Below are 57081 nucleotides of genomic sequence, written 5' to 3'. Positions count from 1 at the left end.
GCGCGTGGACGCTGTCTGCACCGCCCGTTGTGGTGTGGCACAACCATCTGTCATCGCTGATCCGTGCAACTACGCCGTCATCGCTCAAGAACCCTTGTTCGGTGCACATCAACCCGTAGCGGCATTTACCGACAGGCAGCGTCGACATCATGTTTGTATACATCATATCGAGGAACTTGCCCGCGTCCGGCCCACTAACCACCAACTTACCCAAGGTAGAAGCATCTAGCAGCCCAAGGTTCTCGCGAGTGTTTTTGACCTCACGGTTCACGGCGTCCTCGATGCTTTCGTCGGCGTTTTGGTATGTGTAAACACGACGCCACTGGCCGACTGGTTCCCAATAGGCACCATTGGCATCCGACCATTCATGGACCGGCGTCTTGCGCAGAGGTTGGAACAAATCGCCACTGGCTTCGCCGCCAATGGATCCTAAAGAAATCGGTGTATACGGCGGGCGGAATGTTGTTGTTCCGGTCGCAGGAATAGGTTGACCCAACGCATCAGAAAGAACCGCCAAGCCATTGATGTTACTTAGCTTACCTTGATCGGTCGCCATCCCCAATGTGGTATAACGCTTGGTGTGCTCGACGCTTTCATAACCTTCTTGGGCGGCCAATTGAACGTCGCTGACTTTCACATCGTTTTGATAGTCCAGCCACATCTTGCTGCGCAGCTTATAGCTTGCGCCTTGTGGCATCATCCAGACCGGCGCCATTGGTGCCTCATCAGCGGCGTCCCCGACGGGTGCGGCGCCCGCGCGACGTTTGTGGCCTGTTGCGGCAGCCGCTTGGACACCCGCCAGATGGCCATTGGCCACACAATCACGGGTCGTCATTTCGCCATGGGCGATGCCAGCCGTGCTGACAAACCCTTTACCGTCCGCCCCCAATGGTGGGCGGTCAGGATCAGGGCGGAAATGGCTTTGCGCCTCGTCCCAGATCAGTTTTCCGCCACAGTGGGACCACAGGTGCACGACAGGTGACCAACCGCCCGACATTGCGACAGCTTCGCAGGCGATTTCCTCAAGCACAGTGCCTTCACCAGCTTGCGAACAAATGCTTACGCCCTCAACCCGTTTACCGCCCTTCACAAATGCGATGCCCTTACCGAACAGCACACGGATACCAAGGCTTTGCGCCTTATCGGCCAAAGGCCCCGCCGCGTCACGCGCATCGACGATCGCAGGAACAGTCAATCCAGCCCGAACACAAGCAATCGCAGTGCGGTAGGCGTCGTCGTTGTTCGTGACGACAACAGTGCGATCCCCGACGGATGCACCGTAATTCACCACGTAGTCACGCAGCGCGCTGGCCAGCATCACACCGGGCACGTCATTTCCGGCCATGCTCAGTGGGCGCTCAATTGCGCCCGTTGCTGTAACGATCTGTTTGGCACGCACGCGCCAAAGACGATGCCTTGGACCGGATTTATCGGCCGTGTGGTCTGTCAAACGTTCATAAGCCAAAGCATAGCCATGATCGTAAACCCCCGCCCCCATGCAACGTGAAACACAGGTAACATTATTCATGTCTTCAAGGGCTTGCAGGGCATTCTTCACCCACTCATCCGCATCAAGACCATCAATCTCAGCACCATCTACAGGCGCACGACCACCCCAATGGGACGTCTGTTCAACCAACAAGACGCGCGCTCCAGCACGGCCCGCCGCCAGCGCCGCTGACAATCCAGCCACACCGCCACCAACAACCATCACATCCACATGGGCGTAGAAATGTTCGTAAGTATCCACGTCACGCTCTTTGGGGGCTTTGCCGAGACCCGCTGCACGGCGAATGATCGGTTCATAGACGTGTTTCCACAGCGGGCGTGGATGAATGAACATCTTGTAGTAAAAGCCAGCTGGCATGAACCGCCCCAACTTTGCGTTCACAGCACCCACATCGAATTCCAAGGACGGCCAGTGGTTCTGGGACGTAGCCGTCAGCCCGTCAAACAGCTCTTGGGTTGTGACGCGTTGGTTTGGTTCAAACCGACCGTCGCTGCCCAGATTGACCAAGGCATTGGGTTCCTCTGCACCACTGGCGACAATTCCACGCGGACGGTGATATTTGAACGAGCGTCCCACCATCACCTGATCGTTCGCCAAAAGCGCGGACGCCAAGGTGTCTCCCTCGAACCCGTGCATCTGCTTACCGTTGAACTGGAAGGAAATCTTTTTGGAGCGGTCAATCAGCCGCCCTTCTCTGGCCAAACGTGTGCTCATGAGAAATTCCTCCAAGACCAGCCCGGTCGTTTATCCTTGATCCGTTCAACGATGTATTTTGGTGGTGCAAGGGTTTGTGCGGGATAGGTGCCGAACACCTCAAGCGTCATGGTGCAGCGCGCCGCATGGAACCACTTGCCGCAGCCTGCCGAATGACGCCAGCGCTCCAGATGCACCCCCTTGGGGTTTTCGCGCACAAACAGATAGCCCTCGAAATCTTCTTCCGAACTGTCTGGGCCAAAGCGTTTCAGATGCGCTTCACCGCCTGCGTGCAGTTCAGTTTCATCGGCTTGGACGCCGCAATACGGGCATTCTAGGATCAGCATGGGGAAACCTCCGACGTGAAGGCCGTTGCGCCCCCACGATTGATGTTGAGGGTACGCAAGACGAAGGGCGCAGCCACATGGGCGCGCCCTCGGTTCATGAGTGGTGTTGGTTGAGTGCTATTCGCTTGGCGTTGCGACCGCTGCTGGTGCGTTGTCGTTAGGCACAGGTGCTGCAGAGCCACCAAAGACGGCGTAAAGCACGCTAAGCACGATAACAGCCCCGACCAGCATAAAGCCAAGCCCGCCCATGCCGGACCCTTCTTTGATCGGGACACGGTGCGTGCGGTCAGGCGCCGGTTTGGAAAAATCGTAGTCAGCCATGTGAAGTCCTCCTGTTTGGATGAGGACAGAATGGCGGGATTTACGTGCGTTGGAATATGAGCGGAAAACGCCGGAGCGTTTGGGCGGGAGGTGGCCTGAAGCCCTGCCTTGCATGGGCCAAAGTCTGCCACTACCTTAGGTGTATGACAGCAAATCAGATCATAATCCCACTGGCCCTGCTGTTTCTTGCAGCTTGGGTCGTTTTTTTGGCCGTCCAAAGTCGTCGCATCACACGGGCCAATGCCCAACGTGAACACCGGCCGAACGCGCCAAACACTGGCGTTGATAAGGCCGATATCGCCAGAAGCGCGATGTCGGGCATGATGGGAAACGACAGATAGCATCAATGCGCCACCCCCGCGGCAACGCTCTCATCGATGAATTTCCCTTCCCTGAACCGGTACATTGAAAACTCATCCGTAAGTGGTGACGCGCCTTTCGCCATCAGTTCTGCCATCGCAAAGCCAGACCCCGGAATGGCCTTGAACCCGCCAGTGCCCCAGCCGCAGTTCACAAACACGCCCTCGACAGGGGTTTTGGACAGGATCGGAGAGCGATCCCCAGTGACATCCACAATACCGCCCCACTGGCGCAGCATCTTTAGGCGGCTCAGGATCGGGAAGGTTTCGTTCAGGGCCCGCACGGTTTCCTCAACATGGTGGAACGACCCGCGCTGGGTGTAGTTGTTGAACCCGTCCGTGCCTCCGCCAATGACCATCTCGCCTTTGTCGGACTGGGACAGATAGCCATGCACCGTGTTCGCCATAACAACGATATCCATGCAAGGCTTGATCGGTTCTGACACCAGCGCTTGCAACGCGACGCTTTCCATCGGCAACCGGAACCCAGCCATTTCAGCCAGATGGGACGCATGGCCCGCAACGACCATACCGAGCTTATCGCAATCAATCGCGCCCTTGGTGGTATCGACACCAACAACCTTGCCACCCTCGGATCGAACGCCCGTGACCTCGCATTGCTGGATGATGTCCATGCCCATGTCGCTACACGCACGCGCGTAGCCCCACGCCACAGCATCGTGACGCGCGGTGCCGCCGCGTGCTTGCCACAAACCACCCAAGACAGGATAACGCGGCCCTTCGATGTTCATGATCGGGCAGAGCTCTTTGACCCTCGCCGGTGTGATCCATTCGGTGGTCACCCCCTGCAACGCATTGGCGTGGGCCGTGCGTTGATAGCCGCGCACCTCGTGGTGGGTTTGGGCGAGCATGATAACGCCACGCGGGCTGAACATGACGTTGTAGTTCAAATCCTGCGACATAGTTTCATACAAGGACCGTGACTTTTCGTAGATCGCGGCGGATGGGTCTTGCAGGTAGTTGGAGCGGATGATGGTCGTGTTGCGCCCCGTGTTGCCGCCGCCAAGCCACCCCTTTTCGATGATCGCCACATTGGTGATGCCGTAGTGTTTACCTAGGTGCCACGCTGTCGCCAGCCCGTGACCGCCTGCGCCAACGATAATTACATCGTATTTCTTCTTTGGTGTCGGGTTGCGCCAATGGCGTTCCCAGCCGCTGTGATAGCGTGCGGCCTCTCGTGCGATGGCAAAAGCTGAAAAACGGCGCATGGCTGATCCCCGATCCCTTAGGTGCTGACTTTGGTTTTGGGCCTTTTGTCGAAAAATAGGATACTCAGCGCGGCATTTAAACGCGTTTTTCCGACACGCGGCGCAAACGTCGCATCTAAAGATGCAGTTGGTGCTTTTGCGGCGGCGAATTAATCATTACATCAGTGCCATGACAGGTGAATGGATCATTTTCGGGCTAATCTGTGCAGCACTTCTGGCGCTGGCTGTTTTGGCAATGTTTGGACCTATGTGGCGCGCGCGTCTTCGGGACGCGGAGGGCAAGGTTGATACGGATATCGATATCTACCGCGACCAATTGCGCGAAGTGGATCGTGACCTAGAACGCGGTGTCCTTGACGAGGGCGAAGCAGCCCGCACCCGTACCGAAATTTCCCGCCGCCTTTTGGCTGCAGATGCTGGCGCGCGCAGCGTGGCACAAGATGCACCACGCACCGCCAGCCGCACGGTTGCGGCTGTGCTGAGCATCGGGTTGATTGCTGCGGCTGCTGGTCTGTACCTCTCGCTTGGGGCTTTTGGCTATGGTGACGTGCCCCGCGCTGTGCGCCTCGCTGCATCAGAAGAACGCCGCGCAGAACGCCCTCTTCAGCTTGAGGCCGAAGCCGCGAACCCGCAACTGGACGCCATCACACAAGCCGAGCCCGAAACCGCGGAAATCCTGCAAGCGCTGCGCGGTGCCACCTTTGAGCGCCCCGACGACATTCAAGGCTGGGCTTACCTCGCACAGGTCGAAGCCAGCGTCGGCAACATGCAACGTGCCGCCCGCGCACAAGAACGCACCATTTCAATGCTGGGCGACACCGCCACAAACGAAGACTACGTCCGCCTGTTGGATTTCCTTGTCATCGGCACGCGGGGCTATGTCTCTCCGGAGGCGGAGACGATTGCGCTGACGGTTCTGCGCCGTGACCCGACCAACCTACCTGCACTTTATTACGCAGGCCTGATGTATGCCCAGAACGACCGCCCCGATCGTGCCTTTGATTTGTGGCGCCGTGTGGTTGAAAACGGGGATCAATCCATCTTTCATTGGCGCCTTGCCGCGAGCCAGATCGAAGATGTCGCCGCGCAATTGGCCATTGATTATGCGCTACCCGATCAGCGCGGACCATCGGCTGAGGACCTTGAAGCCGCCGAAGATATGGCCCCCGAAGATCGCCAAGCGATGATCCAAGGCATGGTCAGCCAGTTGGCTGATCGCCTTGCAAGCGAAGGCGGCCCGCCTCAAGATTGGGCACGGTTGATTTCGTCTCTCATGGTGTTGGGTGAAGAAGAGACCGCTCGCACGATCTTGGCAGAAGCCGAACTCGCGTTTGGCGGGGATGTGCAGGCGGTAGCCATCGTGCGCGCCGCCGCCGCTGAGGCAGGCTTGATCGAATGATCTTTGAAGACCCCATCGAATTCGCCGCCGCCCTGCCCAGCTATGCGCCCCTTACGGGCTTGGACCTTGGCACAAAGACAATTGGCGTTGCCGTGTCTGATGCGGGGCACATGATCGCAACGCCATTGGAGACGATCAAGCGCACCAAATTTCAAGCGGATGCGGCGGCCTTGCAGAAGATCATCGAACACCGTCAAATTGCGGGTATCGTGCTTGGCTTGCCCCGCAATATGGATGGTTCCGAGGGGCCGCGCGCGCAATCCACACGCGCTTTTGCCCGTAACCTGACGAAGCTGATAGACTTGCCGATCACCTATTGGGATGAACGACTGTCCACGGTTATGGCTGAACGCGCCCTTCTTGAGGCGGATACATCCCGTAAACGCCGCGCCGAAGTGATCGACCATGTCGCGGCGGGTGTGATCCTTCAGGGGCTGCTGGACCGCCTTCGCAACCTCAAAAACGCATCATGAGCGAAGATCCCAACACCGACCACATCTGGCAGCGCGACGAAATCGAAAGCCCCTGCATCAAGATTTGCGTTGTGGAGCCCACGTCGCGGTTGTGCACGGGATGCCTGCGCAGCATTGAAGAAATCGGCGCTTGGTCTCAGCTGTCTACGGATGCGCGACGAGCGGTGATGGAAGAACTGCCAAATCGCACGAAACTGATCACCAAACGCCGTGGTGGTCGTGCGGCACGCCTGAAACGTTAACCGATCAGCACTTTGCGCAGCATGTTGAGCGCAACCAGAATCAGGAACACCCCGAACACCCGCTTAAGCGGTTTCGGGTCCATCTTGTGGGCCAGTGCAGCCCCCCATGGGGCCGTGATCAAAGTCATGCAGACAACGACAGCGAAAGCGCCGAAGTTAACGGCCCCGACCGTTAGAGGCGGTGCGACATCAATATCTGCAAACAAGAACCCGATAACGGCAGGCAGCGCAATAATCACACCATACCCGCTTGCGGTGGCGACAGCGCGGTGAATGGGCACTCCAAACAGCGTCATCGTAGGAACCCCAAACGATCCCCCCCCGATGCCCATCAACACCGATAAGAAACCGATAACGGGCGATCCGATGGTGCGAAAAAGGCCGCGCGGCATCTCATCGCCCAGACGCCATTCCGATTTTCCAAAGGCCATGTAGATACCAATGCAAATCCCAAGCCCTCCAAACAAGGCTTGCAACACGACAGAGCGCAGCTGGGTGGCAACCATCACACCGATGATCGCACCAATGACAATTCCAACACCCCACCCCCGCAAGATACCCCATTCAACCGCACCTTTTTTATTGTGCGAGTTCAATGATCTAAGAGATGTCACGATAATCGTCGCCAAAGAGGTCGCCAAGCAAACTTGCATCAGCTGCGGGCTGTCATAGCCCAGCGCGCTGAAGGCATAAAAGAACGCGGGCACAAGAACGATACCGCCCCCGACACCGAGCAAGCCAGCCAAAACGCCAGCAAAAGCCCCGATCACCATAAGCAACCCGATGAGCGGTAGAAGGACAGACATTTCAGGCATAGTAGGCTCCGGTTTAGGTGTGCGTTAGCTTTGCCCTGAAAACAGCGGCGCGACAACCATTAGGCTGCGGCTTGCTCCATAGCGGCCAATGCATCTTCGACAACGCTCCACCCTGCTCCGGCACGGTAGGCATGTTCTGACAGGTGGCGTCGCCATTGGCGCGATCCGGGCTGTCCGGCAAACAGGCCTAACATATGGCGCGTGACATGGGCCAGCTTGCCCCCACCTTTGGATTGATCCGCGACATGGGCTTCGATGTAGTCGCGCATTTGCAGCACTACATCCACAGGGTCTGGGCCCAAGGCCTCACCCCAGATCTCGGCATCCGCCGCGCGCAAGATGTCTGTCGGGTTGTGATAAGCCGCACGGCCAATCATCACGCCATCCAATCCGCCGTCCAAAAGGGTCTTTGCGTGTTCCAAGCTTGCGATACCGCCGTTGATTGAGATGTGCAGATGCGGAAACAGCTGCTTCATCTCAAACACCAGATCATGATCCAGTGGTGGAATGTCCCTGTTTTCTTTTGGTGAGAGTCCTTGCAACCACGCTTTGCGGGCATGGATCGTGACGCGTTCGACCCCCGCAGCAACGATCTGCGCCAAGAACTCGGGCAGCACTTCTGCGGGGTCTTGGTCATCCACACCAATCCGGCATTTCACTGTCACTTCTGCGGGTTGGGCCGCAATCATGGCGCGGCAACAGTCGGCGACCAGTGCGGGTTGGGTCATCAGAACAGCCCCAAACGCCCCCGATTGCACACGATCAGACGGGCAACCGCAATTCAGATTGATCTCTGGGTAACCCTCTTCCGCGCCCATCACAGCAGCCTTAGCCAATTCAACCGGATCAGAGCCGCCCAACTGCAAGGCAACGGGCTGTTCGCTTGGGTCAAAACGCAACAAATGCCGCGCATCACCACGGACCAACGCAGGCGAAGTGACCATTTCCGTATATAGCAACGCACGCTTGGACAGCAGACGGTGCAGATACCGGCAATGGCGGTCTGTCCAGTCCATCATCGGTGCAACGCTTAAACGGGCGGCTGAATGCAAAAGGTGTGGGTTCGAATAGGTCATGGGCGGGCATATAGGGCGTGACGCGCCTGCTGTCATCCCTTGACGCGCCTTACGCGCGAGGCCACCAAAGACGAATGACACATTCATTGCTGACCCAAACCCAGATCGACGCTTACCAACGGGACGGCGTTGTCCTGATCAAAGGCTTGTTTGCCGATCACGTAGATACATTGCGCGCAGGCGTTGATCGCAACATGGCAGAGCCCGGCCCCTACGCCGCCGAAAACCTGCATGACCACGAAAAGGGTCGCTTTTTCGATGATTACTGCAATTGGCAGCGTATCCCCGAATTTGAAGCCGTCATTCGCAACAGCCCCGCTGCTCAGGTCGCGGCTGATCTTATGCAAAGCCAGACCGTTCAACTGTTTCATGACCATGTGCTGGTGAAGGAACCGGGAACGAGCAAACCGACCCCTTGGCACACGGATGGTCCCTACTATTTTGTCGAAGGTCAGCAGACTGTCAGCTTCTGGTCCCCCCTTGATCCGGTGACCGATGCATCGCTACGTTGTGTTGCGGGATCGCACCTTTGGCCTAAGCCCGTGTTGCCGACACGCTGGCTCGCCGAAACCGCGTTTTTTCCGAACGAGGACGACTATATGCCCGTGCCGGACCCTGACGCCGAAAGTATGGATATTCGGGAATGGAGCATGGAGCCCGGCGATGCAGTGGCGTTCAACTACAACATCCTGCACGGCGCACGCGGCAATGAAACCACCAGCCGCCGCCGCGCGTTCTCTCTGCGTTTGCTGGGCGATGACGCCCGTTACACCGAACGCCCCGGCCCATCGTCACCACCCTTTCCGGGGCATGACATGGTTCAGGGACAGCGACTAAGGGACGATTGGTTTCCGGTAATCTACAACCGTTAATTACTTTCTACGTTGCTGCCGCAGCGAATGTCTGCTTGGAGCCCTTCTTGACCGATGCTGCGCCTTGTCTGAATGTCAGCTCTTGCTAGAATGTTACTGCCGGAACTGAGTTGTCGCCGACGCTCTCATCGTCAATCGGGTGGAGAATGCTAATGCACGCCGACTATTTCATCGACCAATTGCGCGTCCTCGCCGCTCTGGAAAGCAATCCGCCAACTGAACGAACTTTGGCCGCATTCAAGTCAGTTGCACGTGAAGACTTTGCGGGCAAAGGACCGTGGAAAGTGCGCTCGGCGCTTGCCGATGTCACATTGCCGCCGAGACCAACGCCGGACGCTGATCCGAAGTGGCTCTACCATAGCGTCCTTGTTGTTCTGGATGAAAACAAAGGCATCAACATCGGCGACCCAAGCCTTTGGGTCGGTCTTTTGGCCCGTGCTGATGTTCAACCCGGAGCACGCATCCTACAAGTCGGCGCTGGCGTCGGATATTACACCGCCATATTGAGTGAACTTGTGGGGCCAAATGGCCAAGTCATTGCTTATGAAGTTGAGAAAGAGCTTGCAGATCGTGCGGCAGCAAACCTGTCGCCCTATGACAACGTGGAAGTACGTTATGGCAACGCCGCGACTGATCTGACAGGCACTGACACATTTGACCTTGTTGTGTCATTTGCCGGGGTCACTCACGTTCCGTCCATATGGACCGCACGGCTTGCGCCCAACGCGCGCCTGCTGCTGCCGCTCACCGGGGAAGATTGGTGGGGTGCGATGATTTTGGCAGAACAATCTGACGAAGGTTTCTGTGCCGTCACTTTGGGGCGATGTGGGTTTTATCCTTGTACGGGTGCCAGACGAGATGATCTTGCGGCTCAAGTCTCAGCATTGTTTTCCAAGCCTGAACACTTACGAGATTGGCGTTTGCGGATCATCGGACAGGGTGACGACGCCCGCGTAGAGGCAGAGGCGGCATAACTGGAACTTTCACCGAAAGTCGACCTTCAAGCTGTGGACTGCAACGACAGTAAAGGCCGCAGAGCGGTCATCTGTAACGCTTCAAGACGCGCTCAAGTAGATGCACATGCGGCGAATGGCGGCTTTGAGCCCTCCTTGACCGATGCTGCGCAGTGCATGAATGACCACAATTGCGCAAAATCGTCACTCGGTATGGTCCGATGTGGAGTCGCACAATGTCAAAGAGTATGTCGGAATTGGGCATGCTTATTTTCAGAACTCTGCTACGCTTTACTCTATGAGAACTTTGCTAAACCCCCGCTTACCCTTGAATGATTTAATTAATGTACCTTGGCCAAGTGACGCCGTCGAGCGGCCCCAAGCCTTGCTAAACAGGTGCCCGTCGGCCGCACGAACGCTCCTGACAAGCGCACCTGCACTTGCCGAAAAAGCTGGTGTGGCGCGTGTGATGCTGAAGGACGAGCGCGGACGTATGGGGCTGGGAAGCTTTAAGGCATTGGGGGCGGCGTATGTGATTGCGCGGGATGCGGAAACAGGATCGGCAAAAGGGCAAACCTATGTCACTGCAAGTGCCGGCAACCACGGCTTGTCGGTTGCTGCTGGTGCTACTGCGTTTGGCGCGAGTGCTGTGATTTATCTAGCCGAAACTGTGCCGAAGGCGTTCGCGGATCGCTTGACCGCAATCGGTGCGAAAGTCGTCTGGCATGGCACCACATATGAAGACGCCATGGCAGGCGCACAGGATGCGGCATCAACCCATGGGTGGGTTTTGCTCTCGGACAGTTCTTGGGCTGGCTATATGGATCGCCCACATACCTTGATGGAAGGGTACTTGGTGTTGATGGCCGAGGCGGCAGAGCAGATTGGTACGCCGCCCACTCATATTTTTCTGCAAGCGGGTGTTGGCGGCCTTGCTGCGGCATGTGCGGTTTATGCGCGAAAGGTTTGGGGTGCTGAACCAAAGATCATCGTTGTCGAACCAGACGCAGCACCAGCAATTCACGCATCGATAAAAGCAGGGCGACCGCAAGTTACCAACGGCCCTGTATCTGAGATGGGTCGCTTAGATTGCAAGACACCATCCTTAATCGCACTCAAAGGACTTGCCCGTGATGCGGATGCCTTCATGCTGATCACGGAAGACGAAGGACAAGCGGGGCATGTGGCTGCTACACAGGCCGGGTTCACCTCAACCGCATCGGGTGCGGCGGGTATCGCGGGATTACTTGTGGCGGGCGATGCCTTGGGACTGGATGAGACATCCCATGTGTTGTGCATATTGAGCGAAGCCGCCACATGATCCAAACGCGGGGATTTGCGATGCCAGAGTTTGCACATCGACTTGCGAAAGCACAGGCCTTGATGAAAAAGGCAGACCTTTCCGCGCTATTGCTCACGACAGAGCCAGATGTGCGCTACTTCACCGGTTTTTTGACACGTTTTTGGGAAAGCCCGACACGGCCTTGGTTTGTTGTGATCCCAGCGCAAGGCCAGCCAATCGCCGTTATACCGGCGATCGGTGCGCATTTGATGGGGCAGACGTGGATAACGGACGTCCGGACCTGGCGCGCGCCTAACTACGATGACGATGGCATTGGCTTGCTGGCAGACACATTGACAGAGGTAACGTCTGCTGGAGAGCGCATTGGCATTCCAGACCAGATGGAAACTCATGTGCGGATGCCATTTTCGGACCTCAACCGTTTACAGCAGAGGCTTAAGTCGCGTATGTTTGCGAGTGATGCGGCCATCGTGCGTAATATCCGCATGATCAAGTCTGACGCGGAAGTTCTAAAGATCCAAACGTCATGCGACATTGCCGAACGCGCGTTTGATCGCGTGGCGGAGATCGCGCAGGCTGGCGTCCCGCTATCGCAGATCTTTCGAAAGTTTCAGGCGCTGTGTCTTGATGAAGGGGCTGACTGGGTCGCCTATCTTGCAGGTGCAGCCGGACAGGGTGGATACGCTGATGTCATTTCACCAGCAGCAGATGATCCTTTAGAAAACGGGGATGTTCTCATGCTGGATACGGGTTTGGTCACAGACGGATACTTTTGTGATTTTGACCGTAACTTCTCGGTTGGACCTCCGTCGCAACAGGTGCAGTCGGCGCATGACACGCTTATGCGGGCCACCCAAGCAGCCTTTGATATTGCGCGCCCTGGCGCGACGATGGCGGACCTATTTTATGCGATGAATGATGTGGTGAATCCGGATGCATCCGGCTCTGATGCTGGGCGTCTGGGGCATGGTGTGGGGATGCAACTGACGGAATGGCCATCAATTATTCCAGATGATCATACGCCTTTGGCTGCGGGGATGGTCCTGACCTTGGAACCCGGCGTCGTAGTCTTTGGCGACAAAATGATGGTTCACGAGGAAAATATTGTGATCACTGTTAACACCCCACAATTCCTATCGCGTTTCCAACCTGAAAAAATGCGAGTTATTTAATGGCATTGCCCTACAAAATCATCCCAACGACATGGAAGACAATTGGATTGATCGTCTTACAAGCGGATGAGACAATAGAGGCAGACATGCGCAGGATCTTGCCAGACAATGTCAACGTTCTGGTGTCTCGGGTGCCGTCAGGCACCTCAGTCTCGACCAAGACGTTGGCAGCGATGACACAGTCGTTGACGGGTGCAGCGCAGCTATTTCCTGCGGGCATTAAATTTGATGCTGTGGCCTATGGGTGCACGTCGGGGTCTGCCGAAATTGGACGTCCCAAAATCGCCGAACTGATCCGGAAAGGTGCCACAACGGCAGCCGTGACAGAGCCGGTCTCCGCCCTGATCGCCACATGCCGGGCGCAGAACATCACACGGCTTGGCATGATCAGTCCTTATATCCGTGAAGTCTCACAAAAGCTGCGCGATGTACTGGCTGCAAATGGAATCAATGTCACAGCCTTCGCGAGTTTTGATGAACCCCTAGAGTATAATGTCGTTCGGATCGACCCATCTAGCGTGCATGATGCTGCCGCAAATCTTAAGGGAAATTTTGACGCTATATTCCTGTCATGCACAAACTTGCGTACGCTTGATGTCCTCGACAAGATTCAGGATAAAGTTGGCAAGCCGGTGATGTCTAGCAACCAAGTTCTCGCATGGCATTTGCAAGAGCTTCTATGACAGGGCTAAATCAATGTGATGAATGCAGCGCATGAAAGGTCGATTGTCGGTGCGCAGACCGTCTGAAACGTTTGTCACCAACAATATCGCTCCTTGCCGGAAGCTTGTATTGAGAACGAACTGCGCATGTTAAGCTGCGTCGCGATGCACCAAAACCGGCCATTGGCTGCAAAGCAGCGAATGTCTTAAAAGTCCGCATTGCGGACGTTAGCCGCTGATCCCTAAAGGTCCACGGCCTGCCCCGTTTTCGCGCTTTCTTGTGCCGCGATCCCCATGGCCACGGCTTTGGCGCCATCGCTGACTGTCACCTCGACTGCACCCTGCCCGCGCACAACGGCGTTGAACCGCTGGTGTTGGTAGAACGTCGATCCGTTGTGATCGCCTGCTTCCAGAAGCGTCGGATCAACGGGAATTTCGACCAAAGTCGGCCCTTTGGGCGCGCGCGGGCTGACAATCAATTGCGGTATCGGCGCAGGGCCAAGATCGGTAGGCCAGAACCGCCCTGGTCCCGGAACGCGGCATTCGATCTTACCCTTTGGCCCAACGGCGCTGATTTCTTCTTGGTACTGCGCGCCCTCGGCGAACATGCAAAGCTCAAGCATCGCGCGGCTGCCATTGTCGAAATCAACAATCACATAGCCGTTGTCCCAAATGTCAGGGACACGTCCATCATAAGTCTCGTCTTTGTGGTTCAGTGTCTGCCCCGCACTGGCCATGACCCGCACAGGTTCTGCCTTCAAGATCAAACGCATAAGGTCAAAGAAGTGGCAACATTTTTCAACCAAAGTGCCGCCTGTGTTTTCGTTGAACCGGTTCCAGTCGCCGATCTTGGGCAAGAACGGAAAGCGGTGTTCGCGGATCGTGAGCATCGCGATCCCGCCTGTCGCAGATTCGGCTTGTTCAATCAGCGCCGCAACGGGTGGCATGTAGCGGTATTCCATCGCGATCCAAACGGGATGGGGATACTCCTCAAAAAGAGAAATGAGCTCTGCTTTGTCTGACGGATCGGTATAGAGGGGTTTTTCACACAGGATGGGCAATGGGCGCGTCGCAACGATTTGGCGCAACTGTTCGGCGTGAATGTGGTTCGGGCTAACGATCACAACAGCATCCAAATCCGCATGTGCCAGCAGGTCCTCAAGCGTATCTGCAATATGGGCTGGTGCGGCCCCGCAATGACCTGCCAGTTCGGCGGCGGCTTCGGCCAGTTCGCGCACAGGATCAAAAACAACCGACACACGGCCGTGGGGCAGCAATGCGATATTTTGGATGTGCTCGTGGGCCATCATACCGCAGCCAATAATTCCGTAGTTCACCATGTCCATCGAGGTCAGTTCTTTCCTAGTCTTGAGACGTAATTGATTTCGCTTGGATCAAACCAAGTTCGAGAAAATTCTACGATCCGTCCGGCGTGATTTCGGCCAATTCGTTCGATATATCCGGCCATCTCTCCGGCGGACAGCCCGAACCGTGGGTCAACCCAATCCGGTGTCGCATCGACGTTGATATGATCTTGCGCGCTGGTGATGACGACGCCCAGAACGCTTGAATAATAATGATACAGGCTTTCTGAAACTGCACTTTCATCAACATGATCCGTCACCGCACCATCCAGCCAGATTTCTTCCATCGCGGCGGGTACGGCGTCCATAAACCGCAAGCGGCGAAACCTGAACCCGTTGGGGTCTTGGAACGATGCCTCACTTGGCGCTGCCATATGATCAATCGACAGCACCTCAGCCGTTGGCAAACCGCCGCCCTGCTTTCGTTCGATCCGCAAGAAGCGATAGATCGCAGGCACATCGCCACGTGCGCGCACATAATTGCCAGACCCCTGCACCCGTTCCAGAAGCTTCTTCTCCTCCAAAACCTCCAAGGCGTGGCGCAGGGTTCCCACTGCGATGCCCAAGCTGTCGGCCATCTCTCGTTCTGGCGGCAAACGTGCGCCATCGGCCAAACGACCGGCCGCGATATCCCGCACAAGCATTTCGGAAATTTGCACGTATTTTGGCAGCGCTGTGGGACGTTCACGGTCTGTCATGTTCGCCTCCCTATTACAGCGATCCAAAATTGATACAGGATTGATACACAGCAAGTAGAGTGCTACGCAAGGCCCCAGAACTTATCTCACGAGGAGGGAATCATGACAGTCGTACCTGTAACATCCGCCGACCTAACAGCATCCGAAGTTAGCTGGTTTTCCGCTTTGTGTTCAGATGATTACGCCTACCTCGGTGTACCAGATGGCGCGTTGCGTTCGTCATGGGAACACTGCCGCGACATCGTGCTTGAGGCCGAAAAGCAAGGCTTTCGCAATGTGTTGGCGCCGTCCAGCTACCAAGTTGGTCAGGACACGCTAAGTTTCGTCGCGGGCATGGCGCCCCTCACCGAGAAAATCAACATGCTCGCAGCGATCCGCTGCGGTGAAATGCAGCCGATCATGCTGGCCCGCACTGTCGCCACCCTTGATCACATGATGAAGGGTCGCCTGACGCTCAACGTCATCTCATCGGATTTCCCCGGCGAAGTGGCCGAAAGCGGATTTCGGTATCAGCGCTCTCGCGAGGTCGTGCAAATCCTCAAACAGGCGTGGACGCAGGACGAAATCAACCACGACGGCGAAGTCTACCAATTCAAAGGCGTGCCAACCGCCCCAGCGACGCCGTATCAAACAGGCGGTCCATTGTTGTATTTTGGCGGCTACTCCCCCGCCGCGCTTGAGCTGTGTGGTGAACACTGCGACGTCTACCTGATGTGGCCAGAACCGGAAGAAAACCTTGCCCAGCGAATGAAAGACGTCAATGCAGTCGCCGAACGCTACAACCGCACGCTGGATTACGGGCTGCGCGTCCATATGATCGTGCGCGACACAGAGGCAGAGGCCCGCGAATACGCCGACCATCTGGTCAGCAAGCTGGATGATGAATACGGTAAGCTGATCCGCGATCGCGCACATGACAGCATATCGCTTGGTGTCTCGCACCAAGCTAAGGCACGGGAACTGGCCGATAAATTCGGCTACGTTGAACCAAACCTTTGGACCGGTGTTGGTCGCGCGCGTTCTGGCTGTGGTGCGGCGCTGGTTGGGTCCGCCGACCAAGTGCTGTCCAAAATCGAAAACTACCGCAAGATGGGCATCCGTTCGTTCATCTTCTCGGGCTACCCGCACATCGACGAAGCCAAATACTTCGGTAAATTGGTCATGCCAGAGCTTGAAACCTGCTCTCTTCCCCATGCATATGGCCGCGTGCCAAGTGACACCCCTGCAACCCCTCTCGGAAATGGACCTCGCATCTAATGGAACGTGTTAACCTAACAAAAGACCTCTCACTTTCTCGTATGGTTTACGGCATGTGGCGGCTTGGCGATGTGGACGACACATCCCCCAAAACCGTTCAAGCCAAGATCGAGGCCTGCCTTCAGCAAGGCATCACGACGATGGACCAAGCCGACATCTACGGCGGTTACATGGCCGAGGAAATCATGGGCGCGGGCCTGACCCAGTCCATTAAGGACCAGATCGAAGTTGTCACCAAATGCGATATCCTGATCCCAGCGGGTCGTTATGAAAACGCACCTGGCAAATACTATGACACCAGCCGCGAACATATCCTCGCGTCTGTTGACCATTCTTTGCGGCTGATGGGGCTCGATAAGATCGATGTTTTGTTGATCCACCGCCCCGATCCGCTGATGGATCACCATGAAACGGGTGCAGCACTGGATGAGGTTGTTGCATCGGGCAAAGTGCGCGCCGTGGGTGTGTCCAACTTCAAACTGCATGACTGGACGCTTTTGCAATCGGCGATGAAAACACAGCTGGTCACCAACCAGATCGAAGTGTCCCTCTCGGCCCATGACGCCCTGACCAATGGTGACCTCGCGTTTCTGCAAGAACGCAGCATCGCGCCGATGGCGTGGTCTCCGCTGGGCGGCGGAGCGTTGATGACTGAGAACAATGCCCTTGGCCGTGTGATGGATGACGTCGCCGGCGAAAATGGCGTGGATCGCGCGGCCGTTGCCGTTGCATGGTTGCTTGCGCACCCGTCCAAAATCATGCCCGTAATGGGAACCAATAACTTGAGCCGTATCAGAGGCTTCTCTGATGCTTTTAAAGTAGACATGAGCCGCACAACTTGGTTCAAACTCTACGAAGCAGCACTCGGTCATGAGGTTGCTTAAGTGACCCCGTTCGACCCTGTTCAGGATCAACGTGCGTTTCGCACGGCCCTTGGCGCCTATGCCACGGGTGTGACTGTCGTGACGGTGCCGTCTGCGGACGGCCCGATCGGCATCACAGCCAATAGCTTTGCTTCGGTCTCGCTCGATCCGCCTTTGGTGCTGTGGTCCCCTGCCAAGGGGTCCAAACGGTTCGACTATTTCTCGGGCGCGCCGCATTTTGCGATCCATGTGTTGGACAGCCATCAACAGGAATGTTGCAACGATTTCACCAAGGACCGGTCTGCGTTCTCAACACTGGACTGGGAAACCGGTGACCACGATGTGCCCTTGATCAACGGATGTCTGGCGCGGTTCGAATGCACGCTAGAAGCAGAGCATGACGCCGGAGATCATGTGATCCTGATTGGTCGCGTGACGCGGGCGCAATCTCGTGACGGGTTGCCGCTGCTGTTTCAGGCCGGGCGGTTCGTGTCCCTAAAGGGGTAGTAAAACGGGCACCCTTTGGGGGTGCCCGCCCTTACAAGATCACTTAAGCAAACACGGATTGCGCGTCGGCGTAACCAGTTGCTGCCGTCAAAGTAGCAAGCAAGCTTTCAGCCGCGTCATCATCGCTGTCCTCAAGGGCTTCAAACAAGCCTTCCAACATGGATTGCGCATCCATGCCGCTTGTTTCCGCGCCCATTTGACCGCCGCCATCGGACGGCGGGGGTGGTGGCGGCGGGCGATCACCCTGCCCGCTTTCTTGGACGTCCGTCATGCCGGATGCGCTACCGGTGGAGGTCCCCTCCTCGGGCGGCGGTGGCGGCGGCGGGGGCGCCTGCCCGACACCCATCTGTTGCATCATGCTGGTGGTCTGGGTTGAGATACTGTTCATCATAGGCTTACTCCTTACTAAGCAAACCCCGATTAACGACCACTGCTTAGCAAGGCCTTAAGCGATAAAATTAGCTGCAAATAGAATGGTCTCGGACGAAGCGAAACGGTTGATACATCTATTTTCTAGGCGTCTTGCGGTAAAACCGCGCGTTTGCCTGCACGAAGTCTTCCAGCATTTTACCAAGCCCCCCTAACTGGCGGCCCTTCAGATATAGATACCCCGAAAACGCACCGATTGCGGCCCCAATGGCGTCCACAATCAGGTCCTGCATTGTGTCGTCGAGACCGGATTTTTGCATGTTCATACCAAAGAGTGAGTCCATCGAATATTCAAACACTTCCCAAAGGCCACCAAGGGACATACCGACGCAAAACGCCAGCGTCGCAAGCGCCCATGCAGGGGCCGCGTAACGGTCGCCCTCAAACAGCATAAAAATCAACAAGAACCCCATCGCCCCAAAGCTCAGGGCGGACATGAAGTGCAGCGCAACATCCCACCACCAGAACTTTTCGTAAAAGTCCCCGACCTCGCCCAAGAACAGCGTTGCAAAGATGAAAACGACGATTGAGGCCAACACAGTGCGCGGCAAGGAAACCCCGAAGAAACGCGCGAACCTGCTTGGCAGGAACGTCAGACCTAAGGTGACAGAGGCCACAAAGATTGCAGGAAAGTTTTGTGTCATGACACCGGTCACGACTTCCATGCCCAGCACCGCTTGAATGGCTAATACGACAAAATTCGGAGTTGATTTGGCCATGGCCCTACTTTTCTGCCAGCTTAACCCCAATATAAACGTTATGAGACCAGACGCACCCCTTAGATTGGCAAGCTATAACATCCGTGCAGGGCTCGGCATGGACCTGCGCCGCGATCCAATGAGGGTCCTGGATGCGATTGCGTCGTTTGATGCTGATATCGTCGCTCTGCAAGAGGCCGATTTTCGCACAGGCAAACGCCCAACCGCCCTACCGCGTGATGCAATCGCGCAGCGCACGTCACTTGTGCCGCTCCCCGTTGCTGAAAATGGTGTAAGCTTGGGCTGGCATGGAATTGCCCTGCTTGCGCGGCCTGATCTGGTTGCACAGCAGGTGCACCGATACCCGTTGCCGGGGTTAGAACCCCGCGGCGCTGTCGCCGTTGACCTGCCCGATCTGCGCATCGTTGGGGTTCACCTTGGGTTGCTGCGCCATTCACGCCGTGCACAACTGGATCACATCCGCGAAGAGCTGGACGCCCTACCAGAACGGCCCACCGTGATCTTGGGTGACTTTAACGAATGGTCCCGCAAAGTCGGGCTGGGACGACTTGCACGGCGCTATACCATCCTGACACCGGGGCGCACGTTTCCTGCCAGCTTGCCGCTTGGCGCATTGGACCGCGTTGCCCATTGCCACCGCCTGTCAGTCCGGATGCTTGATATTCCGCAAAAGGCAAAGGGCAGACACGCGTCAGACCACCTGCCGATTTTGGCAGAGGTCGAACGCCGCGAGGTTGCTTAGGCAGGCTAGATTATCGGGCGGCTGTTCTTTGCATGACGTTCGATCAGTTTTGCCGCCCGTCTGCCCCGAACAAACCCGCGTGCCGGACGCGACATCTTCGTTGCATCCCCAAGGTCGTCGACAGGCAGATCAAGGATCAAACCGATCTCGGCCAAGGCCGCGCATGGGATCGTCTCAATCGCCTGACGGCCCAAATAAAGGCTTTCAGCGGCGATGCCGTTGGCAAAAATCACCTCATGATCGCCTAACATCACATGGTAATACGTCACCGACGGTGCCGATTTATCTAGCGATACGCCCTTAATGGCCAAAAACGCCTTTGCGGGGATCAGAACCTCGGACGTCCCGAACATCCGCTGGGCAATTGCGCCACGCACCAATACGCGGTGTTGCTGTGACAGACGCAAATCGCGCGTCGGGTATCCAACACCCAGCGCGCCCGCCTGAATAAGGACAGCAGCAAGGCTGGGGCATTGCGCAACCTGATCTGCGCGCCACGTGCAACTGTAGAGCCAGCGCACTGGCTGCGCCCCGTTGTCCAAGGTCATAACAGGATCGCCGACTTTCAGATCTTCAATGGCGATATCGCCTGTCGGGGTCTCAATCCGAGACCCATCCGCAAAGCACACATTGGTTGTGCCGGGTGTGGGGGTGTCGCTCGTAAAGGTATCCGTGCCGTCACTTGCGCGCTGCAGGGATTCACCGTCGGTGTCATTGCCGAAATCCTCGCCACTGCCCACCTGTGTGGCCGTCGCCGAAAACCCTGAATAGCTGGTCGGATCATCCAAGGTATCGCCATTGAAGGTCGCTTGAACGAATTCATCACTGCTCGGATCAAAAAGGGTGACGTTGTCGCCCCCATTGTTGATGAGTGCGGTCCCACGACCTGCATCAAAGAACAAATCATCCGCGCCACCGGTCGGCAAGCTGCCTCCTGACTGGACCCCAGTGAGGACCATCGCGTGCCCTCCAGCGGTTAAAATCGTTCCGTCAGGAAACGTAAACCAATTCCCGGCGCCCGCGTCCCACAGCTCAAGCCCGGAGATATCAATCGCGCTGCCAGACGCGTTGTAAATCTCAATATACTCATCCGTGGCCGCCGCTGTGCCATTGCCATCGGTGTCAAAGTTCTGCGCACCATTCGGGTCAACGAAGATCTCGCTGATGACAATTCCACTTAATAACGTATCGGCCATGGGTCACGATCCTATTCACAAAAGCCAGAACATCGGCTCGGTATGCGGCCGCTTTTACAACCCGAAGTTGACGCTATAATGGTGATAATTTGAAGGTTGGGCCTTATTCTAGGGACATAAAGGGCAACGCGTCTCAGCAGCCAATGCCCGAAAGGGAGGCTTCGATCGCTATCGTAGCGTCTCGTGAAGCGGGCGTCTGGCACGGATTGGGGCCTGTCCTGTCGGAACCCCAAACCGAATAGCCTGGACAAGCCGCTGGCCTGCTGGGATGCCAAAACGCTCACAGGTTTCTTGATGGGTCTGCGCGCAATCGGACAACGCAGCCATAGGCCACCCCGCCAAACCAAGCGACGCGGCCTCAAGGCACAAGCGCATGTATGCACGGCCAGATATGGCCGAATTTTCAAATTCATCGCGATAAAACAGTGCGATAACGGGCGATGTTAATGTCGCCTCAGCCTCTGACGCCAGCTTTCTGGTTTGTCGAAAAAGCGATAGTATCGGCCAAAAATTGGTCAAAACATATGGCGCAGCAAAGGCCTCGGAATTGGTCATGTGCATCGATGCGCGATCCATGCCGTCCAGCCCGGCCCGCGGGTGTTGCGGATCAAGGCGCATCCAATCAACCAGCTCACGGCGAAACGCCGCCTCTTGCATGATTTCATGGCTGGCAAAATCGTTTCGCTCCGCCAGCCAAGCGCGCGCAGGCTGGTCAAAGACCAAACGCGTGTCATCACGGGTCCAGCCAAACAATTGAACCGGTTGATCTGCAAACCCTGCCCGCCATGTAAACCGGGTCTCGAGCTGTCTGTGCAAGCCGTCAGTATCGCCCTGCGACAACGTCAGATGCGCCACCGCTACAAGCCCTTGGCCCGGTGCTGTGTCAGTGTCCGTCAGGGTAACCTGCGCCGCGATGTGATGCGCCGACAGTGCCAAGACCATCGCCTCAAGCACAGCACCGCATGACAGCGCCGCATCGCGCCCCGTCGGGTCCCCGACCGTCAGGCCAACGTTGGTGTCACAGAACAACGAAAGCGCATCACCGTCGCGAACCCAACGGGCTGGCTGGGTGTTGTGAACGGTTGGTGCAAGCCCTGCCCGCATCACACATTGTTCAAATATATATTGAGATATCAACATACTACCCAACCTGCCGTTGTGACATCAACCGTGCCATGCGCTGTACAGCTGCCAGTTCCAATTCCGCCCGCGGCGAGGTCGCAAGCGACGGCATAGACAGCGCCACAAGCTTAAGCGGCGCGTCATCGGCAATCAGAATGTGGCTGGCATCAAACAAGTGGAATAGATGGGTGATGTGATCGCCTTCGGCCCCGTCCTGAAACGGCGGATCAGAGCGGCGCAAAACTGGAGCGCGGCGAAAGATGTGGGTCAGAACGGCCCTATCGAAGTCCTTGAGCTGTGGGTCCGAGATGAGCGCCGCACCCTCAACCAAGGGATGCGCCTGAAGTCCACGAAGAAAGACCAACGCATCACCGGATCGATCATCTGCGATGTGGCGCAGCAAGGTCTGGGATTGCTCTTCGGCGCGCAATGTCTGGGCTTCGATGAATAGGACCGCGACCAGAACCGCTGCCAAGATCACCACGAACGTCAGGATCGTCGTGTCACGATCCATAGCGGCAAAATAAGCAACGACGCCACCCGACAGCCCTGCGCCAATAACGATCGCCAGAAACGACACCAGCGGAGCACGGTGCTGCGCCTGTGCCCGCCCCAAGGAGACCGCCAACCAACACAAGAATAGCACCCCAAGGGCGGATATTTGTGCGGGCAGATTCAGATATAGGAAAAGAAAATCAGCTGCGGCCAAGGGGATCAGCAACAGCAACGACAATGCTAGACGTTCAACGGTCTGGTTTTCGGCGACCGAAAGGCTGTCTTTGTCTCGTGTCAGGACCAACCACGCGCCAATCCCGAACCCGCTGAGCTGAAAGACCAACAGCCCCACAAGACGCGCAGGGTCGATGCTGTCCGACCACCACAAAGACAGGATGGCGAAAATCGCGGTGCCACCGCCGACCCAGATTTTGGCCCATCTCGGCGCATGGCGTCGCAATAGCCCTTCGGACAATAGCAATACCGAAAGTGGAATAAGGCTGGCGCCGAGCAGGATGAAAAATCGAAAGAACTCCCACCCCGTCAGGACCAGCAACGCACGCCCTGCAAACAACATGATCATAACACGCAGCCCCGTCAGGAACCGACGGTTCAAAGGCGCCCATGGATCACGCGCGCAAATGACACGTTGCAAGATAAACACCCCCGCCAATGCGGCGAGAGACAGGAACAGATTGACTGTATCAGCGGCCACAAGCGTCACGACATCAACCCATTCAGAAAGCGCCGCACGATTGGACGCATCAAGGCCGCAACAAAGGCTGGCTTGGGCCGTTCAACACGCGCCTTGTAGGGGTTGAAAAAATATCCACGGTTGTCAGTGCCATGCGATCTGCCAAGAATTGCATTCACTGCCTCATAGCACATCAACTGGCCCGTCGTTATGACCATTGGTCCAAACGACATGCGGGACCGTTTGCCTGCCACAACATCACCAACGATATCCAGATCAATGTAATTTCGAGATGAAGAATGAATTACAACCCATTCTGATTCCTTGATAAAAGCCTGAGATCTTTGATCATCGGACACAGCATCCCAAGAAGTTTCAGTCGTCGGATAACCAAGTCGTTCTTCATGGGGGGTGTCACTGGCCAAAGTGACATAAATCGATGGTAGCGGCGACGCGTAAGCGTCAATCACAGTTTTTCCAAGCACGCGAGCACGACGATAAAGCAGCAGAGATGCGCCAAGATCATCAGTCCCGTTCACAACAATTGCCGAGCGGGTGATCAGGTCGTCTACATGTTTGGTCCAATCAGCATGATGGACTTCAACCTCAATCTCTGGATTGATCTGGCGCGCGATCTCGGCGGTGGCGTCGGCTTTGTGGCGGTCAATCGTGTGGGTGAACGCGAACACCTGACGGTTAAGGTTACTAACCTCAAACTCATCCAGATCCGCGATGATAAGTTTACCTACCCCAGCGCGCACAAGGCCTAGGATGCAGGCCCCGCCCATTCCGCCCGTGCCGCACACGAAAACCGTCGCGCCGCGCAGTTTGTCCTGCTCGGCCCGCGTGACAAAGCCAATGTTGCGGGTGGTGAATTCTTCATAGTCGAACATCACTTGTCCCCTTTTGCGGGGCGCAGGATAGAAAACGGGCGGGTGCTGTCGGACCAATACAATACTGGAAGGATCAATCGACGCAGCGCCACATAAAGGCCCGCCCCGATAACGCTCAACACCGCTGTGCGTGGCACTTCGCGGGTTAAATAGCGCCGGATCGCTGGCAAATCCATCTTGCCAAGCTGCAGCACATCATCGCCACGTGCGTAATCCAGCTCGACCTCACAAAACTCGTTGAACTGGGCATCACGATGTTTCGGGGCGTCTTCCCATGTCTTTTTCAGATCGTCAGACCCGCCCGTATAGGCGTTGGTGATGACAAAACGGTCTTCGTCAAATTTGGCATCAGCGCCCACACCAAACACATGGCGGTGGTTCGCCATGATCCGGCGCGCCATTAGCACGTGGTTCAGCGTGCGCCTGTCAGCTTCGGGTTTCGGCCAGATATCGGAAAACATCTCAGAGACCATGCCAACCACGGCGGGCACTTGGGTTACGTTTGAAATCCAAAGCGGGCGGAATTGGTTGCGGGTGAACAGCAAGAAACATGTCAGTCCATACAGAACCCAAGACAAGCCACCCGAACGTTGATCTGGATCCACCATCACGAGGCCAAGATGCAACACATCGACAGGTTCAGGCTGGACGTCAACGGTCATGATCGCAAGCGCATTAAAGGCAATGGGCGTGCCGTCCTTGAGGGTAACGAGGGTGACGATGGTGTCGCGCAGCCTGTCGCGATCCCCCGAAAACACGCCATAGGTCAAATCGCCCTCGTCCAGTGTTTTACTGGCGATTTGGCGCAAGTCAGATGTCAGGGTTTGCAGGTCTTGTTGCGACATCCAGCGACCGGGGCGTTCCAAAATACGCACCACACGATCCCGCCCATTGCGCATCGTCACGTCCATATAGGCGTGGCGAAGTGATTTTAGGATCGGTCCGAGCATATTTGCGCCTGATGTTGTTCACATCAAACTATGGTTGTGCTGGCAGACAGGCAAGCAAGGAAAGCCTGACCATGAATAGCGTCAGGCAGGCAGGCCAAGAACCCGTTTGCTGCCCTCGGTGGCCAAAGGGCTAAGACCATCGGCCCCACTGCTGAGGTGATCGGCAAGCTGTTCCAGCATACGCGGTTCCCAGAATTCCTTTAGGTGTTCGGCAACGCGGCCTGCTTTGTCGGCGTCGGGCTGGCTTTCAAAGAAGGTCGCGATCTGATTGGCCATACGGACTAGTTTTTCATGCGACATGGGAGGCGTCCTTTGTTTGAATGCGGTGGGAATGGGTGAAAATTTCAAAGCCGTCGTCACGCGCTAGGGCGACAAGGGTGATATTGGCGGCCTGTGCGGTTTCAACCGCGAGGGTCGTCGGCGCGGACACGGCAAAGATCACGGCACAACCCGCCATTGCGGTTTTTTGGACCATTTCGACCGAAACACGAGACGTCAGAACAACGGCCCCTGCGCTACAATCAACAGTCGCTCCGATGAGTTTGTCCAGCGCATTGTGGCGCCCCACATCTTCACGGATGAGGCTAAGCCCCTGCCCTGATGTGTAAAATCCGGCCCCGTGGACCGCGCGTGTTGTGTCGTGCAGGTCTTGCCCGCCGCGCAGGGCCTTCATTGCCGTGGCGATATCTTGCGGCGTGAACGGCACGTCTGCTGTCACGGGTGGAACGGCCCGCGCGGCCTGATCCAGACTATCGATCCCGCAAAGTCCGCAGCCAACCGGCCCCGCCATCGCGCGACGGCGGGTGGCCAGCGTTTCTGCCTGATCTTCGGGCAGCCACATTTGAACTTCGATCCCGTTCGGATGGCTCACGACCTCAACGCTGTCGACTTCGCCCCACCCTTCGGTACGCGTGAACCCACGGCCAAAGTCCTCAAGATCACAAGGCGTGGCCATCATGACCGCTTGTGTCGTGCCATTATAGACAAGCGCCACGGGAACCTCTTCTGGGAGGTTGCGTGTGGCGGGTTCTGCCAGACCACCCCGCACGACCAAAGCATCGGTCGCGCGTGCGCCTTTGCTTGATCGGCGCTGTGTCATTCGGCGGCAGGCAGAATGCGGCGCGACTGTTCGGCCTGCGCGTTGTAGTCTTCCTGCCAGTCTGACGGCCCGTTGGACAAGGCCACCTGTACTGCTGTGACCTTGTATTCTGGGCAGTTGGTGGCCCAATCAGAATAGTCGGTTGTGATGACGTTGGCCTGTGTGTCGGGGTGGTGAAACGTCGTGTAGACGACCCCTGGTGACACACGATCCGTGATCGTCGCCCGCAAAGAAGTCTCCCCCGCGCGGCTGGCAAGACGCACAAATTGCCCATCCTGAATACCGCGCACTTCGGCGTCGTGCGGGTGGATTTCGAGGAGATCTTCCTCGTGCCACACTGTGTTTTCTGTCCGCCGCGTTTGCGCGCCAACATTGTATTGGGACAAGATGCGGCCCGTTGTCAGCAGCAGCGGGAAACGTGGGCCAGTCTTTTCGTCCGTCGCCACGTATTCGGTGATGATGAACTGTCCTTTGCCACGGGCAAAACCGTCGATGTGCATGATCGGCGAGCCATCGGGTTTATCGTCGTTACACGGCCACTGAACAGACCCACGGGTTTCCAGCATCTCGTAGTTCACATTGGCAAAGCCCGGTGTGGTGGACGCGATTTCATCCATGATCTGGGAGGGGTGCGTATAGGTCCAGCCACTGTCCATAGCGTTGGCCAGCATCATGGTGATTTCCCAATCCGCATAGCCGTTCTTTGGTGCCATGACTTTGCGCACGCGGTTGATACGACGTTCGGCGTTTGTGAATGTGCCGTCCTTTTCAAGGAACGTAGATCCCGGGAGGAACACATGGGCGTAGTTGGCGGTTTCGTTCAGGAATAGATCATGGACAATCACGCATTCCATCGCCGCAAGGCCTGCTTGCACGTGTTTGGTGTCTGGGTCCGATTGCAGGATGTCTTCGCCCTGACAATAAAGGCCCTTGAATGTGCCATCGACGGCCGCGTCGAGCATGTTCGGAATACGCAGGCCGGGTTCTGGGTCAATCTTGGTGCCCCAAATCGCCTCGAATACGTCGCGTGTGGCGTCGTCAGACACGTGGCGGTAACCGGGCAATTCGTGCGGGAATGATCCCATGTCACAGGCGCCCTGCACGTTGTTCTGGCCGCGCAACGGGTTCACGCCCACGCCATTCTTACCCAAGTTGCCTGTCATCATTGCAAGGTTCGCAATCGCCATAACGGTCGTGGACCCTTGGGAGTGTTCAGTGACGCCGAGGCCGTAGTAAATCGACCCGTTGCCGCCTGTGGCGAACAGTTTGGCTGCCGCGCGCAGGTCTTGTGCGTCTACACCTGTCAGCAGCGCTGTCGCTTCGGGCGCATGACGTGGATCGCTGATGAACTCGGCGTAATGGGCAAACTCGTCCCAGTCGCAACGGGTGCGGATGAACTCTTCGTCCATCAAACCCTCGGTCACGATGACATGGGCGATGGAAGACAGAACCGCAACGTTCGTGCCTGGTAACAGCGGCAAGTGATGCTGCGCTTCGATATGCGCTGATTTCACGATGTTGGTGCGGCGCGGGTCGATTACGATCAGCTTGGCCCCTGCCCGCAGGCGCTTTTTCAGGCGGCTGGCAAATACGGGGTGCCCATCGGTCGGGTTGGCGCCGATGATGATCACGACGTCTGTTTCTTCGACGGAGTCAAAGTTCTGCGTTCCGGCGGATGTGCCAAACGTTGTCTTTAATCCATAGCCCGTCGGCGAATGACAGACACGCGCGCAGGTGTCTGTGTTGTTGTTGCCAAACGTGGAACGGATCAGTTTTTGAACGAGGTATGTTTCCTCGTTCGTGCAACGGCTGGATGTGATGCCACCAATAGATTTCACGCCATGTTTGGCCTGAAGATCGCGTAGGCGCTTGGCGGTGTAGCTGATCGCCTCGTCCCATGACACTTCGCGCCAAGGGTCTGTGATCTTATCGCGGATCATCGGGTTCAGGATACGGTCGCTGTGGTTGGCATAACCGTAGGCAAAGCGCCCTTTGACGCAAGAATGGCCTCGGTTCGCTTCGCCGTGTTTATACGGCACCATGCGCACAAGTTCGTCACCGTTCAGTTCGGCCTTGAACGAACACCCAACGCCGCAATAGGCGCAGGTTGTGATGACGGATTTATCTGGTGTGCCGAGTTCGATAACGGATTTTTCCTGCAACGTCGCCGTGGGGCAGGCCTGCACACAGGCACCGCAAGACACACAATCCGAGCTTAGGAAATCATCGCCACCAGCGCCCGCAGAAACGCGGCTGTTGAAACCTGACCCTTCGATGGTCAACGCGAACGTCCCCTGCACTTCTTCGCAGGCGCGTACGCAGCGCGAACAGACAATGCATTTGGAGGGATCGTAGGTGAAATACGGGTTGCTGTCGTCTTTGGGAATGAACTGCGGGTTCACATCACCAGAGGTATCGCGCGCTTCAAAGTGATTTACAAAGCCGCCATTTGCGGGCGCTTCATAGCGTACATCGCGCAGGCCAACCATGCCTGCCATGTCTTGCAGTTCACAATCGCCATTCGCTGCACAGGTCAGGCAATCCAACGGGTGATCGGAGATATAAAGCTCCATCACGCCTTTGCGGATCTTTTTAACCTGCGATGATTGCGTTTTCACAACCATACCCGGGGCAACTGGTGTTGTGCAGGATGCTGGGGTGCCACGGCGGCCTTCGATTTCCACGACGCACAACCGACAAGACCCGAACGCTTCGACGCTATCCGTCGCGCACAGCTTGGGAACCTTGATCCCTGCTTCGGCGCTGGCCCGCATAACGGAGGTCCCTTCGGGCACCGTCACGTCAAATCCGTCAATGGTCAGCGTGACCATCTGCGTGGATTTGGACGCAGGTGTTCCCATGTCCATGTCTTTGGTCGGGATAATGAAGTCTTTCATGGCCGAACTCGCTTTTTGTGGAATTCAATAATCGCGCGCGCTGCAGTGAGCCGCTTGGTTCTTTTGGAGAGGTCAAATCGCACAGGTGCGAAAAACTGATCGACGTTGCGGTTGTCGATCATATCAACCTCTCCTTCGTCATTGCTGGCGCCCTCCTCGAATTCGAGGATCAGCTTACCGCCATCACGGCGTTCAAAGAACAGCCGCAGCCCGTCATGAAACGGGAAAAAGAAATAGCCTAAGAAATGCAGCTTTTCGCCTTTAGTGACTTCGCCGTGGCGGTTGGCCGCAAAGGATTGCAAGGCCTGAAACCGTTGGCCGAAAATCAGCCGCCCGTAATCCAGACCGCTGCTCAACTGGCGCAACCACATATCCACGGGTTCCTCAACGAGGTTGAACTTCTCCACCATCGCATCAAGGGCGCCATGCCTGAGAGGGATGCCGGTCATTGCGTTCACTCCGCGGCCTCTTTGGCGGGGGCGAAATCATCAGGGAAATAGTGGAGTGCGCTTAGAACCGGATATGGTGTGAAGCCGCCCAACGCGCACAAAGAGCCGTCTTTCATAGTCTCGCACAGGTCCTCGAGCAGTTCGACAGCAGAGGCATCGCCCTGCCCGATCCGGTCAAGCGTTTCAACACCGCGCACAGCGCCGATACGGCACGGCGTACATTTCCCGCAACTTTCAATCGCGCAAAATTCCATTGCGAACCGTGCCATGCTCAGCATGTCGGCGCTATCATCAAAGACAGCGATCCCCGCGTGACCGATCAAGCCACCTTGGCCGTCGAATTCTTCGTAGCAGAATTGCGTGTCAAACTTTTCAGCGGACATATAAGCGCCCAATGGGCCCCCAACCTGCACGGCTTTCACAGGACGGCCCGTCAATGTGCCACCAGCAACAGTATTCACCACTTCGCCCAAGGGCATGCCGAACGCAGTTTCATAAAGCCCGCCGTATTTTACGTTACCCGCAATCTGCATCGGGATCGTCCCACGCGAGCGACCAAGCCCAAAGTCCGCGTAATACTGCGCGCCTTTCTCAAGGATCACAGGCACCGTGGCGAGGGATATCACGTTGTTCACAACCGTCGGCTTGCCCAAGAACCCTTCGAGGGCAGGAAGCGGCGGTTTCGCCCGCACCACACCACGTTTGCCTTCAAGCGAGTTCAAAAGCGAGGTTTCTTCACCGCAAACGTAGGCGCCAGCACCAACACGAATTTCCATATCAAACGCAAGGCCAGAACCGAGAACGTCATCACCAAGAACACCCGCCTTACGGGCAAGAACGACGGCTTTCTCCATGATATCAATGGCATCAGGGTATTCAGACCGCAGATAGACATAGCCCTTGGTCGCCTTCACCGCGAGGCCGGCAATCGCCATGCCTTCAATCACGGTATAGGGGTCGCCTTCCATGATCATGCGGTCGGCGAATGTTCCGCTATCGCCTTCGTCCGCGTTGCAGACGATGTATTTCTGATCAGCCTCTGCCCCCAAAACGGTGTTCCATTTGATCCCCGTCGGGAACCCAGCACCGCCACGACCACGCAGGCCGGATGTTGTCACTTCTTCGACGACTTCTTGTGGGGTCATCGACACTGCGCGGCGCAAGCCCGCCAAACCGCCGTGGGCTTGGTAATCGGTCAAATCAAGCGGATCAATCACGCCGCAGCGCTGGAACGTCAGACGCGTTTGACCTTTCATCCATGGCAATTCATCAACCAAACCAATGCCTTGCAGCTTACCATCAAGCAAAGCAGGCACATCATCGGCACTGACGGGGCCATATCCAACACGCCCCTCGTCGGTTTCAATCTCAACCAATGGTTCAAGCCAGATCATCCCACGTGTGCCGTTGCGCACTACGGTTATATCCAGGCCACGGCTTTCGGCTTCGCGTTGGATCGCGGCGGCAATATTGTCAGCGCCAAGCGCCTTAGCAGCTGAATCCAGTGGGACGAAAATCTTCATGCGCCTGCCTCCGCCAAAAGTTGATCAAGCTTTGCAGCGTCCACACGCCCCACGACCTTACCGTCGACCATGGCGGCAGGTCCGCAGGCGCACAGGCCTAGGCAATAAACCGGTTCCAATGTTACGTTTCCGTTGCTTGTGGTGCCGTGCCAATTCACGCCCAGCTTTTCGAAGGCACGTTCAGACAACGCGTTCGCGCCAACGGCCTGACAGGCCTCAGCGCGGCAAATCTTGACGACATGCTTGCCCGCAGGCGCGTCACGGAAGTCATGATAGAACGTAATGACACCATACACTTCTGCGCGGGTGATGTTCTGGTGATCCGCGATGATCTGAATGACGTCGTTGGGGATATAGCCAAACTCGGCCTGAACCGCATGTAAAATGGGCAACATCGGCCCTTCTAGATCGCCAAGTTCGGCGAGGATCGCGGCCATAATTTCAGTCGTCGCAGTATCAGCCATGTAAGTCACTCCATCGGGATGAAGTATCTTTGCGGTTTTCACGCGGGTAATCAATATCGTTAACCCGTATAGCGATAGAGGAATCCTATCAGGCGGACAAGGTGGCTGAAAGCGTCTTTGCGCGGTCCAAAAGCGTCGCGAGCACAGGCGTAAAGGGTTCTCGTTGGGGGGCCACAAGGCCAACAGTATGGCTGGCATCGGGCTTAATCAGTGGCACAGAGCCAAGATCATCCCCTTTCAGAAAAATCTCGGCCGCGCGGACGGGCAGAATTGTTGCCAAATTGGAGTTCACAACCTGACTGACAAGAACCACGATCGAGGACGCTTCGATCTGCGGAGTGACCTCGACACCCGCCTTGGCGAGATGTTGATTGATGATCCTGCGGTTTTGCATATCCGGTGTCATCAAACACAATGGGACATCCGCAAGGTCGGCCCACCGCACCGGACCACCCAGCAAAGGATGCCCAGCTTTGGCGACCAAAACATAGCGTTCCGAATAGATTGGCACTGTCGTCACCCGGCCCAAAGGTTCGTTGTCCAGATAGGTCAATCCGGCATCTATTTCGAGATTTTCCAGCATGTTAAGGACCTCAATTGATGTTTTTGACTGCACCGAGAACCGCACATTGGGATGGGATTCGGCGTAGCTCGCAATCAGGTCACTGACCACGGTTAGAGCCGTCGGGATCACAGCAAGGCGCAGATCCCCTGAGAGCCCTTGGCGGGCGACGCGCATTTCTTGCCGCAATGATCGGGCATCCCCAACGATCCGACGCGCCCAATCCAGCGCACGCTGCCCTTCTGGTGTTAACCCGCGATACCGCGACCCGCGCCAGACCAGCATAACGCCCAGCTGATCCTCAAGCTGTTTGATTGCCGCGGACAACGTGGGCTGGGTCACCCCCTGCGCATTCGCAGCGCGGCCAAAGTGTTCCTCACGGGCGAGAGCAATGAACATTTCCAGTTTGTCGATCATTTCACGGCCTTTCGATAGAAGACCCCTATCAAGCAGACCTCGTGCCGCGAATGCAAGCGTTCGCGCCACCGATCATCGCATCCACCTCGATTTTAGCTCTGAGAGATCAGACTTCGCCGTTGCATCCCAGCGACTTAAGACTAGTATTCCAGCATTAATTTCAATCCTAAACTCAGGCTTTAATTTGCCCTCTCACCATCAACAGTCGGGAACGTTTTCGACTGGCGCGCTCTTTGGGCTCGCTTGGCCTTTGGGGCTGAAAACGATCATGTTGCAAGGCATTATTGTCATCGACGCGCTGCTTGTTGCGCCTTTAGGGGAAACCGCATTGGCCGCTATGGGCCTTGCGGGGGCCATCGGTGGTCTCTTGATGGGCGTGCTGTTTTCATTTTCGACGGCGACACAAATCAGAGTGGCGCAGGCATTTGGCGCAGCGGGGCCAGTCGCGCTCAAGACCAGTCTGTACTGCGGGCTTCTGATCAATGTAGTCGCGACGATCCTCGGCATTTGTTTGGTGTTTGTGTTTGGTGACCGGATCATCGACGGGTTTGCACACACGCCTTGGATTGCGGAACAGGCCTCAAGATACTTGCATGTTTTCCTTTGGGTGGCCGCGTTTGAGGCCGTTGGTCAATGTCTTGCAAGCCACTTCAACGGCTGCGGTAAGACGCGCATCCCCTTTTACAGCTACCTAATCGCCGTGCCGATCAACATCGGGGTCAGTTTGGTGTTAATCCACGGGCTTTACGGGTTTCCCGAACTCGGCGTTATGGGCGCCGCCGTCGGGAGCGCCACATCATCCGGCGCACGGCTGCTGTTCATGGGGTGGCGGTTCTTTATAGAAGATGGCGAAATTCTAGGGGCCAAAGGCTGGTCGAAGCCGACATTCGCGCAAGCGTTAAGACGGCATTGGGCCTTTTCACTGCCAATCGCAGGGACGTTTATCAGCACGTCGATCGGCAATCAGACCTGTGTTTTGATCTACGCGACGCTTTCGGTGAATGAATTCGCGGCGATGACTTTGATGTTGCCTTGGGTTCAAACCGCAGGGGTCTTTGGCATGGCATGGGCACAAGCGACAGGCATTGCCGTGGCCCAGCTTTTGGGGCGCAACTTGGGCGAAACCGCGCTGGACGAATTTCTAAGCCGAGCATGGCGCGCGGCCTTTTGGGCTGCTGGGGTTGTTGCACTGGCCTATCTGATCTTGTGCCTGTTTTCGGGACAAATCTACAGCAACCTAGAACCTGAAACGACGGCGATCCTGCTGACGTTCCTGCCCGTGCTGTTGGTTCTTCCGTTTCCCAAAGGGTCCAACGCGATTTGCGGTCAGACGCTGCGCGCTTCAGGCGACACGTTGACTGTTATGAATATTTTCATCATCGGCCAATGGGGGTTCAAAGTCCCCGTCACGGCCCTGCTGGTGCTGGTTCTTGATGTGCACGTCGCATGGGTATTGTCGCTGCTTTTGTTTGAAGAACTGGTCAAATTTCCGATGTTCCACAAACGCCTATGGCGCGGCGATTGGAAACGCGCAGCGGTGTTTGACGACTGACCCCTTAAGGATCGAAGTAATCCGCATGGGCATCCGAAACGGCGTCAATCGTCGCGTCGAGGCGGTGCAAGTGCTTCATACCGGCCTTCACCGCGCCCTCTGCGTCATGTTCCTGAACCGCTTTGGCGATCTCTCGGTGATCGTCCAATAGCTGAGGCATCCGGTTTTCCTGTGCTAGGCCAAGCTGGCACAATCGATCCACATTCGCCTTCTCTTGCTTGATGACCTCGAACGCGAAATCGACCTTGCCGATATCGCAGAGGATTTGGTGGAATTCGTAGTCCATTTCACCAAACTTGTCATAGTCGCCAATCTCTACGATGGCGGCTTGCAGCTCCAGGCTCGCCTTGAGCCGTGCTGCGCCTAACGCATCACAGTTGGCAGCCGCAAGACGCAAGACTTCGGCCTCTACGGATGATCTCACAAAACGGGATTTTGTAATTTCGCGCATCGAGAACCGTTTCACTTCGGTTGACCGTTGCGGGCGAATCAACAAAAGGTCCAGGTTTTCAAGACGGCTGAACGCATCGCGCACGGGCTGGCGTGAAATACCGAACTTGGCTGCAATCTCGGATTCAGAAATCTTGTCACCGGGCAAAAGGCGGGACTCAGATATCTCTGTTCGAAGAAAATCAAATACCTCATCGACGCTTGTGCGGCGGACCCGTGTTTGGGTGGAATTCGACATAGTTATCTCCAAGTTTCGGCTTGAATAGCCATTTGAAAAACAAATGGCCAATAAAATGTAATGGAGACCCTCTGCTCAAACCCGCCAGTCCAATCAATGCCACCCGCGCCTGCGCATCAGATGACACAACAAGCGTGTCGAACGTCTCCCCCCTCGCCTTTTTTCCTGTTGCCTTGCCCTAGCAAAACGAACAATCTCCTCCGAGGCTTTCAATCAGTCGACACTCTTTTCATTCAGAAATCAATACTAGTATTCCAGATTCGCAACTGGCATACTAGTTGGAACGCGGTGATTCTAGCTCCGTGTATGGGAGATTTGCGCAAAGCGCTACAATAAGGGGGGCAGCCATGTCTGGCGTCAAGCTACAGAGTATCGTCAAAGCCTATGGCGCCGTGCAGGTTGTGCACGGGATTGATCTTGAGGTTCAGGAAAAGGAATTCGTTGTTTTGGTTGGCCCGTCTGGCTGCGGCAAATCAACGACTTTGCGGATGGTTGCCGGCCTTGAAGAAATCTCCGGCGGTGAGCTGACGATTGACGGCAAGGTCATGAACCGCGTCGCCCCTAAAGACCGCGATGTGGCGATGGTTTTCCAGAACTACGCGCTCTACCCGCACCTAAATGTTGCAAACAACATCGCGTTCGGCCTGAAAATCCGCAAAGAATCCAAGCAAGACATCGAAGATGCTGTTGCTGAAGTCGGCGGTATCCTTGGGTTGACAGAATACCTTGATCGCAAGCCGTCCGACCTCTCCGGTGGCCAACGCCAGCGTGTCGCAATGGGCCGCGCAATCGTGCGTCGCCCAAAGGTGTTCTTGTTTGACGAACCGCTGTCCAACCTTGACGCAAAGCTTCGCACACAGATGCGCGCAGAGATCAAACGTCTTCACAAACGTCTTGGCGTAACCAGCCTTTATGTGACGCACGATCAGGTCGAAGCGATGACGCTGGCAGACCGAATTGTTGTGATGAACGATGGCCGGATCGAACAAATCGGCACGCCGATGGAATTGTTCTTGAACCCTATTAACTCATTTGTTGCGGGTTTCCTTGGTGCCCCGCCGATGAACCAGATCAAAGCCACGATCGCGGCTGGTGATACCGGCCCCTTGGCGCAGTTTGCAGGTGGTGAGTTGGCCTTGGCACCGCTGGCCGACCTTCAGAATGCTGTTGGCCGAGAAGTCATTGTTGGCATCCGCCCTGAATACGCACAGATCGTCACTGAGCCCACTGCCGGTTCCGTATCCTGTAATCTCGACCTTGTTGAAACGCTCGGCTCCGAAGCCCTGCTTCACACAACGGTTGGCGATGATCCGTTTGTAATCCGCACCGACACCCTTGATAAAATGGGGGTGCTCGACGCGGTGACTGGCTTCACAGCCCAGCCTGACCTGATCAAGGTCTTTGATGCTGATACAGGTATGGCCCTCGCCGGCCAGACGCGTGCAGCATGAGCTCTGGACCTGACATCGAAGAAACCCAAACCCTACAAATACCAACGCGCGGCCGCATGGAGCGCCTCGTTGATCACATGAAGAAAGATTGGCAGCTCTATGTGCTGCTGTTGCCGACGCTCATCTGGCTTCTCGTGTTTCTGTATAAGCCGATGTACGGGCTGCAGATTGCGTTCAAAGACTACAGTATTTTTCGCGGCGTTGCTGCCAGCCCTTGGATCGGATTTGAGCACTTCGAAACCCTCTTCAATAGTGAAGGCTTCATGCGGGCCCTGCGCAACACGATTGCGATCAGTTTCTGGAGCCTGCTGATCGGCTTTCCAATGCCGATCTTCTTGGCGCTGATGTTCAATGAAATCCTTCATCGGAAATTCAAAAGCACTGCGCAAACAATCGTTTACCTGCCGCACTTCATCTCGTCTGTGATTATTGCTGGTATCGTTATCACGGCGTTCTCACCGGGTGCAGGTATCGTGAATACTGTAATGGGGTGGTTTGGGCTCGACCCGATTTACTTCCTGACCAAACCTGAATGGTTCCGCCCGATCTTTATCGGTACGACCATTTGGCAAGAGGCTGGTTTCCAATCCATCGTGTTCCTTGCGGCCATCGCTGGCGTGTCCCCTACTTTGTATGAATCCGCTGTGGTGGATGGGGCAAGCCGCTGGCAGATGATGTGGAAGATCACAATTCCATCTATCCTGCCGACGATCATCATCATGTTGATCATCCGCATCGGTAACATGCTCGAAGTCTCCTTCGAGATGATCATCCTGCTCTATCAGCCAAGTACCTATGAGACCGCAGATGTTGTGAACACCTTCATCTACCGTCAGGGTTTGCAGAACGGGCAATATGACTTTGCCGCTGCCGCTGGCCTGTTCAACGCTGTTGTGGCCTTCGTTTTGGTCATCGGTGCAAACACAATCGCCAAGCGCTTCTCGCGCACATCGCTGTGGTAGGGGAGAAAACCAATGGCTAATCTTAATCTCTACTCGCGCAGCGACAAACGCTTTGTCCTAATCAACATGTTCCTCATCGCGATCTTCACGATCTCAACGATGTATCCGTTTATCTATATCGCCTCACTGTCGCTTAGCTCTGGCTTTGCAGCACGGGCGGGTCAGGTTGTTCTGACGCCGATCGACACAACGATCGAAGCGTATAAGTACATCTTGTCACAACGGATGTTCTGGGTCTCTTACGGGAACACGTTCTTCTATACGATCTTTGGCACAATCACGTCGTTGCTGTTTTTGATCCCGGGCGCCTATGCCCTTTCACGTCCGCAGCTTTATGGTCGTCGCTTCTTTAACCTGATGGTCGCCTTTACCATGTGGTTCAACGCGGGCCTGATCCCGTTCTTCTTAAACATGCGTGATCTTGGTTTGCTGGACAGCTACATCGGTATCTTGATCGGCTTTGCAGTAAACGGCTTCAACTTGATCCTACTGCGCAACTTCTTTGAAGGCGTTCCAAGCTCGTTTGAGGAAGCCGCCCGTATGGATGGCGCAAATGACTTCCAAGTCTTGTGGAAGGTCTACATGCCGCTGGCCAAACCAGCCATCGCGACTGTCGCCTTGTTCTGCTTGGTGTCGCGCTGGAACGGCTTCTTTTGGGCCATGGTGTTGTTGCGGGACGAAGAGAAAATCCCGTTGCAGGTTTACCTGCGCCACACCATCGCGACGCTTTCTAACGATGACGAATTCGGGGCAACTCTGATTGATGCGCCCTACTCTGTCGAAACGGTGTCTGCCGCGATTATCGTATGCTCGATTATTCCGGTGCTCATCGTCTACCCGTTCATCCAGAAATACTTTGAAAAAGGTATCATGCTGGGTGGGGTGAAAGAATAACGAACGAAAACGCAACTTCTGGGAGGAAACCTTATGCGTAAACTAACTCTGACTTCAGCTTTGCTTGCGGGCACGGCCTTGGCGGCTCCGGCATTTGCCGACGGTCACCTGCTGATCACAGACGAGCCACTGGAACTTACGATCCAGATGAACCACGTCCGTTACCCGACGTACCAAGAAGACTGGCCTGTTGAACAAGTCGCTCGTGAGCTGACCAACATCCACCTTGTTGACGACACCGTTGGCGCGAACATGCGTACAGACGAAAACACAGGTAAAACAGAAGCATTGAACCTGATGCTTGCTGCTGGTGCGATCCCTGACATCGTGGGTTCCAGCCGCATCAAAGACTTCGTAAACCAGTACGGTCCAGAAGGCGCATTCTTGCCGCTGAACGATTTGATCGCTGAGCACGCACCACACCTGACAGCCTTCTTCGAAGAGCGTCCAGAAATTCAGTCTGCAATCGCAGCCTCTGACGGCAACATGTACTACATTCCATATCTGCCAGACGGCAAATACGGTCGTGCATACTTCATCCGGACTGACTGGTTGGAAATCCTCGGCCTTGAGCGCCCTGAAACAGTTGAAGAACTCGAAGCAGTTCTTATCGCGTTCCGTGACGGCGATCCAAACGGCAACGGTGTCGCAGACGAAGTTCCATACTTCGCACGTCAGTGGCCAGAGCTTATCCGTCTGGTAACACTGTGGGATGGCCGGTCTTCCGGTTCCGACACATACCATGACTTCTACGTTGAAGACGGCGCATTGCTGCACCCCTACGCACAGGACGGTTACCGCGAAGGTATCACAAACCTGTCCCGTTGGTATGCTGAAGGCCTGATCGACGCAGAAATCTTCACACGCGGCTCCTCTTCCCGTGACTTCCTGCTGGGTGAAAACCTTGGCGGCATGACACACGATTGGTTCGCATCCACTGGCGGCTACAACCGTCTGTCCGAGGAAATCGACGGTTTCGCATTCGAAGCCCTTGCACCGCCAGCATCCGTGTCCGGCGTTCGCATGGAAGAGCACCGCCGTATCCCGATCAAGCCGGATGGCTGGGCGATTGGTGCAACCAACGAGCACCCAATCGAAACGATCAAGTACTTTGACTTCTGGTTCTCCGAAGAAGGTCGTCGTTTGGCCAACTTTGGCGTCGAAGGCCAGCAGTACACAATGGTCGATGGTGAAGCAACATTCACCGAAGAGTTCCTGACAAACGGCGAGCCGGTCAACAACCAGCTGTATCGCGTCGGGTCCCAGCTTCAGGCGCGTGGGTACTTTCAGGATTACCGCTACGAGCAGCAGTGGTCCAACGAGTTCGCTCTGGCTGGTATCGCTCTTTACGACGAAGGTGATTACCTGATCGACCAGTTCCTCGGTGTCGCACTGAATGCAGAAGAACAGCGCGTTTATGACCGCACGTTCTCCTCTATCCGTGACTACATGCTCGAGCGCCAGCAGGGCTGGATCCTTGGTAACTCCGACGTCAACGAAGACTGGGATGCTTACCTCGAGACACTCGACTCCATGGGCTATCAGGACCTTCTTGAAGTCATGAACTCTGCTTACACACGCCAGTACGGCGGCTAAGCGAGCCCTCAAAAAAATGGGGGGAGCGGTGCTTCTGCTCCCCCTTTTCAATTCTCTCAGTTAATCAGAAAGCAGTCGCTCCATGTCTGGCCAAACCCTCACGACCCTTGATGAACCAAATGCAGGCCGCCTGACGATTGACTATGCGCCAAATGGCGATGACATCGCCGAGAACCCACCACGCTTTAGCTGGCTTCCGGTGATCGAGGATGAGGCGCAATATGTGCTGCGCATCTCCGGCGATCCGAAATATCCAGCCAAAACCACGCATACCTACCCTGGTATCACTTTGAATTTCTTTACACCCGACATTGCATTGCCAGCAGGTGATTATGTCTGGTCTTACGCCGTATGGGACGCCGAAACTGGTGCACCATCGACAACTTGGAGCAAGGACCGCGCCTTTACTGTCGCTGCGGACCTGCCCGAAGTGCCCCTGCCCTTGCGCGCCACCCGACTGGATCACGTCAGCAGCGCCCACCCGCGCCTTTGGTTGACGGCCGATCGTCTGGATCAATTCCGCAAAGACGTTGCGAAAGACGGCGACCACTGCACGTGGGCGAATTTTTACGAAAAGTCTGTTCTTCCATGGATGGAAAAGGACGTCTACAAAGAGCCCGCGGGCTACCCGAACCATCAACGTGTCGCCCCTGTTTGGCGCCAGACCTACATCGACCTGCAAGAAGTTATCTACGCGACACGCCATCTGGCAATCGGTGGTCAGGTCACGGGCGATCAAGCGATGCTGGACCGCGCTAAAGAATGGTTGCTGGAAGCCGCATCTTGGGACCCGATGGGGGTCACTTCCCGCGCTTATACCGATGAATGGGCCTATCGTGTCTGTAACGCTTTGGCGTGGGGCTATGACTGGCTTTATGACCAGTTGAGCGATGAGGAACGCGTAACGGTACGCACCGCATTGCTCGAACGCACACGCGACATCGCAGAACATGCGATTATTAACGCCAAAATCCACCTGTTCCCGTATGACAGCCACGCTGTGCGTTCGGTGTCGTTGACGATCATTCCGGCCTGCATTGCGCTGCTAGGGGATGACGAGGATGACGAAGCCCGTGATTGGCTGAACTACTGCATCGAATTCCTGTTCACCGTCTACTCGCCTTGGGGCGACAGCGATGGCGGCTGGGCCGAAGGGTCCAACTATTGGATGATGGGCATGGCCTATCTGATCGACGCGGCCAACCAGTTGAAGGCCTACACAGGGTTTGATCTGTATAAACGGCCCTTCCTTCAGAACACGGGTGATTTCCCGCTGTATTGCAAAGCGCCGAACACGCGCCGTTCGACGTTTGGGGATGACAGCACGCAGGGCGATCTGCCCGGCATTAAGACTGGCATCAACCTGCGCCAGTTTGGCGGCGAGACCGGAAACGGTGCGTATCAGTGGTATTATGAAGAAAACCTTCGCATGAACCCAGGCACCGAAATGGCGTTTTATAACTGGGGTTGGTGGGACACCAACTTTGACGATCTCGTCTACACGTCCAGCTGCGCACCGGTTGAGGCCTCCCCTCCGCCAAGCGGCTTCCGTCACTTCAAAGGTATTGGCTGGGTCGGCGTTCAGCACGCGCTGGGTGATGACGACAACCACGTTCAATTCGTGTTCAAGTCGTCCCAGTTTGGATCCATCAGCCACAGCCACGGCGACCAAAACGCGTTCTGTATGGCGGCCTACGGCGAGGATATGGCGATCCAGTCCGGTTATTACGTTGCATTTAACTCATCTATGCACCGCAACTGGCGCCGTCAGACGCGATCCAAGAACGCGATTTTGATAAACGGCAAAGGCCAATACGCGGACAAGGATAAGTCCAAGGCCATGCGCGCCACGGGTAAGATCATGGCCGCTGAACAGCGCGAAGATCATATCTTTATCAAAGGCGATGCGACGGCGGCCTACCAAAGCCTATCCCCGGAAGTGACGCTGGCCGAACGCGAAATCTATTTCGTGCGCGGCAGCTATTTCGTGATCGTGGATAAGGTCGATGCAAAAACGCCGGTGACAATCGATTGGTTGCTGCACGCCAACAACACCTACGACCTGGGCAAAACGTCGTTCCGCAACACCGGCGACAAGGCTGGGTTCTATGGTCAGGTTGTGTGGTCCGAAGCGGGCAAACCGACCCTGACACAGGAAACCGGTTTCCCTGACGTGGACCCAGAGGACTACAAAGGCCTGCACGAAAGCACCTGCCTGCATGCGCAATATCCGGCGTCTACACGTCACCGGATTGCCACGCTGGTTGTCCCTTACCGCCTCGCTGAGCCGAAACGGATTTTCCACTTCATGGATGACCAAGGCTACGATGCCGACCTCTATTTCACCGACCCAGAAGAAAACACCTTCAAGGTGGTGATGAAAAAGCTGGCCAATACTTAAGCCGACCCAACACGAATATTGAAATTGGACGACGCAATGACTGTAAAAAACTACTTTCCCGCTCAGGAAAACAAGCTCTTCGACGCGGGCGGCGGACTGACACGCAAAGTCGGCGCCTACAACGACAACATGATGTGCGTCGAAGTGAAATTCGAAACGGGCACCGTGGCCGCACTGCATAACCATCCCCACGAACAGATCACCTACGTTATCTCCGGCAAGTTCGAATTCGTTGTCGGCGACGAGACCTACATCGTGACGGCTGGTGACAGCCTCTACAAAGAACCAAACATCATGCACGGGGCGACCTGCCTCGAAGCTGGAACGCTATTGGATATGTTCACGCCACACCGTGAAGATTTCCTCGACTAATATAATTAAAAGAACACCTTAGGGAGAACAGGGCATGACCAAACCCACCATCGGATTCATCGGACTCGGCCTTATGGGCGGGAACATGGTTGAGAACCTTCAGACGCGCGGCTTTGAAGTCGTTGTTATGGACCTCAACAAAGACGCTGTGAAAACAGTTCTTGATCGCGGCAACGCGTCAGAAGCAAGCACACCAAAAGAACTGGCCGCAGCAAGTGACATCGTCATGCTGGCGCTGACCACTTCGGACGTGGTTGAAGGGCTGGTTTATGGCGATGACGGCATTTTGGCTGGCATCAAAGAAGGGTCTGTACTGATCGACTTCGGTACGTCCATCCCTGCTTCAACCAAGAAGATTGGCGCTGATCTGGCAGCCAAAGGCGTTGGCATGATCGACGCACCACTGGGGCGCACACCAGCGCACGCCAAGGACGGTTTGCTCAACATCATGTGTGGTGGCGACAAAGCGACATTCGACAAGGTGAAACCCGTCTTGGACGAACAAGGCGAAAACGTTTTCTACCTTGGTGCACTGGGTGCTGGGCACGTTACCAAGCTGATCAACAACTTCATGGGCATGACAACAGTCGCGACGATGTCTCAAGCGTTTGCAGTCGCAGACCGTGCGGGCGTCGATCGCCAGCAGTTGTTTGACATCATGTCCACTGGCCCATCCAACTCCCCTTTCATGGGGTTCTGCAAGAACTACGCAGTCGACGGTGTGAGCGATCTGGGCTTCTCGCTCAACAACGCCAACAAAGACTTGGGCTATTTCCTGAAAATGGTCGAAGACATGGGTACACGCGCCGAGATTGCCGAAGGCACATCCCATAACCTGCAAGCGGCTGTTGACGCTGGCATGGGTGACGGCAACGTGCCGGAAATTTTTGATTACTTCATGAAGCTTCAGGGCTAAGCCCAAACTTAAGGACGAAGGACAGACTATGAAACTTCAAGGCAAAACAGCCATCGTTACTGGTGGCGGACGCGACATCGGGCGCGCCGTAGCAATCAAACTGGCTGCCGAAGGCGCTGCCGTTGCGATCAACTACTTTTCCAGCAGCGAAGGCGCGGACAGCGCTGTCGCTGAGATCACTGCAGCAGGCGGCAAAGCGTTCGCCCTACAGGGTGATTTAAACACGCAAGAAGGCGTCGATGCTTTGGTCAACAAAGCCTATGACGACTTCGGCAGCGTTGATGTTCTGGTGAACAACACAGGGGGCTTGATCGCACGTATCAAGATCGCTGAAATGTCGCTTGAGCACTGGAACAATGTGATGGATCTGAACCTGACCAGCACATTCATGATGACCAAAGCATGCTTGGCCAAGATGAAAACAGGCACGATCGTTAACCTCGCCAGCCAAGCTGGTCGTGATGGCGGTGGCCCCGGTTCGGTTGCCTACTCCGCATCCAAAGGTGCGGTCATGACATTGACACGCGGCTTGGCCAAAGAGCTCGGCCCCGACATTCGCGTTAACGCACTTTGCCCAGGCATGATCGACACGGATTTCCACAACATCCACACGCCAGACGCGGCGCGCCGTGGTTTGGAAGCAAACGCACCTGTGCGTCGCCAAGGTCTGCCAGAAGATGTGGCAAACCTTGTGTTGTTCCTCGCCTGCGACGACTCTGCATTCATCACGGGTACGAACGTCGACATCAACGGCGGAATGCTGTTCAGCTAAGACCTCCCGATAAGGGGCGGCGCATCAATCGTTGCGCCGCCCTTTGTTCAAATAGGACATCGCCACGACATGCCAAACTCTTCCCCTTCTAACGCACCACAAACACCGCGATTTGTTTCGATCGGCGAATGCATGATCGAGATGGCCCCCGCCTCAATTGATGGCGAATACAAACTGGGGTTCGCGGGTGATACGTTTAACACCGCTTGGTACATCAAAGCGCTGTCCCCATCCGCCCAATCGCGGTTCGTGTCCCGTGTGGGCAAAGATGTGGTGTCCGACCGTATGCTTGCCATGATGGAAGGATCGGGCATCGATTCCAGCCATATCTTGCGCAGCGACGAGCGGTCATTGGGGCTCTATATGATCAGCCTCAAGAACGGCGAACGCAGCTTTTCTTACTGGCGCGACAGTTCTGCGGCGCGTCAATTGGCCGATGATCGTGAAACCCTTAAGGCTGCCATCGATGACGGCGACGTAATCTATTTCTCCGGCATCACCATGGCGATCCTCGATACTGTCGGGCGAGATACCTTGCTTGATGTGGTCCGTGATGCCCGTGCTGCGGGCAAGACGACAGTGTTTGATTCAAACCTGCGGCCGCGGCTGTGGGGCTCCAATACCGAAATGACCGAAGCCGTTATGCGCGCGGCATCTGCCTGTGACATCGTGCTGCCATCCTTTGATGATGAGCAGGATCACTTTGGCGACGCTGACATCACGGCCACCCGCGAACGCTATCTCAGCGCAGGTGCGACGACCGTTATCGTCAAGAATGGCGAAGGCGACGTGCATTATACCCATGACGGCAAGACCGGCATGGTAACGCCGCCTGCCGCGACATCCGTTGTCGATACCACATCTGCGGGTGACAGTTTCAACGCGGGGTTCCTTGTGGGGATCACCAAACACGGCATTGCATCGGATGCGATCTTGCAAGCCTCAGCCGTCGCGCGCCATTGTATCAGCCAAAAGGGCGCACTTGTGCCCCTGCCCGCTGACATGGTCCTCGACTGATATGGCCATGCTGCCCTAGCATCTGGGCTGCACGCTAAAAACCGAAAGACACGAGAACATCATGAGAGAAACTTGGCGTTGGTACGGGCCGTTTGACGGGATCACCCTGCCCCAAATCACACAGACGGGCGCGGCAGGAATTGTCACGTCACTGCATGAAATCGCTTACGGAGAGGTCTGGCCTCAGGCGTTGATTGCTGAACGCAACGCGGAGATCAAAGCCGCTGGGTTCACATGGGATGTTGTCGAAAGCCTGCCAATCCACGAGCGGATCAAGAAAGGCGAAGGTGACCTTGAACCGCTTTTTGCAAACTACCGCCAATCTATGGCCAACCTCGCGGCGGAAGGCATCAAGACGATCTGCTACAACTTCATGCCTGTTCTCGACTGGACGCGGACGGACCTGAAATCCCCTGTTTCCGGTGGCGGCACATGTCTGCGCTTTTCAGCCCCGAAAATGGCCGCGTTTGAACTGCATATGCTGGGCCGCGATGCCGCGCGTGATGATTATAGCACGGACACCATCGCCGCCGCTGATGTCTGGTTTCAAGCCAGCGATGAAGCGATGCGCGCGGACCTTCTGCGTTCCATTATGTCTGGGCTTCCGGGTGCGTTTGATCGCTACGACATTCCGCAATTGCGCGAAGTGTTGGCCACTTATGACGGCATCAGCCGAGACGATTTAAGAAGCAATTACAAACGCTTCCTGCAAGAAGTTATACCAACGGCGCAAGAGCTGGGAATGAATTTCTGCGTCCACCCAGATGATCCCCCCCGCGACATTCTGGGTCTGCCGCGCATTGTGTCCAACGCCGATGACATCGCTTGGATCATGGATGCGTTTGATGCGCCTGAGAACGGGCTGACACTGTGTTCAGGCTCGCTTGGGGCGAACCCGATCAACGATGTGCCTGCCATTGCCCGCCGCTTTGGGGATCGCATTCATTTCGCGCATCTGCGCAACGTCGCCAAAGACCCTGACGGGTCCTTTGAGGAAGCCGCCCACCTTGGCGGGGATACCGATATGGTCGCACTGGTTCGTGAACTTCTTAACGCGCAAGCCAAACGCGGCGTGACGATCCCATTCCGGCCTGACCATGGCCATGACCTTTTGATGGACGATCAGATCGAAACCCAGCCAGGATATCCGATTATCGGACGTCTGCGTGGCTTGGCGGAAATGCGCGGTGTGATCGCAGCCTTGGGTTAACCCAAGGCCTTTTCGATCGCCGCGCGAGTGCCAAGCGCCCAAATGTCCTGCGCGGCAGCCATAACAGGATCGCCAAGGCGCGGTGCCAAATCAGCTGGCACTATTTCACGGATCGCTAGCACGGCAGCGGTTTTGTCGGCTGGCGATTGGGCCGCATCGAGCACTTCGCGCAGTTTCTCGGCCAACGGGTCACGCACATCGATCGGCGCGCCTGCTTCATCCACTCCGCCTACATATTTGATCCATGCCGCGATAGCCAAACTCAGCATCGGCGCGCTGCCCCCCCCCTGATAGGTCTCGCGCAAGGTTCCAAACATCCGTTGCGGCAGTTTCTGACTGCCATCCATCGCAATTTGCCACGTCTTATGGCGGATATTCTGATTGGCATACCGATCAAACAACGCATCCGCATACCCAGCCAAATCCACCCCATCAGGGGCAGAAACATTGGGCATGATCTCTCCCCAGAGGGCACGAACATAGGCCGCAAAAACGGGATCCGAAACGGTGTCTGAGATCGTTTCATGACCCGCAAGATACCCTGTGTAGGCCAGCGCCGAATGGGTGCCGTTCAGCATCCGCAGTTTCATGTCCTCGAAGGGTTCCACGTCGCGTACAAGTTGCGCCCCTGCTGCGCCAAAGTCGGGCCGCGCATCGTCAACGAAATCATCTTCTACGACCCATTGCGAAAATGGCTCATGCAGTACGGGGGCCGCATCATAGGTTCCTGCCGCATCAGACAGGCGCGCGATATCGGCGTCTGTTGTTGCGGGGGTGATGCGGTCGACCATTGTGCTTGGAAAACGGCCTTCGGTCGCGATCCAACGCGCTAAATCGGGGTCCAAAAGTTCTGCAAACTCTAGGACCAGCCCGCGCAGGAGTTGGCCATTTTGCGGTAGGTTATCGCAGGTCAGAACTGTAAACGGACGCATGCCCTCGGCGCGACGGGCCTTAAGGGCGCGCACCAAATAACCAATGGTCGAACGCGGAAGATCATGGGCCAGATCATGAACAATATCAGGATGATCGTGGTTCAACTTTCCGCTCGCCGGATGATGGCAGTAGCCCTTTTCTGTCACGGTCAACGACACGATCTGCACGGCTTCGTTGACCATCGCGTCCAGAACCGCTTGCGGGTTTTCTGGAGCCACAAGGACGTCATTCAGAACATCAATGATGCGGCTGCTTTCACCATCTGCGCCAAGGGACACGGCGCGATACGCCCAGTCCTGATCGCGCAGTGCGTCGCGTGTGTCAGGGCTGCGCAACGACACACCCACAATACCCCAATCGCCACCGCCTGCGGCCATCGCGTCCATCACATAAGAACAGCCAAATGCGCGAAAGAATGCACCCAAGCCAAGGTGTACGATCCCTGTTGCGGGGCGTGGGGTGTCTGGTCGTTTCAAGCGAGGTGCAGTCATAGTTTATAGGCCTTCTTGGCAAGCCCGTAGGCAAGATCATGGGCAACGTCTGGTGCTTCATCAAGGTCAAGTCGACCCGTTGCAACAAGCGTCGCGAGAAACGCACAATCCACACGGCGAGCCACATCGTGGCGGGCGGGGATCGAACAAAATGCGCGGGTGTCATCGTTAAACCCGACGGTGTTATAAAACCCCGCCGTTTCGGTCGCCGTTTCACGGAACCGGCGCATGCCTTCGGCGCTGTCATGAAACCACCACGGCGGCCCCAGTTTCAACGCCGGATACACGCCTGCAAGCGGCGCCAATTCACGCGGGATCGACGTTTCATCTAGCGTGAACACGATGATGGTCAAATCGGGCTCTTGGCCAACGGCATTCAGCAGCGGCGCCAAAGCATGCACGTAATCGGTTCGCATCGGGATGTCGTAACCTTTGTCGCGCCCGAACTGCGCGAATATCCCACCAGAATGGTTTCGATACGATCCGGGGTGGATTTGCAGAACCAGCCCGTCGTCCAAAGACATCCGCGCCATTTCCGTTAGCATATGTCCGCGAAAGGCATCGGCCTCATCCGCGGTGCAGGTTCCCGCGCGGGCCTTGTCATATAGAGCGGCGGCAACATCTGCTGGCAAATCTTCGGTGCGCGCACTTGGGTGCCCGTGGTCCGATGACGTCGCCCCATAGGATTTGAACACGGCACGGCGGGCGCGGTGCGCGGCAAGGTACCCTGCCCAAGTTGACGTATCTTCGCCCGTCATCGCTCCGAGGGTTTCGATGTTTTCGGCAAAGCCTTCAAATTCGGGATCAACGACCGCGTCAGGGCGATACGCCGTTATGACCAGCCCTGCCCAACCGCTTTCGCCGATCATCTTGTGCCAGCGCAAATCATCAATCGCGCTTTCGGTGGTAGAAATCGCTTCGATGTTAAACCGCTCAAACAATGCACGAGGACGGAACGCGTCCTGTGTCAGGCAGTCTGCGATCTGGTCATAAATAGAATCAGCGGTCGTGGCGGACAGACGCTGCGTGACACCAAAAACAGTCTGCAACGCGTGATCGACCCAAATCCGGGAAGGCGTTCCACGGAACAGATGATAATTCTGTGCAAACAGCTGCCAAATCTTGCGCGGGTCGGTTTCGATAGCACCCCCGTCAACGCGCGGTACGCCCATCGCCTCAAGCGGGATTCCCTGAGAATGCAGCATCCTGAAAACATAATGGTCCGGCGTCACAAAGAGTTGAGCGGGATCAGAGAAGGGTTCATTTTGCGCAAACCAGCGCGGATCCGTGTGGCCATGTGGGCTGATAATCGGCAAGTTTTTCACGTCATTATACAAAGTACGCGCGATTTCACGAACAGCTGGTTCCACCGGAAACAGACGGTCCTCATTCAACAATGTCATAGCTTCCCCCGCTTAGCTCAACTGGTATCCTAGTTGCCTTGGTGCTAGCTGTCACCCAAGATGCGAACCTGAACACAACATTTACAAAGGACATTCAGATGCCAACACCCAAACCAGTAGCCGGCAGTATTCTGGCACCAATGTCGTTCCCCAAATTGGGCGGCGGTGAACTGTCGGTCGGCGGCAAGAACGACAAGTGGACGCTTTTTATCGTGTATCGTGGCAAACATTGCGGTCGCTGTAAGAAGTACCTGAAAATTCTCAATGACATGCGCGGCGACTGGGCAGATGCCGGGTTTGATGTGGCTGTCGTGTCTGCAGATACCGAAGCCAAAGCACAGGCAGATGTTGCCGAATTCGGTTGGGAATTCGACTTAGGGTATGGCCTAACAGAAGAACAAATGGGTGTTTTGGGCGTTTACGTGTCCGATCCGCTTTCCCCGACTGAAACAGATCGCCGGTTCGCTGAACCGGGTGTATTCGTGCTGCGCCCTGACGGTAGCATCTTGCTGATCTCGATCTCCAATGGCCCATCTGCACGCCCCGACCTTGTTGAATTGCTGGATGGTATGATCTTTACGATCGAAAACGACCGCCCTCCGCGTGGTACAGCTTAAGACGCAAGAACATAGTGCTGAGCGGCGTTTTTACAATTTCGCTCTGCACACCCTTCCCTTTTTTTGCCCTTCTCCCCGAAAAATTTACTGGCAATGTTTGACTTGGCGTCATCTTCCCAATACTAGTATACATGTTTCCACCCGCTCGATAGGGAATCGCGCGGGGGCAAAACATAAAATGTATCTGGGAGGATCACATGACTAAAACATTTACACTTAGCAGTGCCGTTGCTGGCAGCTGCCTCGCACTGGCTGCGACAACTGTTTCCGCTGAAGAACTTCGCGGCTGGAACATCCACGTAGAAGACTACCCTGTTTCCATCGCAATGGAAGCCTTTGCTGAAGAAGTAGCAGAGCGCACAGGTGGCGACCTTACACTGAAAACATTCCACAACGGCGTTCTGGGCAGCCAGCCTGACGCGATCGAACAGCTGCGCCTCGGCGTTCTGGACTTTGGTGAATTCAGCCTCGGCCCATTCGGGACATCCGTTCCTGAAGCCAACGTTGTTTCCTTGCCATTCATCTTCCCATCCATCCCTGCGATGTACGAAATGATGGACGGTGAAGTTGGTGAAGCGATTTCTGAAGGCATGCGTGCACGTGGTGTTGAGCCACTCGGTTGGTACGATGCTGGTGCTCGTTCTTTCTACAACTCCGTACGTCCGATCAACACACCTGCTGATGTTGAAGGCCTGAAAATCCGCGTGATGTCCAACGATCTGTTCGTTCAGATGGTTGAATCCATGGACGGTAACGCGACACCAATGGCGTTTGCGGAAGTTTACCAGTCTATCCAGACTGGCGTTGTAGACGGTGCGGAAAACAACCCACCATCCTACGAATCCACAAGCCACTACGAAGTTGCTTCTTTCTACTCTTTGACAGAGCACCTGATCATTCCTGAGTGTCTCTGCATGTCCAAGATCACATTCGATGGTCTGTCCGAAGAGCACCAGGCAATCCTTCGTGAAGCTGGTCACAACTCCGCTGTCTTGCAGCGCGAACTGTGGCAGGCACGTGAAGCGGCATCTATGGAAATCGTAGAAGCTGGCGGCACAGTCGTGAACACAATCGCTGACAAGGGTCCATTCCAGGACGCTATGGCGCCAGTTTACGAAGGCTTCCTCGAAGCGAACCCTGACCTTGCTGATCTGGTTAACCTGATCCGCAACGGCGGCTAAGCTAAGTTGCTTTAGCAGACGGCCCGTGCCTCAATATGGCATGGGCCGTTTTGCAATCTATCTACCAAAAAACGTGAGGGGCAAAGATGAGTGGTCGTAAATCCATAATTGACAAGTGCGAGACCGTGTTGGGGGCGGTTCAATGGGCCAGTATCTTTACAGCGTCGCTTGCCCTTGCAATTTTGATTGTCACCTTCGGGTGGTTGGTCTTTGGCCGCTATGTTCTCAACGTTACGCCAACGTGGGTTGAACAATTGGCGTTGATGTTGATCTGCTACATTGCCTTTCTCGGCGCGGCCGCTGGTGTACGCGACGATACGCACCTTGGCGTATCTCTGTTTCGTGACATGGCCCCAGAAGGCGTACAAAAAGTTCTTATTGTTTTCATCGACTTCATCCTTGCGGCCTTTGGAACAGTAATGTTCCTGGCGGGCACAGAGTTGATGAGGTTTGGTTGGGATTCTTTCATTCCAATGCTGAACGTCCCTGAAAGTTTCCGGACTTTGGCGATCACACTTTGTGGTGCGTTGATTGTTCTGCACGCGGGGTCGCGTGGGATCATCCGCCTGCTAACTTTCTCACAGTGGCACCCGCTGCCCCAAACTCAGGAGTCCTGATATGGGTCTGCTAATCTTAATGCTCGTTTTTGGTGTCGGTGTTGTCATCGGCATGCCGGTTGCTTTTGCCATGGGGATCGCTGCGGCGTCTTCGTTCTGGTACGAAGGCTTCCCGATGCTAATCACCTTCCAGCGTGCGACAGCTGGTGTTTCTGTTTTCTCCCTTCTCGCCATTCCATTCTTCGTATTGGCTGGTGAGATCATGCTGCACGGCGGTATCGCCGTGCGGCTCGTAAAACTCGCCTCCGCGCTTGTCGGTCACCTTAAGGGTGGTCTCGCGATGGTGAACATCTTCTCATCCATGCTGTTTGGCGGTATTTCTGGGTCCGCTGTTGCGGACATCTCGGCGCTGGGATCGATCCTTGTGCCTGTTATGAAAGAACGCGGTTACCGCCCAGATTTTGCGGTGAACGTGACTGTGACGTCCTCTATCGCGGGGATCGTTATTCCGCCGAGCCACAACATGATCATCTTTGCGGTTGCAGCTGGTGGCGGCATTTCCGTGTCTGGCCTGTTCCTTGCTGGCGTTGTTCCAGGCATGTTGATGTGCTTCAGCCTCGCGATTGCGGCCTATATCCTGTCGATCAAACACGGCTACCCAGCTGAGCCCTTCCCCGGTTGGCGCGAAGTTGGTCGCTCTGCTGCAGACGCAATCCCAGGTTTCTTTACGGCTGTGATCATCGTTGGCGGGACACTGTCCGGTATCTTTACAGTGACAGAATCCGGTGCCTTTGGTGCGATCTACGCGATCCTGCTGACGACGTTCTATTACCGCACGCTGACGTTTAAATCGTTCATCACGGCCCTGACGGGCACTGTTCGCACGACATCGATGGTGATGATCCTGATCGCCTTTGCCAGCTCGTTTGCTTACCTTCTTGCGCTTTACCAAGTGCCTGAACGTCTGAGCAACGCATTGGTTCTGATCTCGGACAATCCGATCATCATCTTGCTTATGATCAACGTTATCCTGCTGATCCTTGGTATGATCATGGACATGGCCGCGCTGATCCTGATCTGTACGCCGATCTTCCTGCCGATCGCCAAAGGCCTTGGCATGGATCCAACGCAGTTCGGCATCATGATGCTGATGAACCTTGGTCTGGGCCTGTGTACGCCACCTGTCGGGACCTGTTTGTTCGTGGGCTGTGCCGTGGGCAAGATCAAGATCGAACAAGCGTTGAAATCCATCTGGCCATTCTATCTGGCAATGCTGGGCGCGTTGATCTTGGTCACTTACGTCCCTGCAGTGTCCTTGTGGCTGCCTGAAAACCTGCCAGTCTTTACGGCTTGGGTGAAATCGTTCTTCTCATAGAACGGTTTCGCCTGCGGGCTGCCTCTTTCATTTGCTAGGACGAACATGTCGACAGTTACCAAACCCGCCCTGCACTACCTTAAGTGGCCCTTGATCGTAACTGTTGTCGGCTTGGGATTGTCGGCGTGGTTGGGTTACGCAACGCACGGAACATTCGGCGCGGTGCTGTCCTTTTTGATGATCGGGCTGGTGTTGGCTGCACTTGAAATTGCGCTGTCTTTTGACAACGCAATCGTCAACGCCAACAAACTGGAAGACATGACGCCCATCTGGCGTCAGCGTTTCCTCACATGGGGCATTCTGATTGCCGTCTTCGGTATGCGGATTATCTTTCCGCTGGCGATTGTTGCCGTCTTCGCCAAGATAAATCCGATACAGGCGATGCAGCTGGCGATTGCACAGCCGGACGAATACGCCCGCATCATTGAGGGCGCGCATACTTCGATTGTGGCCTTTGGCGGCACGTTCCTGATGATGGTCGCTCTCAGCTTTTTCCTTGATCCGGATAAAGAAATCGACTGGGTTGGGCCGCTGGAAAAACGCCTGCGCCAGTGTGGGTCTGTGCGTGGATTGGAAATCGCTTTTGTGCTGGCGATTGTGGCTGGGGTTTCGCTCGCCCTGCCCGCAGCGAAACAGACCGGTTTCTTACTGTCAGGCATCATGGGCATTATCATCTTCACGATGGTTGAAGGCCTCGGCAAAGCGCTTGATGGTGTTGCCAAAGACGCCACAAAGGTTGGCGCCGCGGGTGGGTTCGGGGCGTTTATGTACCTCGAAGTGCTCGATGCCAGTTTCTCGTTTGATGGGGTGATCGGTGCCTTTGCCCTGACGACCAACATCCTGCTGATCGCCATCGGCCTTGGGATCGGTGCGATGTATGTGCGCTCCATGACAATCATGTTGGTCGAAAAAGGCACGTTGAAAGAATTTCTCTACCTCGAACATGGCGCGTTTTATTCGATCTTTGCGCTTTCCATCATCATGTTCTTACAGGCGCTGTGTCACGTCCCCGAAGCCATAACAGGTTCTATCGGGGTCGCTTTGATTGGCGTCTCTTTGTTTTCGTCGGTCCGCTACAACAAACAACAGATCGAGACCGACTGACCCCGAATTTTACAGAGGTACACTATGAAAGTCCTAATCCACGGAACCGGTTTTGCAGGGCAAGGCCATACAGATGCATTCCGTTGGGCTGGGGCTGATGTGGTCGGAATGGTCGGACGCACTGAACATGTTGTGCACGACGTGGCCGACAAGATGGCAATCCCTCACGCTGGAACGGACTGGGCCGCGGCCTTGGATGCTTGCCAACCAGACATCGTTTCCATCGCGACACCGGGTGGAGCGCATTTTGAGGTCATAAAACAGGCTTTGGCGCGCGGCTGTCATGTCTTTGTCGACAAACCCATGACCCATAGCGGCGAAACCGCGGTCGAACTGCGGGACCTCGCACAGGCCAAAGGCGTGAAGACCGCTTATGCAGCATCGTTCCGCTACGCCCCCAGCATCCTGCACGCCAAACGGTTGGTTGCAGAGAGTGCCATCGGTGAGCCGACCGAGGTCGAATGCGTTTCCCACTTCAACCTAGATCGCAACATCCCGTTCGGGTGGTCTCATGAGGCGGCGGCAGGTGGCGGGCGGCTCAACAACAACTTTACCCATACCCTGTCCATCGTGGCCTCGGTTGTCGGTGATGACATTCAATCCATCATCGGTGAAGTCCGCGATGACCTTGGCCGCGCGCCCATCGTTGAGGGTGTCCATAACTTCATGACACGGCGCGATTTCATCCCTGACGATCTGGATGATCCAACGTTGAAATGGGGTGGGAGCGATGTGGAATGGTCCTATACGGTTCTCGCAAAGCTCGGCAGCCCGTTCGCGCCCAAACCCGTTTCGGTTCTCTTCAAACATGGCGGATTGGTGCCTCGGTTCCATGACGATCACATCGTGTTTTACGGCACCAAAGGCGCGATCTACATCAAAGGTCACTATGGCAGCGGTCAACTGTCGCTTTACCAAGACGGCGCTTGGGTCGACCAAGACTTGCCCGAAGATATCAAAGCCGCCAACCCCGACGTCAAAGGCGAAACCGAACAGTGCTGGCACTATTTGGTGCGCGAATTTGTAGCCGACATTCAAGGCAAAGACGTCGCGCCCTATCCGACATTCAAAGACGGGGCACAGTATCAGCAGATCATCGATGTAATCCGTCGAAACGACAATTGGACGGACGTCACTGATCTGGCATGATCGGCCATTAAGACGAAAGGAAAACAGTCATGAAAATCACAAGTGCGCAGGTCTTTGTCGGTGGTCCCGGTAAGAATTACGTCACCTTGAAAATCATGACCGACCAAGGTGTTTACGGCCTTGGTGACGCGACCCTGAACAACCGCGAAACCCTGCCCGCCGCCTATCTTCAGGACTACTTGATCCCTGCCCTTATTGGCATGGATCCACGGCGCAGCGAAGACATCTGGCAGTTCTTCTATCGCGGCGCTTATTTCCGCCGTGGCCCCATTGCGATGGCCGCTTTTGGTGCGATCGACATGGCGCTTTGGGATATCAAAGGAAAGATCGCGGGGCTGCCGTGCTACGATTTGTTTGGCGGCAAAAGCCGCGATGGTGCGATGGTGTATGCCCATGCCACGGGCGCTGACCTGCCCGACCTCATGGACTCGGTCCAGCATTTTGTCGATGACGGCTACAAAGCCGTGCGCGTTCAATGCGGTATTCCAGGCATGCCCAGCGCCAGCTATGCAGTGCCCGAGGAAAAGGGCGCATCAACCGAATACATGACCAATTTCAGCGGCATACGACCCAAAGTTGAGACATGGGACACAGGCAAATACATGCGTTACATGCCGCAGGCCTTGGCCGACATTCGCGAACGATTTGGTCCTGACCTGCACATCTTACACGACGTCCACCACCGCCTTACCCCGCGCGAGGCCGCAGCTTTTGCCAAAGACGTCGAACCCGTGGACCTGTTCTGGCTCGAAGACCCGACAGTTGCCGACGATCAAGATGCGCTCAAACTGATCCGCCAGCACTCGACCACCCCCATCGCAATCGGCGAGGTGTTCAATTCAATCTGGGACTGCAACAAGTTGATCGAAAACGAAATGATCGACTTTATCCGCGTGGCTGCGACCTACGGCGGTGGCATCACGCACCTGAAACGGATCATCGATCTCGCGGGCCTTCATCACGTTCGTACGGGTTTTCATGGCGCGCCAAGCCATTCGCCCATCAGCATGGCCGCGCAATACCATTTGAACGCATGGGCCCCGAATTTTGGCATTCAGGAATATCTGGTGCTGGGAACGCCCGAATGTGATGCTTTGTTCCCGAGCGATCACCGCATGGAAAACGGGATGGTTTACGTCAGCGATGCACCGGGCCTTGGGGTGGATTTCGATGAAACCGAAGCCCAAAAATACAATTATTCAGCCGGCAGCCATCCAGTGGTGCGCCTGCAAGATGGCACACTTTGGAATTACTAAACCAGATTACCATTTAGGCATCTCGCATAAAATTTAAGCATTAAGTTTTTGCGAACAGGATGCTGCGGGCATGTGACCGTCCATCAACTGTCAATTTAGTGCTCACTGTGGTCCCTAAGCAGGCGAATAACGCCTGTCGGAGCATACAATCACCAAAGTGGCTGCCATATCCTTGCAAGACGCTGATGCGCTGCAACCCCGCGCTGTTGGTGCAGCGTCTTTGGCCGTGCACGCGGATGATACTGGCCGCACACGCTTACAAACCATGCGTCAGTCAGGATCGACCCGATTGGTGCTCCCCCAAACGTTTCGCCCTGACCTTGAGGCTGTCATCGTCAACACCGCTGGCGGCATCACCGGCGGCGACGCCTATGATTTCGCCTTTACGGCTGGGCCGAATGCGACGCTCACCCTGACA

At 55.8% G+C, this 57081-nt stretch carries 57 protein-coding genes (2 of these 57 cut by a window edge); 32 read left to right on the top strand and 25 right to left on the bottom strand.

Features of this window, described 5'->3' with window-relative positions:
* The 3 genes from KO486_RS07685 to KO486_RS07675 all read right to left on the bottom strand — a co-directional run.
* A protein-coding gene (locus KO486_RS07685) for a sarcosine oxidase subunit alpha family protein (protein WP_216036662.1) crosses the window boundary here: on the bottom strand, positions 1-2224 show its 5' portion. 785 nt of this gene lie to the left of the window's left edge; only the first 2224 of its 3009 coding nucleotides appear in the window; it begins with the start codon at positions 2222-2224; its stop codon lies beyond the left edge, outside the window.
* Positions 2221-2550 (bottom strand): sarcosine oxidase subunit delta, encoded by a 330-nt coding sequence (locus KO486_RS07680; RefSeq protein WP_216036661.1) that lies wholly within the window; start codon positions 2548-2550, stop codon positions 2221-2223. The genes KO486_RS07685 and KO486_RS07680 overlap by 4 nt, the downstream gene beginning before the upstream one ends.
* Before the next feature lie 117 nt (positions 2551-2667).
* Positions 2668-2871, bottom strand: a complete 204-nt coding sequence (locus KO486_RS07675) for a hypothetical protein (RefSeq protein WP_216036660.1) — start codon at positions 2869-2871, stop codon at positions 2668-2670.
* A gap of 143 nt (positions 2872-3014) precedes the next feature.
* Between KO486_RS07675 and KO486_RS07670 the strand changes: the two genes are divergently transcribed.
* A complete protein-coding gene (locus tag KO486_RS07670; RefSeq protein ID WP_216036659.1) occupies positions 3015-3212 on the top strand; it encodes a hypothetical protein in 198 nt (65 codons plus the stop codon).
* A 2-nt stretch (positions 3213-3214) separates the two neighbouring features.
* Here KO486_RS07670 and KO486_RS07665 read toward each other — a convergent pair whose 3' ends face one another.
* Positions 3215-4459 (bottom strand): sarcosine oxidase subunit beta family protein, encoded by a 1245-nt coding sequence (locus KO486_RS07665; RefSeq protein ID WP_216036658.1) that lies wholly within the window; start codon positions 4457-4459, stop codon positions 3215-3217.
* Positions 4460-4580: 121 nt separating this feature from the next.
* Here KO486_RS07665 and ccmI point away from each other — a divergent pair, with 121 nt between their 5' ends.
* From ccmI to KO486_RS07650, 3 genes are read left to right on the top strand one after another with little or no spacing between them, the layout of a single operon-like run.
* Positions 4581-5858, top strand: coding sequence for a c-type cytochrome biogenesis protein CcmI (gene ccmI / locus KO486_RS07660; protein WP_252734616.1), 1278 nt, complete (start codon positions 4581-4583; stop codon positions 5856-5858).
* Positions 5855-6331, top strand: coding sequence for a Holliday junction resolvase RuvX (ruvX, locus tag KO486_RS07655; RefSeq protein WP_216036657.1), 477 nt, complete (start codon positions 5855-5857; stop codon positions 6329-6331). Before ccmI ends, ruvX begins: the two co-directional genes overlap by 4 nt.
* A complete protein-coding gene (locus KO486_RS07650; protein WP_216036656.1) occupies positions 6328-6573 on the top strand; it encodes a DUF1289 domain-containing protein in 246 nt (81 codons plus the stop codon). The genes ruvX and KO486_RS07650 overlap by 4 nt, the downstream gene beginning before the upstream one ends.
* On the opposite strand, the gene KO486_RS07645 is transcribed toward KO486_RS07650, so the two are convergent.
* The gene (locus KO486_RS07645) at positions 6570-7388 is read right to left on the bottom strand and encodes a sulfite exporter TauE/SafE family protein (RefSeq protein WP_216036655.1); all 819 of its coding nucleotides are present in this window, start codon (positions 7386-7388) and stop codon (positions 6570-6572) included. The genes KO486_RS07650 and KO486_RS07645 overlap by 4 nt on opposite strands.
* A gap of 59 nt (positions 7389-7447) precedes the next feature.
* Complete coding sequence (gene dusA, locus KO486_RS07640; RefSeq protein WP_216036654.1) at positions 7448-8464, bottom strand: tRNA dihydrouridine(20/20a) synthase DusA; 1017 nt, start codon at positions 8462-8464, stop codon at positions 7448-7450.
* A gap of 74 nt (positions 8465-8538) precedes the next feature.
* Here dusA and KO486_RS07635 point away from each other — a divergent pair, with 74 nt between their 5' ends.
* The 5 genes from KO486_RS07635 (at position 8539) to KO486_RS07615 (ending at position 13447) form a co-directional block, all read left to right on the top strand.
* Entirely contained in the window at positions 8539-9336 is a 798-nt protein-coding gene (locus tag KO486_RS07635; protein ID WP_216036653.1) for a phytanoyl-CoA dioxygenase family protein, read from the top strand.
* Positions 9337-9488: 152 nt separating this feature from the next.
* Entirely contained in the window at positions 9489-10310 is an 822-nt protein-coding gene (locus KO486_RS07630; RefSeq protein WP_216036652.1) for a methyltransferase domain-containing protein, read from the top strand.
* Positions 10311-10587: 277 nt separating this feature from the next.
* Entirely contained in the window at positions 10588-11610 is a 1023-nt protein-coding gene (locus KO486_RS07625) for a pyridoxal-phosphate dependent enzyme (protein WP_216036651.1), read from the top strand.
* The gene (locus tag KO486_RS07620; RefSeq protein ID WP_216036650.1) at positions 11607-12764 is read left to right on the top strand and encodes a Xaa-Pro peptidase family protein; all 1158 of its coding nucleotides are present in this window, start codon (positions 11607-11609) and stop codon (positions 12762-12764) included. The genes KO486_RS07625 and KO486_RS07620 overlap by 4 nt, the downstream gene beginning before the upstream one ends.
* A complete protein-coding gene (locus tag KO486_RS07615; RefSeq protein ID WP_216036649.1) occupies positions 12764-13447 on the top strand; it encodes an aspartate/glutamate racemase family protein in 684 nt (227 codons plus the stop codon). The genes KO486_RS07620 and KO486_RS07615 overlap by 1 nt, the downstream gene beginning before the upstream one ends.
* A 221-nt stretch (positions 13448-13668) precedes the next feature.
* Here the strand turns inward: KO486_RS07615 and KO486_RS07610 are convergent, their stop codons facing one another.
* Both KO486_RS07610 and KO486_RS07605 read right to left on the bottom strand, forming a co-directional pair.
* Positions 13669-14772 (bottom strand): Gfo/Idh/MocA family oxidoreductase, encoded by a 1104-nt coding sequence (locus tag KO486_RS07610; protein WP_216036648.1) that lies wholly within the window; start codon positions 14770-14772, stop codon positions 13669-13671.
* Positions 14773-14777: 5 nt separating this feature from the next.
* Positions 14778-15488 (bottom strand): GntR family transcriptional regulator, encoded by a 711-nt coding sequence (locus KO486_RS07605; RefSeq protein WP_216036647.1) that lies wholly within the window; start codon positions 15486-15488, stop codon positions 14778-14780.
* 102 nt (positions 15489-15590) lie between these two features.
* Here KO486_RS07605 and KO486_RS07600 point away from each other — a divergent pair, with 102 nt between their 5' ends.
* From KO486_RS07600 to KO486_RS07590, 3 genes are read left to right on the top strand one after another with little or no spacing between them, the layout of a single operon-like run.
* A complete protein-coding gene (locus KO486_RS07600; protein WP_216036646.1) occupies positions 15591-16745 on the top strand; it encodes an LLM class flavin-dependent oxidoreductase in 1155 nt (384 codons plus the stop codon).
* Positions 16745-17629, top strand: coding sequence for an aldo/keto reductase (locus tag KO486_RS07595; protein WP_216036645.1), 885 nt, complete (start codon positions 16745-16747; stop codon positions 17627-17629). The genes KO486_RS07600 and KO486_RS07595 overlap by 1 nt, the downstream gene beginning before the upstream one ends.
* Positions 17630-18115, top strand: coding sequence for a flavin reductase family protein (locus KO486_RS07590; protein WP_216036644.1), 486 nt, complete (start codon positions 17630-17632; stop codon positions 18113-18115). It abuts the gene before it with no gap.
* Between the two features lie 43 nt (positions 18116-18158).
* Here the strand turns inward: KO486_RS07590 and KO486_RS07585 are convergent, their stop codons facing one another.
* Together KO486_RS07585 and KO486_RS07580 are read right to left on the bottom strand one after the other, a co-directional pair.
* On the bottom strand, positions 18159-18506 hold the full coding sequence (locus tag KO486_RS07585; protein WP_216036643.1) for a hypothetical protein: 348 nt from the start codon (positions 18504-18506) through the stop codon (positions 18159-18161).
* Positions 18507-18621: 115 nt separating this feature from the next.
* Positions 18622-19263, bottom strand: coding sequence for a hypothetical protein (locus KO486_RS07580; RefSeq protein ID WP_216036642.1), 642 nt, complete (start codon positions 19261-19263; stop codon positions 18622-18624).
* A gap of 40 nt (positions 19264-19303) precedes the next feature.
* Between KO486_RS07580 and KO486_RS07575 the strand changes: the two genes are divergently transcribed.
* Complete coding sequence (locus KO486_RS07575; protein WP_216036641.1) at positions 19304-20005, top strand: endonuclease/exonuclease/phosphatase family protein; 702 nt, start codon at positions 19304-19306, stop codon at positions 20003-20005.
* Between the two features lie 5 nt (positions 20006-20010).
* Here the strand turns inward: KO486_RS07575 and KO486_RS07570 are convergent, their stop codons facing one another.
* The 12 genes from KO486_RS07570 to KO486_RS07515 form a co-directional block, all read right to left on the bottom strand.
* The gene (locus KO486_RS07570; RefSeq protein ID WP_216036640.1) at positions 20011-21201 is read right to left on the bottom strand and encodes a Hint domain-containing protein; all 1191 of its coding nucleotides are present in this window, start codon (positions 21199-21201) and stop codon (positions 20011-20013) included.
* 168 nt (positions 21202-21369) lie between these two features.
* The gene (locus tag KO486_RS07565; protein WP_252734615.1) at positions 21370-22341 is read right to left on the bottom strand and encodes a hypothetical protein; all 972 of its coding nucleotides are present in this window, start codon (positions 22339-22341) and stop codon (positions 21370-21372) included.
* 1 nt (position 22342) lies between these two features.
* Entirely contained in the window at positions 22343-23533 is a 1191-nt protein-coding gene (locus tag KO486_RS07560) for a hypothetical protein (protein ID WP_303435079.1), read from the bottom strand.
* 5 nt (positions 23534-23538) lie between these two features.
* On the bottom strand, positions 23539-24405 hold the full coding sequence (locus KO486_RS07555) for a ThiF family adenylyltransferase (RefSeq protein WP_216036638.1): 867 nt from the start codon (positions 24403-24405) through the stop codon (positions 23539-23541).
* Positions 24405-25355, bottom strand: a complete 951-nt coding sequence (locus KO486_RS07550; protein WP_216036637.1) for a hypothetical protein — start codon at positions 25353-25355, stop codon at positions 24405-24407. The genes KO486_RS07555 and KO486_RS07550 overlap by 1 nt, the downstream gene beginning before the upstream one ends.
* 81 nt (positions 25356-25436) lie before the next feature.
* Entirely contained in the window at positions 25437-25655 is a 219-nt protein-coding gene (locus KO486_RS07545; protein ID WP_216036636.1) for a formate dehydrogenase subunit delta, read from the bottom strand.
* A complete protein-coding gene (gene fdhD / locus KO486_RS07540) occupies positions 25645-26454 on the bottom strand; it encodes a formate dehydrogenase accessory sulfurtransferase FdhD (protein ID WP_216036635.1) in 810 nt (269 codons plus the stop codon). Before fdhD ends, KO486_RS07545 begins: the two co-directional genes overlap by 11 nt.
* Positions 26451-29351: a formate dehydrogenase subunit alpha gene (gene fdhF, locus KO486_RS07535; RefSeq protein WP_216036634.1), complete on the bottom strand. Its 2901-nt coding sequence runs from the start codon at positions 29349-29351 to the stop codon at positions 26451-26453. The genes fdhD and fdhF overlap by 4 nt, the downstream gene beginning before the upstream one ends.
* The gene (locus KO486_RS07530) at positions 29348-29800 is read right to left on the bottom strand and encodes a DUF3601 domain-containing protein (RefSeq protein WP_216036633.1); all 453 of its coding nucleotides are present in this window, start codon (positions 29798-29800) and stop codon (positions 29348-29350) included. Before KO486_RS07530 ends, fdhF begins: the two co-directional genes overlap by 4 nt.
* Before the next feature lie 5 nt (positions 29801-29805).
* A complete protein-coding gene (locus tag KO486_RS07525) occupies positions 29806-31323 on the bottom strand; it encodes an NADH-quinone oxidoreductase subunit NuoF (RefSeq protein WP_216036632.1) in 1518 nt (505 codons plus the stop codon).
* Positions 31320-31787 (bottom strand): formate dehydrogenase subunit gamma, encoded by a 468-nt coding sequence (locus KO486_RS07520; RefSeq protein ID WP_216036631.1) that lies wholly within the window; start codon positions 31785-31787, stop codon positions 31320-31322. The genes KO486_RS07525 and KO486_RS07520 overlap by 4 nt, the downstream gene beginning before the upstream one ends.
* 88 nt (positions 31788-31875) lie before the next feature.
* Positions 31876-32766, bottom strand: a complete 891-nt coding sequence (locus KO486_RS07515) for a LysR family transcriptional regulator (RefSeq protein ID WP_216036630.1) — start codon at positions 32764-32766, stop codon at positions 31876-31878.
* On the opposite strand from KO486_RS07515, the gene KO486_RS07510 reads away from it, so the two are divergent.
* Positions 32741-34318: an MATE family efflux transporter gene (locus tag KO486_RS07510; protein WP_289847962.1), complete on the top strand. Its 1578-nt coding sequence runs from the start codon at positions 32741-32743 to the stop codon at positions 34316-34318. The genes KO486_RS07515 and KO486_RS07510 overlap by 26 nt on opposite strands.
* Positions 34319-34322: 4 nt before the next feature.
* On the opposite strand, the gene KO486_RS07505 is transcribed toward KO486_RS07510, so the two are convergent.
* Positions 34323-35006 (bottom strand): GntR family transcriptional regulator, encoded by a 684-nt coding sequence (locus KO486_RS07505; RefSeq protein ID WP_216036628.1) that lies wholly within the window; start codon positions 35004-35006, stop codon positions 34323-34325.
* A gap of 347 nt (positions 35007-35353) precedes the next feature.
* Here KO486_RS07505 and ugpC point away from each other — a divergent pair, with 347 nt between their 5' ends.
* The 10 genes from ugpC (at position 35354) to uxuA (ending at position 46597) form a co-directional block, all read left to right on the top strand.
* Positions 35354-36457, top strand: a complete 1104-nt coding sequence (ugpC, locus tag KO486_RS07500) for a sn-glycerol-3-phosphate ABC transporter ATP-binding protein UgpC (protein WP_216036627.1) — start codon at positions 35354-35356, stop codon at positions 36455-36457.
* On the top strand, positions 36454-37419 hold the full coding sequence (locus KO486_RS07495; protein ID WP_216036626.1) for an ABC transporter permease subunit: 966 nt from the start codon (positions 36454-36456) through the stop codon (positions 37417-37419). Before ugpC ends, KO486_RS07495 begins: the two co-directional genes overlap by 4 nt.
* Positions 37420-37431: 12 nt before the next feature.
* Positions 37432-38313: a carbohydrate ABC transporter permease gene (locus KO486_RS07490; RefSeq protein ID WP_216036625.1), complete on the top strand. Its 882-nt coding sequence runs from the start codon at positions 37432-37434 to the stop codon at positions 38311-38313.
* A 33-nt stretch (positions 38314-38346) separates the two neighbouring features.
* On the top strand, positions 38347-39909 hold the full coding sequence (locus tag KO486_RS07485; RefSeq protein WP_252734614.1) for an extracellular solute-binding protein: 1563 nt from the start codon (positions 38347-38349) through the stop codon (positions 39907-39909).
* A gap of 82 nt (positions 39910-39991) precedes the next feature.
* Positions 39992-42310 (top strand): DUF4962 domain-containing protein, encoded by a 2319-nt coding sequence (locus tag KO486_RS07480; protein WP_216036624.1) that lies wholly within the window; start codon positions 39992-39994, stop codon positions 42308-42310.
* A gap of 36 nt (positions 42311-42346) precedes the next feature.
* The gene (locus KO486_RS07475; protein WP_216036623.1) at positions 42347-42682 is read left to right on the top strand and encodes a cupin domain-containing protein; all 336 of its coding nucleotides are present in this window, start codon (positions 42347-42349) and stop codon (positions 42680-42682) included.
* A 34-nt stretch (positions 42683-42716) separates the two neighbouring features.
* A complete protein-coding gene (locus KO486_RS07470) occupies positions 42717-43598 on the top strand; it encodes an NAD(P)-dependent oxidoreductase (RefSeq protein WP_216036622.1) in 882 nt (293 codons plus the stop codon).
* 28 nt (positions 43599-43626) lie between these two features.
* Positions 43627-44370 (top strand): 3-oxoacyl-ACP reductase family protein, encoded by a 744-nt coding sequence (locus KO486_RS07465; RefSeq protein WP_216036621.1) that lies wholly within the window; start codon positions 43627-43629, stop codon positions 44368-44370.
* Positions 44371-44439: 69 nt separating this feature from the next.
* Entirely contained in the window at positions 44440-45387 is a 948-nt protein-coding gene (locus KO486_RS07460; RefSeq protein ID WP_216036620.1) for a sugar kinase, read from the top strand.
* Positions 45388-45448: 61 nt separating this feature from the next.
* On the top strand, positions 45449-46597 hold the full coding sequence (gene uxuA, locus KO486_RS07455; protein ID WP_216036619.1) for a mannonate dehydratase: 1149 nt from the start codon (positions 45449-45451) through the stop codon (positions 46595-46597).
* Here the strand turns inward: uxuA and KO486_RS07450 are convergent.
* Positions 46594-48006: a mannitol dehydrogenase family protein gene (locus KO486_RS07450; RefSeq protein ID WP_252734613.1), complete on the bottom strand. Its 1413-nt coding sequence runs from the start codon at positions 48004-48006 to the stop codon at positions 46594-46596. The two genes, uxuA and KO486_RS07450, sit on opposite strands and share 4 nt — an antisense overlap.
* An 11-nt stretch (positions 48007-48017) precedes the next feature.
* Positions 48018-49424, bottom strand: a complete 1407-nt coding sequence (gene uxaC / locus KO486_RS07445; protein ID WP_216036617.1) for a glucuronate isomerase — start codon at positions 49422-49424, stop codon at positions 48018-48020.
* Between the two features lie 98 nt (positions 49425-49522).
* On the opposite strand from uxaC, the gene KO486_RS07440 reads away from it, so the two are divergent.
* From KO486_RS07440 to KO486_RS07405, 8 genes are all read left to right on the top strand, one after another.
* On the top strand, positions 49523-50041 hold the full coding sequence (locus tag KO486_RS07440; RefSeq protein WP_216036616.1) for a redoxin domain-containing protein: 519 nt from the start codon (positions 49523-49525) through the stop codon (positions 50039-50041).
* A gap of 197 nt (positions 50042-50238) precedes the next feature.
* Entirely contained in the window at positions 50239-51222 is a 984-nt protein-coding gene (locus KO486_RS07435) for a TRAP transporter substrate-binding protein (protein WP_216036615.1), read from the top strand.
* Between the two features lie 86 nt (positions 51223-51308).
* The gene (locus KO486_RS07430; RefSeq protein WP_216036614.1) at positions 51309-51839 is read left to right on the top strand and encodes a TRAP transporter small permease; all 531 of its coding nucleotides are present in this window, start codon (positions 51309-51311) and stop codon (positions 51837-51839) included.
* A 1-nt stretch (position 51840) separates the two neighbouring features.
* Positions 51841-53154 (top strand): TRAP transporter large permease, encoded by a 1314-nt coding sequence (locus KO486_RS07425; protein ID WP_216036613.1) that lies wholly within the window; start codon positions 51841-51843, stop codon positions 53152-53154.
* Positions 53155-53199: 45 nt separating this feature from the next.
* A complete protein-coding gene (locus tag KO486_RS07420; RefSeq protein ID WP_216036612.1) occupies positions 53200-54258 on the top strand; it encodes a DUF475 domain-containing protein in 1059 nt (352 codons plus the stop codon).
* A gap of 24 nt (positions 54259-54282) precedes the next feature.
* A complete protein-coding gene (locus tag KO486_RS07415) occupies positions 54283-55407 on the top strand; it encodes a Gfo/Idh/MocA family oxidoreductase (protein WP_216036611.1) in 1125 nt (374 codons plus the stop codon).
* 29 nt (positions 55408-55436) lie between these two features.
* Complete coding sequence (manD, locus tag KO486_RS07410) at positions 55437-56663, top strand: D-mannonate dehydratase ManD (protein ID WP_216036610.1); 1227 nt, start codon at positions 55437-55439, stop codon at positions 56661-56663.
* A gap of 157 nt (positions 56664-56820) precedes the next feature.
* Positions 56821-57081 carry the 5' portion of an urease accessory protein UreD gene (locus KO486_RS07405; RefSeq protein ID WP_354667491.1) on the top strand. The gene runs 573 nt beyond the window's last position, so 261 of the gene's 834 nt are visible here — the first part of the coding sequence; it begins with the start codon at positions 56821-56823; its stop codon lies beyond the right edge, outside the window.

The sequence above is a fragment of the Octadecabacter sp. B2R22 genome (assembly GCF_018861045.1).
Lineage (GTDB): Bacteria > Pseudomonadota > Alphaproteobacteria > Rhodobacterales > Rhodobacteraceae > Octadecabacter.
Note: the sequence above shows the minus strand (reverse complement) of the source record. Positions and strands in the feature narration are given on the sequence as shown.

Excerpts from the sequence above, each read along its gene's own strand:
- KO486_RS07470 (WP_216036622.1), top strand. The coding sequence starts at position 42,717 with ATGACCAAACCCACCATCGGATTCATCGGACTCGGCCTTATGGGCGGG.
- KO486_RS07580 (WP_216036642.1), bottom strand. The coding sequence starts at position 19,263 with ATGGCCAAATCAACTCCGAATTTTGTCGTATTAGCCATTCAAGCGGTG.
- KO486_RS07570 (WP_216036640.1), bottom strand. The coding sequence starts at position 21,201 with ATGGCCGATACGTTATTAAGTGGAATTGTCATCAGCGAGATCTTCGTT.
- KO486_RS07505 (WP_216036628.1), bottom strand. The coding sequence starts at position 35,006 with ATGTCGAATTCCACCCAAACACGGGTCCGCCGCACAAGCGTCGATGAG.
- KO486_RS07460 (WP_216036620.1), top strand. The coding sequence starts at position 44,440 with ATGCCAAACTCTTCCCCTTCTAACGCACCACAAACACCGCGATTTGTT.
- KO486_RS07625 (WP_216036651.1), top strand. The coding sequence starts at position 10,588 with ATGAGAACTTTGCTAAACCCCCGCTTACCCTTGAATGATTTAATTAAT.
- KO486_RS07515 (WP_216036630.1), bottom strand. The coding sequence starts at position 32,766 with ATGATCGACAAACTGGAAATGTTCATTGCTCTCGCCCGTGAGGAACAC.
- KO486_RS07605 (WP_216036647.1), bottom strand. The coding sequence starts at position 15,488 with ATGACAGACCGTGAACGTCCCACAGCGCTGCCAAAATACGTGCAAATT.
- KO486_RS07650 (WP_216036656.1), top strand. The coding sequence starts at position 6,328 with ATGAGCGAAGATCCCAACACCGACCACATCTGGCAGCGCGACGAAATC.
- KO486_RS07510 (WP_289847962.1), top strand. The coding sequence starts at position 32,741 with ATGAACATTTCCAGTTTGTCGATCATTTCACGGCCTTTCGATAGAAGA.
- KO486_RS07480 (WP_216036624.1), top strand. The coding sequence starts at position 39,992 with ATGTCTGGCCAAACCCTCACGACCCTTGATGAACCAAATGCAGGCCGC.
- KO486_RS07525 (WP_216036632.1), bottom strand. The coding sequence starts at position 31,323 with ATGAAGATTTTCGTCCCACTGGATTCAGCTGCTAAGGCGCTTGGCGCT.
- KO486_RS07425 (WP_216036613.1), top strand. The coding sequence starts at position 51,841 with ATGGGTCTGCTAATCTTAATGCTCGTTTTTGGTGTCGGTGTTGTCATC.
- KO486_RS07495 (WP_216036626.1), top strand. The coding sequence starts at position 36,454 with ATGAGCTCTGGACCTGACATCGAAGAAACCCAAACCCTACAAATACCA.
- KO486_RS07435 (WP_216036615.1), top strand. The coding sequence starts at position 50,239 with ATGACTAAAACATTTACACTTAGCAGTGCCGTTGCTGGCAGCTGCCTC.
- KO486_RS07645 (WP_216036655.1), bottom strand. The coding sequence starts at position 7,388 with ATGCCTGAAATGTCTGTCCTTCTACCGCTCATCGGGTTGCTTATGGTG.
- uxaC (WP_216036617.1), bottom strand. The coding sequence starts at position 49,424 with ATGACATTGTTGAATGAGGACCGTCTGTTTCCGGTGGAACCAGCTGTT.
- KO486_RS07565 (WP_252734615.1), bottom strand. The coding sequence starts at position 22,341 with ATGTTGATATCTCAATATATATTTGAACAATGTGTGATGCGGGCAGGG.
- KO486_RS07465 (WP_216036621.1), top strand. The coding sequence starts at position 43,627 with ATGAAACTTCAAGGCAAAACAGCCATCGTTACTGGTGGCGGACGCGAC.
- KO486_RS07485 (WP_252734614.1), top strand. The coding sequence starts at position 38,347 with ATGCGTAAACTAACTCTGACTTCAGCTTTGCTTGCGGGCACGGCCTTG.
- dusA (WP_216036654.1), bottom strand. The coding sequence starts at position 8,464 with ATGACCTATTCGAACCCACACCTTTTGCATTCAGCCGCCCGTTTAAGC.
- fdhD (WP_216036635.1), bottom strand. The coding sequence starts at position 26,454 with ATGACACAGCGCCGATCAAGCAAAGGCGCACGCGCGACCGATGCTTTG.
- fdhF (WP_216036634.1), bottom strand. The coding sequence starts at position 29,351 with ATGAAAGACTTCATTATCCCGACCAAAGACATGGACATGGGAACACCT.
- ugpC (WP_216036627.1), top strand. The coding sequence starts at position 35,354 with ATGTCTGGCGTCAAGCTACAGAGTATCGTCAAAGCCTATGGCGCCGTG.
- KO486_RS07600 (WP_216036646.1), top strand. The coding sequence starts at position 15,591 with ATGACAGTCGTACCTGTAACATCCGCCGACCTAACAGCATCCGAAGTT.
- ccmI (WP_252734616.1), top strand. The coding sequence starts at position 4,581 with ATGCAGTTGGTGCTTTTGCGGCGGCGAATTAATCATTACATCAGTGCC.
- KO486_RS07490 (WP_216036625.1), top strand. The coding sequence starts at position 37,432 with ATGGCTAATCTTAATCTCTACTCGCGCAGCGACAAACGCTTTGTCCTA.
- KO486_RS07620 (WP_216036650.1), top strand. The coding sequence starts at position 11,607 with ATGATCCAAACGCGGGGATTTGCGATGCCAGAGTTTGCACATCGACTT.
- KO486_RS07420 (WP_216036612.1), top strand. The coding sequence starts at position 53,200 with ATGTCGACAGTTACCAAACCCGCCCTGCACTACCTTAAGTGGCCCTTG.
- KO486_RS07545 (WP_216036636.1), bottom strand. The coding sequence starts at position 25,655 with ATGTCGCATGAAAAACTAGTCCGTATGGCCAATCAGATCGCGACCTTC.
- KO486_RS07585 (WP_216036643.1), bottom strand. The coding sequence starts at position 18,506 with ATGATGAACAGTATCTCAACCCAGACCACCAGCATGATGCAACAGATG.
- KO486_RS07680 (WP_216036661.1), bottom strand. The coding sequence starts at position 2,550 with ATGCTGATCCTAGAATGCCCGTATTGCGGCGTCCAAGCCGATGAAACT.
- KO486_RS07665 (WP_216036658.1), bottom strand. The coding sequence starts at position 4,459 with ATGCGCCGTTTTTCAGCTTTTGCCATCGCACGAGAGGCCGCACGCTAT.
- manD (WP_216036610.1), top strand. The coding sequence starts at position 55,437 with ATGAAAATCACAAGTGCGCAGGTCTTTGTCGGTGGTCCCGGTAAGAAT.
- KO486_RS07530 (WP_216036633.1), bottom strand. The coding sequence starts at position 29,800 with ATGACCGGCATCCCTCTCAGGCATGGCGCCCTTGATGCGATGGTGGAG.
- ruvX (WP_216036657.1), top strand. The coding sequence starts at position 5,855 with ATGATCTTTGAAGACCCCATCGAATTCGCCGCCGCCCTGCCCAGCTAT.
- KO486_RS07575 (WP_216036641.1), top strand. The coding sequence starts at position 19,304 with ATGAGACCAGACGCACCCCTTAGATTGGCAAGCTATAACATCCGTGCA.
- KO486_RS07430 (WP_216036614.1), top strand. The coding sequence starts at position 51,309 with ATGAGTGGTCGTAAATCCATAATTGACAAGTGCGAGACCGTGTTGGGG.
- KO486_RS07520 (WP_216036631.1), bottom strand. The coding sequence starts at position 31,787 with ATGGCTGATACTGCGACGACTGAAATTATGGCCGCGATCCTCGCCGAA.
- KO486_RS07440 (WP_216036616.1), top strand. The coding sequence starts at position 49,523 with ATGCCAACACCCAAACCAGTAGCCGGCAGTATTCTGGCACCAATGTCG.
- KO486_RS07630 (WP_216036652.1), top strand. The coding sequence starts at position 9,489 with ATGCACGCCGACTATTTCATCGACCAATTGCGCGTCCTCGCCGCTCTG.
- KO486_RS07675 (WP_216036660.1), bottom strand. The coding sequence starts at position 2,871 with ATGGCTGACTACGATTTTTCCAAACCGGCGCCTGACCGCACGCACCGT.
- KO486_RS07610 (WP_216036648.1), bottom strand. The coding sequence starts at position 14,772 with ATGGACATGGTGAACTACGGAATTATTGGCTGCGGTATGATGGCCCAC.
- KO486_RS07475 (WP_216036623.1), top strand. The coding sequence starts at position 42,347 with ATGACTGTAAAAAACTACTTTCCCGCTCAGGAAAACAAGCTCTTCGAC.
- uxuA (WP_216036619.1), top strand. The coding sequence starts at position 45,449 with ATGAGAGAAACTTGGCGTTGGTACGGGCCGTTTGACGGGATCACCCTG.
- KO486_RS07595 (WP_216036645.1), top strand. The coding sequence starts at position 16,745 with ATGGAACGTGTTAACCTAACAAAAGACCTCTCACTTTCTCGTATGGTT.
- KO486_RS07635 (WP_216036653.1), top strand. The coding sequence starts at position 8,539 with ATGACACATTCATTGCTGACCCAAACCCAGATCGACGCTTACCAACGG.
- KO486_RS07415 (WP_216036611.1), top strand. The coding sequence starts at position 54,283 with ATGAAAGTCCTAATCCACGGAACCGGTTTTGCAGGGCAAGGCCATACA.
- KO486_RS07670 (WP_216036659.1), top strand. The coding sequence starts at position 3,015 with ATGACAGCAAATCAGATCATAATCCCACTGGCCCTGCTGTTTCTTGCA.
- KO486_RS07550 (WP_216036637.1), bottom strand. The coding sequence starts at position 25,355 with ATGCTCGGACCGATCCTAAAATCACTTCGCCACGCCTATATGGACGTG.
- KO486_RS07555 (WP_216036638.1), bottom strand. The coding sequence starts at position 24,405 with ATGTTCGACTATGAAGAATTCACCACCCGCAACATTGGCTTTGTCACG.
- KO486_RS07615 (WP_216036649.1), top strand. The coding sequence starts at position 12,764 with ATGGCATTGCCCTACAAAATCATCCCAACGACATGGAAGACAATTGGA.